This window comes from Halobacillus sp. ACCC02827, assembly GCF_030291935.1.
Lineage (GTDB): Bacteria > Bacillota > Bacilli > Bacillales > Halobacillaceae > Halobacillus.
This window is the reverse complement of the sequence record NZ_CP128168.1, coordinates 806,037-862,214: the sequence shown is the minus strand read 5'-3', so window position 1 is coordinate 862,214 and position 56,178 is coordinate 806,037. Positions and strand designations below refer to the sequence as shown.

The 56,178-nt window shown below is 45.3% G+C and carries 64 protein-coding genes (2 of these 64 running past the window's edge); 22 read left to right on the top strand and 42 right to left on the bottom strand.

All coding sequences use genetic code 11. The features are described 5' to 3' along the window. Positions 1 to 148 carry the 3' portion of a hypothetical protein gene (locus tag QRD89_RS04370; protein ID WP_161484930.1) on the top strand. 14 nt of this gene lie to the left of the window's left edge, so only the last 148 of its 162 coding nucleotides appear in the window; the start codon falls outside the window, past its left edge; the stop codon is at positions 146 to 148. Positions 149 to 185: 37 nt separating this feature from the next. Here QRD89_RS04370 and msrA read toward each other — a convergent pair whose 3' ends face one another. From msrA to nadE, 3 genes are all read right to left on the bottom strand, one after another. Next, positions 186 to 881 (bottom strand): peptide-methionine (S)-S-oxide reductase MsrA, encoded by a 696-nt coding sequence (msrA, locus tag QRD89_RS04365; protein ID WP_286096401.1) that lies wholly within the window; start codon positions 879 to 881, stop codon positions 186 to 188. Positions 882 to 944: 63 nt separating this feature from the next. Beyond that, complete coding sequence (locus QRD89_RS04360; RefSeq protein ID WP_008632707.1) at positions 945 to 1,508, bottom strand: cysteine hydrolase family protein; 564 nt, start codon at positions 1,506 to 1,508, stop codon at positions 945 to 947. Between the two features lie 12 nt (positions 1,509 to 1,520). Then, the gene (nadE, locus tag QRD89_RS04355) at positions 1,521 to 2,261 is read right to left on the bottom strand and encodes an NAD(+) synthase (protein WP_286096400.1); all 741 of its coding nucleotides are present in this window, start codon (positions 2,259 to 2,261) and stop codon (positions 1,521 to 1,523) included. Positions 2,262 to 2,414: 153 nt separating this feature from the next. Between nadE and bshB2 the strand changes: the two genes are divergently transcribed. Further along, complete coding sequence (gene bshB2, locus QRD89_RS04350; RefSeq protein WP_008632710.1) at positions 2,415 to 3,101, top strand: bacillithiol biosynthesis deacetylase BshB2; 687 nt, start codon at positions 2,415 to 2,417, stop codon at positions 3,099 to 3,101. A 137-nt stretch (positions 3,102 to 3,238) separates the two neighbouring features. Continuing rightward, positions 3,239 to 3,985 carry a FixH family protein gene (locus tag QRD89_RS04345; protein ID WP_286096399.1) on the top strand — a complete coding sequence of 249 codons (747 nt, stop codon included), beginning with the start codon at positions 3,239 to 3,241 and terminating at the stop codon, positions 3,983 to 3,985. Between the two features lie 40 nt (positions 3,986 to 4,025). On the opposite strand, the gene typA is transcribed toward QRD89_RS04345, so the two are convergent. Then, on the bottom strand, positions 4,026 to 5,867 hold the full coding sequence (typA, locus tag QRD89_RS04340; RefSeq protein ID WP_062515341.1) for a translational GTPase TypA: 1,842 nt from the start codon (positions 5,865 to 5,867) through the stop codon (positions 4,026 to 4,028). A 257-nt stretch (positions 5,868 to 6,124) separates the two neighbouring features. Between typA and QRD89_RS04335 the strand changes: the two genes are divergently transcribed. Then, positions 6,125 to 7,054, top strand: a complete 930-nt coding sequence (locus QRD89_RS04335; RefSeq protein WP_008632714.1) for an RluA family pseudouridine synthase — start codon at positions 6,125 to 6,127, stop codon at positions 7,052 to 7,054. A gap of 178 nt (positions 7,055 to 7,232) precedes the next feature. Here the strand turns inward: QRD89_RS04335 and QRD89_RS04330 are convergent, their stop codons facing one another. Both QRD89_RS04330 and QRD89_RS04325 read right to left on the bottom strand, forming a co-directional pair. Then, on the bottom strand, positions 7,233 to 7,538 hold the full coding sequence (locus QRD89_RS04330; RefSeq protein WP_008632716.1) for a 4a-hydroxytetrahydrobiopterin dehydratase: 306 nt from the start codon (positions 7,536 to 7,538) through the stop codon (positions 7,233 to 7,235). Positions 7,539 to 7,614: 76 nt separating this feature from the next. Beyond that, complete coding sequence (locus QRD89_RS04325) at positions 7,615 to 9,390, bottom strand: M3 family oligoendopeptidase (RefSeq protein WP_286096398.1); 1,776 nt, start codon at positions 9,388 to 9,390, stop codon at positions 7,615 to 7,617. Positions 9,391 to 9,539: 149 nt separating this feature from the next. Between QRD89_RS04325 and QRD89_RS04320 the strand changes: the two genes are divergently transcribed. From QRD89_RS04320 to QRD89_RS04305, 4 genes are all read left to right on the top strand, one after another. Beyond that, positions 9,540 to 9,899, top strand: a complete 360-nt coding sequence (locus QRD89_RS04320; RefSeq protein WP_008632718.1) for a PilZ domain-containing protein — start codon at positions 9,540 to 9,542, stop codon at positions 9,897 to 9,899. Positions 9,900 to 10,245: 346 nt separating this feature from the next. Then, on the top strand, positions 10,246 to 11,187 hold the full coding sequence (locus QRD89_RS04315; RefSeq protein WP_286096397.1) for a TIGR03571 family LLM class oxidoreductase: 942 nt from the start codon (positions 10,246 to 10,248) through the stop codon (positions 11,185 to 11,187). A 25-nt stretch (positions 11,188 to 11,212) separates the two neighbouring features. After that, positions 11,213 to 11,932, top strand: coding sequence for a DUF5694 domain-containing protein (locus QRD89_RS04310; RefSeq protein ID WP_286096396.1), 720 nt, complete (start codon positions 11,213 to 11,215; stop codon positions 11,930 to 11,932). Positions 11,933 to 11,972: 40 nt separating this feature from the next. Then, positions 11,973 to 12,239, top strand: coding sequence for a hypothetical protein (locus QRD89_RS04305; RefSeq protein ID WP_286096395.1), 267 nt, complete (start codon positions 11,973 to 11,975; stop codon positions 12,237 to 12,239). Between the two features lie 2 nt (positions 12,240 to 12,241). Here the strand turns inward: QRD89_RS04305 and QRD89_RS04300 are convergent, their stop codons facing one another. The 3 genes from QRD89_RS04300 to QRD89_RS04290 all read right to left on the bottom strand — a co-directional run bounded on the left by QRD89_RS04300 (position 12,242) and on the right by QRD89_RS04290 (position 14,681). Then, positions 12,242 to 12,496 (bottom strand): hypothetical protein, encoded by a 255-nt coding sequence (locus QRD89_RS04300; protein WP_008632728.1) that lies wholly within the window; start codon positions 12,494 to 12,496, stop codon positions 12,242 to 12,244. Positions 12,497 to 12,656: 160 nt separating this feature from the next. Continuing rightward, complete coding sequence (locus tag QRD89_RS04295) at positions 12,657 to 13,082, bottom strand: hypothetical protein (protein ID WP_008632730.1); 426 nt, start codon at positions 13,080 to 13,082, stop codon at positions 12,657 to 12,659. A gap of 168 nt (positions 13,083 to 13,250) precedes the next feature. After that, entirely contained in the window at positions 13,251 to 14,681 is a 1,431-nt protein-coding gene (locus QRD89_RS04290) for an aldehyde dehydrogenase family protein (RefSeq protein WP_286096394.1), read from the bottom strand. Positions 14,682 to 14,841: 160 nt separating this feature from the next. Here QRD89_RS04290 and purU point away from each other — a divergent pair, with 160 nt between their 5' ends. Together purU and QRD89_RS04280 are read left to right on the top strand one after the other, a co-directional pair. Next, the gene (gene purU / locus QRD89_RS04285) at positions 14,842 to 15,738 is read left to right on the top strand and encodes a formyltetrahydrofolate deformylase (protein ID WP_062515696.1); all 897 of its coding nucleotides are present in this window, start codon (positions 14,842 to 14,844) and stop codon (positions 15,736 to 15,738) included. 114 nt (positions 15,739 to 15,852) lie between these two features. Then, complete coding sequence (locus tag QRD89_RS04280) at positions 15,853 to 16,347, top strand: L,D-transpeptidase family protein (RefSeq protein WP_008632747.1); 495 nt, start codon at positions 15,853 to 15,855, stop codon at positions 16,345 to 16,347. Here QRD89_RS04280 and QRD89_RS04275 read toward each other — a convergent pair whose 3' ends face one another. The 11 genes from QRD89_RS04275 to QRD89_RS04225 form a co-directional block, all read right to left on the bottom strand. After that, positions 16,348 to 17,004 (bottom strand): reverse transcriptase-like protein, encoded by a 657-nt coding sequence (locus tag QRD89_RS04275; protein ID WP_008632749.1) that lies wholly within the window; start codon positions 17,002 to 17,004, stop codon positions 16,348 to 16,350. A gap of 45 nt (positions 17,005 to 17,049) precedes the next feature. Then, a complete protein-coding gene (locus QRD89_RS04270; RefSeq protein ID WP_039870383.1) occupies positions 17,050 to 17,475 on the bottom strand; it encodes a GNAT family N-acetyltransferase in 426 nt (141 codons plus the stop codon). 65 nt (positions 17,476 to 17,540) lie between these two features. Beyond that, the gene (mbcS, locus tag QRD89_RS04265) at positions 17,541 to 19,115 is read right to left on the bottom strand and encodes an acyl-CoA synthetase MbcS (protein WP_062515351.1); all 1,575 of its coding nucleotides are present in this window, start codon (positions 19,113 to 19,115) and stop codon (positions 17,541 to 17,543) included. A gap of 399 nt (positions 19,116 to 19,514) precedes the next feature. Beyond that, positions 19,515 to 20,138, bottom strand: a complete 624-nt coding sequence (locus QRD89_RS04260) for a GntR family transcriptional regulator (RefSeq protein ID WP_008632760.1) — start codon at positions 20,136 to 20,138, stop codon at positions 19,515 to 19,517. A gap of 66 nt (positions 20,139 to 20,204) precedes the next feature. After that, positions 20,205 to 21,053: a YitT family protein gene (locus tag QRD89_RS04255; protein WP_008632763.1), complete on the bottom strand. Its 849-nt coding sequence runs from the start codon at positions 21,051 to 21,053 to the stop codon at positions 20,205 to 20,207. 326 nt (positions 21,054 to 21,379) lie between these two features. Continuing rightward, a complete protein-coding gene (locus QRD89_RS04250; protein WP_286096393.1) occupies positions 21,380 to 23,176 on the bottom strand; it encodes a PAS domain-containing sensor histidine kinase in 1,797 nt (598 codons plus the stop codon). Positions 23,177 to 23,403: 227 nt separating this feature from the next. Then, positions 23,404 to 24,273 carry a DNA-3-methyladenine glycosylase family protein gene (locus QRD89_RS04245; protein ID WP_286096392.1) on the bottom strand — a complete coding sequence of 290 codons (870 nt, stop codon included), beginning with the start codon at positions 24,271 to 24,273 and terminating at the stop codon, positions 23,404 to 23,406. A 240-nt stretch (positions 24,274 to 24,513) separates the two neighbouring features. Continuing rightward, positions 24,514 to 25,293, bottom strand: coding sequence for a delta-lactam-biosynthetic de-N-acetylase (gene pdaA, locus QRD89_RS04240; RefSeq protein WP_008632779.1), 780 nt, complete (start codon positions 25,291 to 25,293; stop codon positions 24,514 to 24,516). Positions 25,294 to 25,378: 85 nt separating this feature from the next. After that, entirely contained in the window at positions 25,379 to 26,683 is a 1,305-nt protein-coding gene (locus QRD89_RS04235) for a Na+/H+ antiporter family protein (RefSeq protein WP_062515359.1), read from the bottom strand. Positions 26,684 to 26,774: 91 nt separating this feature from the next. Further along, a complete protein-coding gene (locus QRD89_RS04230; RefSeq protein ID WP_286096391.1) occupies positions 26,775 to 26,951 on the bottom strand; it encodes a hypothetical protein in 177 nt (58 codons plus the stop codon). A 20-nt stretch (positions 26,952 to 26,971) separates the two neighbouring features. Then, on the bottom strand, positions 26,972 to 27,121 hold the full coding sequence (locus QRD89_RS04225; RefSeq protein ID WP_008632783.1) for an SE1561 family protein: 150 nt from the start codon (positions 27,119 to 27,121) through the stop codon (positions 26,972 to 26,974). Between the two features lie 106 nt (positions 27,122 to 27,227). Here QRD89_RS04225 and QRD89_RS04220 point away from each other — a divergent pair, with 106 nt between their 5' ends. Further along, positions 27,228 to 28,106, top strand: a complete 879-nt coding sequence (locus QRD89_RS04220; RefSeq protein ID WP_286096390.1) for a mechanosensitive ion channel family protein — start codon at positions 27,228 to 27,230, stop codon at positions 28,104 to 28,106. Here the strand turns inward: QRD89_RS04220 and QRD89_RS04215 are convergent. The 3 genes from QRD89_RS04215 to QRD89_RS04205 all read right to left on the bottom strand — a co-directional run bounded on the left by QRD89_RS04215 (position 28,076) and on the right by QRD89_RS04205 (position 30,051). Continuing rightward, the gene (locus QRD89_RS04215) at positions 28,076 to 28,873 is read right to left on the bottom strand and encodes a YfkD famly protein (protein ID WP_026578625.1); all 798 of its coding nucleotides are present in this window, start codon (positions 28,871 to 28,873) and stop codon (positions 28,076 to 28,078) included. The genes QRD89_RS04220 and QRD89_RS04215 overlap by 31 nt on opposite strands. A 58-nt stretch (positions 28,874 to 28,931) precedes the next feature. Further along, positions 28,932 to 29,552, bottom strand: coding sequence for a YczE/YyaS/YitT family protein (locus QRD89_RS04210; protein WP_235601516.1), 621 nt, complete (start codon positions 29,550 to 29,552; stop codon positions 28,932 to 28,934). A 106-nt stretch (positions 29,553 to 29,658) separates the two neighbouring features. Next, positions 29,659 to 30,051, bottom strand: a complete 393-nt coding sequence (locus QRD89_RS04205; protein WP_008632790.1) for an OsmC family protein — start codon at positions 30,049 to 30,051, stop codon at positions 29,659 to 29,661. Positions 30,052 to 30,198: 147 nt separating this feature from the next. Between QRD89_RS04205 and QRD89_RS04200 the strand changes: the two genes are divergently transcribed. Beyond that, positions 30,199 to 31,371, top strand: coding sequence for an MFS transporter (locus QRD89_RS04200; RefSeq protein WP_286096389.1), 1,173 nt, complete (start codon positions 30,199 to 30,201; stop codon positions 31,369 to 31,371). A gap of 23 nt (positions 31,372 to 31,394) precedes the next feature. Here QRD89_RS04200 and QRD89_RS04195 read toward each other — a convergent pair whose 3' ends face one another. The 6 genes from QRD89_RS04195 to QRD89_RS04170 form a co-directional block, all read right to left on the bottom strand. Continuing rightward, positions 31,395 to 32,393 carry a metal ABC transporter solute-binding protein, Zn/Mn family gene (locus QRD89_RS04195; RefSeq protein WP_008632792.1) on the bottom strand — a complete coding sequence of 333 codons (999 nt, stop codon included), beginning with the start codon at positions 32,391 to 32,393 and terminating at the stop codon, positions 31,395 to 31,397. Positions 32,394 to 32,524: 131 nt separating this feature from the next. Then, entirely contained in the window at positions 32,525 to 32,935 is a 411-nt protein-coding gene (locus QRD89_RS04190) for a Fur family transcriptional regulator (protein WP_008632794.1), read from the bottom strand. Then, entirely contained in the window at positions 32,932 to 33,789 is an 858-nt protein-coding gene (locus tag QRD89_RS04185; protein WP_286096388.1) for a metal ABC transporter permease, read from the bottom strand. Before QRD89_RS04185 ends, QRD89_RS04190 begins: the two co-directional genes overlap by 4 nt. Continuing rightward, on the bottom strand, positions 33,782 to 34,564 hold the full coding sequence (locus tag QRD89_RS04180; RefSeq protein WP_008632798.1) for a metal ABC transporter ATP-binding protein: 783 nt from the start codon (positions 34,562 to 34,564) through the stop codon (positions 33,782 to 33,784). The genes QRD89_RS04185 and QRD89_RS04180 overlap by 8 nt, the downstream gene beginning before the upstream one ends. Positions 34,565 to 34,748: 184 nt before the next feature. Further along, positions 34,749 to 35,441, bottom strand: a complete 693-nt coding sequence (locus tag QRD89_RS04175) for an amino acid ABC transporter permease (protein WP_008632800.1) — start codon at positions 35,439 to 35,441, stop codon at positions 34,749 to 34,751. A 6-nt stretch (positions 35,442 to 35,447) separates the two neighbouring features. Next, positions 35,448 to 36,290, bottom strand: coding sequence for a transporter substrate-binding domain-containing protein (locus tag QRD89_RS04170; protein WP_008632801.1), 843 nt, complete (start codon positions 36,288 to 36,290; stop codon positions 35,448 to 35,450). 197 nt (positions 36,291 to 36,487) lie between these two features. On the opposite strand from QRD89_RS04170, the gene QRD89_RS04165 reads away from it, so the two are divergent. Further along, entirely contained in the window at positions 36,488 to 38,398 is a 1,911-nt protein-coding gene (locus QRD89_RS04165; protein ID WP_286096855.1) for a heavy metal translocating P-type ATPase, read from the top strand. 66 nt (positions 38,399 to 38,464) lie between these two features. Here QRD89_RS04165 and QRD89_RS04160 read toward each other — a convergent pair whose 3' ends face one another. Genes QRD89_RS04160 through QRD89_RS04150 form a run of 3 tightly spaced genes read right to left on the bottom strand, consistent with a single transcriptional unit; the run spans position 38,465 to position 40,124 of the window. After that, a complete protein-coding gene (locus tag QRD89_RS04160; protein WP_008632803.1) occupies positions 38,465 to 39,295 on the bottom strand; it encodes a YihY/virulence factor BrkB family protein in 831 nt (276 codons plus the stop codon). A 19-nt stretch (positions 39,296 to 39,314) separates the two neighbouring features. Beyond that, positions 39,315 to 39,644 (bottom strand): YtxH domain-containing protein, encoded by a 330-nt coding sequence (locus QRD89_RS04155; protein ID WP_008632804.1) that lies wholly within the window; start codon positions 39,642 to 39,644, stop codon positions 39,315 to 39,317. 12 nt (positions 39,645 to 39,656) lie between these two features. Further along, complete coding sequence (locus QRD89_RS04150; RefSeq protein ID WP_008632805.1) at positions 39,657 to 40,124, bottom strand: low molecular weight protein-tyrosine-phosphatase; 468 nt, start codon at positions 40,122 to 40,124, stop codon at positions 39,657 to 39,659. 214 nt (positions 40,125 to 40,338) lie between these two features. Here QRD89_RS04150 and QRD89_RS04145 point away from each other — a divergent pair, with 214 nt between their 5' ends. After that, a complete protein-coding gene (locus QRD89_RS04145) occupies positions 40,339 to 41,721 on the top strand; it encodes an alanine/glycine:cation symporter family protein (protein ID WP_035388653.1) in 1,383 nt (460 codons plus the stop codon). Positions 41,722 to 41,754: 33 nt separating this feature from the next. Here the strand turns inward: QRD89_RS04145 and QRD89_RS04140 are convergent, their stop codons facing one another. The 4 genes from QRD89_RS04140 to QRD89_RS04125 all read right to left on the bottom strand — a co-directional run bounded on the left by QRD89_RS04140 (position 41,755) and on the right by QRD89_RS04125 (position 44,288). Continuing rightward, complete coding sequence (locus QRD89_RS04140) at positions 41,755 to 42,420, bottom strand: SOS response-associated peptidase (RefSeq protein WP_008632807.1); 666 nt, start codon at positions 42,418 to 42,420, stop codon at positions 41,755 to 41,757. An 85-nt stretch (positions 42,421 to 42,505) separates the two neighbouring features. Continuing rightward, on the bottom strand, positions 42,506 to 42,877 hold the full coding sequence (locus tag QRD89_RS04135; protein ID WP_062515373.1) for a DnaJ family domain-containing protein: 372 nt from the start codon (positions 42,875 to 42,877) through the stop codon (positions 42,506 to 42,508). A gap of 39 nt (positions 42,878 to 42,916) precedes the next feature. Further along, positions 42,917 to 43,555, bottom strand: a complete 639-nt coding sequence (locus QRD89_RS04130; protein ID WP_008632809.1) for an MOSC domain-containing protein — start codon at positions 43,553 to 43,555, stop codon at positions 42,917 to 42,919. Further along, positions 43,545 to 44,288 (bottom strand): YkgJ family cysteine cluster protein, encoded by a 744-nt coding sequence (locus QRD89_RS04125; RefSeq protein ID WP_008632810.1) that lies wholly within the window; start codon positions 44,286 to 44,288, stop codon positions 43,545 to 43,547. The genes QRD89_RS04130 and QRD89_RS04125 overlap by 11 nt, the downstream gene beginning before the upstream one ends. 167 nt (positions 44,289 to 44,455) lie before the next feature. Here QRD89_RS04125 and mreBH point away from each other — a divergent pair, with 167 nt between their 5' ends. The 4 genes from mreBH (at position 44,456) to QRD89_RS04105 (ending at position 47,296) form a co-directional block, all read left to right on the top strand. Continuing rightward, the gene (gene mreBH / locus QRD89_RS04120) at positions 44,456 to 45,463 is read left to right on the top strand and encodes a rod-share determining protein MreBH (RefSeq protein WP_008632819.1); all 1,008 of its coding nucleotides are present in this window, start codon (positions 44,456 to 44,458) and stop codon (positions 45,461 to 45,463) included. A 177-nt stretch (positions 45,464 to 45,640) separates the two neighbouring features. Further along, positions 45,641 to 45,952 carry a hypothetical protein gene (locus tag QRD89_RS04115; RefSeq protein WP_008632820.1) on the top strand — a complete coding sequence of 104 codons (312 nt, stop codon included), beginning with the start codon at positions 45,641 to 45,643 and terminating at the stop codon, positions 45,950 to 45,952. A gap of 34 nt (positions 45,953 to 45,986) precedes the next feature. Beyond that, entirely contained in the window at positions 45,987 to 46,355 is a 369-nt protein-coding gene (locus tag QRD89_RS04110; RefSeq protein ID WP_008632822.1) for a DUF1428 family protein, read from the top strand. Positions 46,356 to 46,375: 20 nt separating this feature from the next. Next, positions 46,376 to 47,296, top strand: coding sequence for a ketopantoate reductase family protein (locus QRD89_RS04105; RefSeq protein ID WP_008632823.1), 921 nt, complete (start codon positions 46,376 to 46,378; stop codon positions 47,294 to 47,296). 98 nt (positions 47,297 to 47,394) lie between these two features. Here QRD89_RS04105 and QRD89_RS04100 read toward each other — a convergent pair whose 3' ends face one another. The 3 genes from QRD89_RS04100 to yfcC form a co-directional block, all read right to left on the bottom strand. After that, entirely contained in the window at positions 47,395 to 47,973 is a 579-nt protein-coding gene (locus QRD89_RS04100; RefSeq protein ID WP_286096387.1) for a M15 family metallopeptidase, read from the bottom strand. A 62-nt stretch (positions 47,974 to 48,035) separates the two neighbouring features. Then, positions 48,036 to 49,223, bottom strand: a complete 1,188-nt coding sequence (gene iadA / locus QRD89_RS04095) for a beta-aspartyl-peptidase (protein ID WP_286096386.1) — start codon at positions 49,221 to 49,223, stop codon at positions 48,036 to 48,038. 21 nt (positions 49,224 to 49,244) lie between these two features. Continuing rightward, positions 49,245 to 50,738 (bottom strand): putative basic amino acid antiporter YfcC, encoded by a 1,494-nt coding sequence (gene yfcC / locus QRD89_RS04090; RefSeq protein WP_082794495.1) that lies wholly within the window; start codon positions 50,736 to 50,738, stop codon positions 49,245 to 49,247. A gap of 150 nt (positions 50,739 to 50,888) precedes the next feature. Here yfcC and QRD89_RS04085 point away from each other — a divergent pair, with 150 nt between their 5' ends. From QRD89_RS04085 to QRD89_RS04070, 4 genes are all read left to right on the top strand, one after another. Beyond that, the gene (locus QRD89_RS04085; RefSeq protein ID WP_286096385.1) at positions 50,889 to 52,913 is read left to right on the top strand and encodes a sigma-54 interaction domain-containing protein; all 2,025 of its coding nucleotides are present in this window, start codon (positions 50,889 to 50,891) and stop codon (positions 52,911 to 52,913) included. Between the two features lie 38 nt (positions 52,914 to 52,951). Continuing rightward, positions 52,952 to 53,587, top strand: a complete 636-nt coding sequence (locus QRD89_RS04080) for a hypothetical protein (RefSeq protein WP_008632836.1) — start codon at positions 52,952 to 52,954, stop codon at positions 53,585 to 53,587. A 92-nt stretch (positions 53,588 to 53,679) separates the two neighbouring features. Further along, positions 53,680 to 53,871, top strand: coding sequence for a YczO family protein (locus QRD89_RS04075; protein WP_008632838.1), 192 nt, complete (start codon positions 53,680 to 53,682; stop codon positions 53,869 to 53,871). Between the two features lie 17 nt (positions 53,872 to 53,888). Then, on the top strand, positions 53,889 to 54,884 hold the full coding sequence (locus tag QRD89_RS04070) for an acrylyl-CoA reductase family protein (RefSeq protein WP_286096384.1): 996 nt from the start codon (positions 53,889 to 53,891) through the stop codon (positions 54,882 to 54,884). Positions 54,885 to 55,314: 430 nt separating this feature from the next. Here QRD89_RS04070 and QRD89_RS04065 read toward each other — a convergent pair whose 3' ends face one another. The 3 genes from QRD89_RS04065 to QRD89_RS04055 form a co-directional block, all read right to left on the bottom strand. Then, positions 55,315 to 55,512, bottom strand: a complete 198-nt coding sequence (locus tag QRD89_RS04065) for a YwbE family protein (RefSeq protein ID WP_008632847.1) — start codon at positions 55,510 to 55,512, stop codon at positions 55,315 to 55,317. Positions 55,513 to 55,615: 103 nt separating this feature from the next. Further along, positions 55,616 to 55,828 carry a DUF2188 domain-containing protein gene (locus QRD89_RS04060; protein ID WP_008632849.1) on the bottom strand — a complete coding sequence of 71 codons (213 nt, stop codon included), beginning with the start codon at positions 55,826 to 55,828 and terminating at the stop codon, positions 55,616 to 55,618. 68 nt (positions 55,829 to 55,896) lie between these two features. Next, positions 55,897 to 56,178, bottom strand: the 3' portion of a protein-coding gene (locus QRD89_RS04055) for a DUF2188 domain-containing protein (protein WP_286096383.1). Its footprint extends 183 nt past the window's final position; only the last 282 of its 465 coding nucleotides appear in the window; the start codon falls outside the window, past its right edge — the gene reads right to left on this strand; the stop codon is at positions 55,897 to 55,899.

The window sequence follows — 56,178 nt, the reverse complement described above, 5'->3', positions numbered from 1 at the left end:
TACAGCATCGATGGGGGAACGGAAATTGCGAAAAGTATTAGTCGGTATTCTCATGTTGATTGTCGTTGGTTTCAGCTATATAGGGTACACGAGTTTGGATCATCCTGATGCCAGACCTTCTGCACCTCAAGAAGTGAAAAACTATTAAAATGAAAGGAAAGCCGGGATTCCGGCTTTCCTTTTATTTATGGCTCTGCTTTATAGGGAAGGTCCACGTCCCGATCCTCTCCCCATGTTTTCTCAAGATAGTCATCCCGTCCGGAATTTCCGCGGTAATACTCGTAGCGGAGCTTGTTCTTTTTATAGTAATCCTGGTGATACTCTTCCGCACGGTAAAATGCCCCCGCTTCTTGAATCGGGGTCACGATCTCCTCGGTGAATCGACCGGAGTCCTGCTGAGAAGCAAGGAAAGCTTCTGCCTTCTTCCGTTGGTCTTCGCTCTTATAGAAAATCCCTGTTGTATAAGAAGAGCCTCGATCGACGAACTGACCTCCGGCATCAGTAGGATCTACTTGTCGTATGAATACTTCCAAAAGATCAGAATAAGAGAGGACATCCGGATCATAATAGACTTGCACAGCTTCGACGTGACCGGTATCCCCGGCAGATACCTCTTTGTAAGTAGGCGTTTCTGTATGCCCTCCTGTATAACCGGAGACTGCTTCCTTCACCCCTTTCAATTTCTCGAAAGGCGGCTCCATACACCAAAAGCAGCCGCCGGCGAAAACAGCCGTTTCGTATCCTTCAGGGATATCCTCTTCCGTTACAGCCTCACTTCCGCCGCTTCTCTGGGTCAAATAAGCATATCCTTCTGGAACCAGGAAGACAGCAAGCAAAAGAAGCACAATGACTGCAATCCAACGCTTCCTATATTTCCTCATTCGACCTCTCCTCTCCCTTACAATATAACATGGGAGAGAGAAATTGGGGGATAGACAGTGCGCTCAGGAATAAAAAGCATGATCCCAACCGGTTTCAGTCGTCTTCCCTGTGTTTGCCGACAGTGAACGTTCTATGATTCGGAACGCGTTCTCATTATCCTCGGCACATTCGGAAGCCACTCCATCTCTCGGCACCCACAAATCGTACCCTCTCATATAAGCATCGTTAGCTGTAAAAAGAACACAAATATTACCGGCGACCCCGGTCAATATTAATCTCTCCACCCCCAACTGTTGCAGCAGAATATGGAGTTGTGTACCGAAAAATCCGGAATGCTTCGGTTTAATAATGAAATAATCGTCCTCTTCCGGAAGCATCCGCTCAATGACCGGTCTCCCGATCCCCTGCTTACATTCTTCAATCAAATCGGGCACGTTGTCCTGCCACAGCCCGAAGTTGTCATTCACGTAGATGACCGGCACTCCTTTTGACCTTCCTTCTTCCTTTAAAGAAAGGATGGTATCCGTAATCGGAAGTGTCTGTTCCAACAAATCATTACCACCATCAAAATCCATTTTGTTGATCATGTCTATGATCAGTAAGGCCGTCTTCTTATCCTCTTTCATCATCTACCCTCCTTAAAATGGTTCCGGAGCGGCTGGAACTTCCCGCTTATGCTGCGTCTTTCGATGCCGCTCTTTCAACTGCTGTTCTGCCTCTTCCTCAATGTCTTGCCCTTTCAAGAATGAATCGATGGCATCGTAAGAGACTCCGAGTTCCTCTTCATCTGTTTGTCCTTCCCACAAATCCGCGCTCGGTTTTTTCTTCACAATGGATTCGGGGACTCCGAGTGCTACTGCCATTTCTCTCACTTCCTCTTTCCTTAAATGGAGCAGTGGATTCAAATCTACTCCGCCATCCCCGTATTTTGTGAAATAACCGGTATAGTCTTCTGCAGCATTGTCGGTTCCGACAACAAGATAATTGTAATTACCAGCCACTGCGTAGAGGGTGCTCATTCGAAGCCTTGCCTGTAGGTTGGCCCCGCGAAGCCGTTCGGTATCCCGGTTCCAATCCCCACGGGAATCCAGCTGCTGTTTGATCGTATCGTATGTAACCGAATACGGCTCCGTCAACTCGATCCCTATATAGTCGAGGTCAGCCGCTTCCACCACCTCTAAGGCTTCCTTCTGTTCTTCCATCTTCTTATGGATCGGCAGCAAAACGCCTAATGATTGTTCCGGAAAGGCTCTTTTAATTAGAAAAGCAACGACGGCGGAATCAATCCCTCCGCTTATCCCTACTAATACGCCCTCCATGGACGCTTCCTCTACTTTTCCCTGCAGCCATTCACATAAGTAATTAATTCGATCTTCCATAGACTCCACCACACCTTTCTATAATGAATGTTACTAAATGACTTTCCTTATTTTTCAAATAGATAAACATATAGAAGGGTAAACAAAAAACTTTTCATTTCTATGCATTTACGCAATAATGAGGGATAGCAATCCTTTCAAGGAGTGAAAAGTATGATAGAACAAGAACGCCATGTACTCGTTATTTTCCCACACCCTGATGATGAAGCATTCGGAGTATCCGGAACGATTACATCCTATATAAAACAAGGAACCCCTCTCACTTACGCCTGCCTGACGTTAGGTGAAATGGGAAGAAACCTTGGAAACCCTACATTCGCTACGAGAGAATCCCTTCCACAAATCCGGAAGCAGGAATTAATCAAAGCCGCAGAAGCCATGGGAATTGAAGACCTGCGCATGATGGGCCTTCGTGACAAGACCTTGGAATTCGAAGATGATGGAGAGATGAAGAATATGGTTCGTCAGCTGATTGACGAACTGGATCCATCTCTTATCATCACCTTCTATCCCGGGTTTGCCGTCCACCCCGATCATGAAGCAACAGCCCGTGCCGTCGTCCGTGCCGTCAGAGAGATCGATCCACAGGACAGGCCGAAGCTCCATACGGTCGCCTTTGCGAACGACACGGAAGAAAAATTGGGCAGACCGGATATCGTTCATAATATCGAATCCGTCCAAGAAGAGAAATTGAACGCCATGCGGGCACACATCTCTCAGACGTCCCGCACACTCCAGATGCTGGAAGAAGGCATCAAAGTAAACGATCCGGAAGCGATGAAATGGGTAAAAGATGAGCGCTTCTACACCTACAACTGGAACAATGATCAGGTCACCTAAAAGAAAGACTCTACGGAGTCTTTCTTTTTTACATCTCCATAAATCCTACTTGAACAGGCGACTAAAGAGGCCATGAAATGTCCATCCTGAAAATGATACCCTTATCATAGATCATAGAAAAGAAGGAGCTGGATTGGATGGAAAGACATCCGTGGTCGAGCGCTGTCATCATTTTCTTACTATTAATCGCTGTTACAGCCTGCTCCACAAATGAAGAACAGGAAGTCCCTCTCCGCCCCGAGGTGGTCATCCAAGTGGATCACGAGCCTCTCCCTGTCGGCGAACAAAGTGTCCTTCAAGCAGAAGTAACGAGAGAAGGACAGCCGGTAAAGAATGCCGCCTCCGTCAAATTTGAAGTCTGGTTTTCGGAAAAGGGACAGGACACATCTGAAATTTTGGAAGCAAAACATGTTGGTAATGGGAGATATGAAGCATCCTATACATTTAAAGAAAACGGAGCCTATGAAGTGATCGCCCATACACAAGTTGATGATATCCATACGATGCCGAAGCGGATCATCGCTGCAGGAGACGAACTTCCAAAAGACGCTCATGATTCCGATAGATCCGCACAAATGGCGGAGAGCATGTTCATGGTTCAACTGGTAACCGAAGAAGACGTAAAGCAAGGAGAGCCGTCTTTACTTACGGTTCATATCAACCATATGGAAGAGCCTTTTTCCGATGCTGAAGTGAGACTGGAAATTACTGCACCATTTATGAAAGAGCCTGCCTATGTGGATACAGATCCTGTAGAATCAGGCGAATACCGAGGTCAGTTTACGTTTCCCCAAACCGGTTCCTACAAGGTGAACGTTCACTTTGAGAAGATGGATGAAGACATACACGGACACAAAGAAGAAACATTGGATATCGAAGAATAAAGAAAAAAAGGTCGCCCCATAGAAAGGGCGGCCTTTGTCATTAAATTTCTGTATTTTGGAGCTTTTTCTTCTTCGCCATTTTTTCACGTTCGTTCTTGTTGAGATATTTCTTACGAAGACGCACACTCTCCGGTGTAACTTCGCAATACTCATCATCATCCAAGTACTCAATTGCCTGCTCCAGAGTCATCTGGCGTGTTTTCTTGATCGTAGAGGTTGAATCCTTGTTAGCAGAACGGATGTTGGTCAAGTGCTTCTCTTTCGTAATGTTAACGGTAAGATCGTTCTCACGGTTATGCTCACCGACAATCATTCCTTCATAAACTTCTGTACCCGGTTCTACAAAGATCGTACCGCGGTCTTCCAAGTTCATGATTCCGTATGTGGAAGCTTTTCCTTTATCAAGAGATACAAGGACACCTTCCCGACGGCCGCCGACCTGACCTTTGGCCATAGGTGCGTATCCGTCGAACGTATGGTTTAGAATACCGTAGCCACGTGTCTGGGTCATGAATTCTGTGGAATATCCGATCAAACCACGGGAAGGTACAAGGAATTCAAGACGGACTTGGCCGTTTCCATCGTTGACCATATCCTGCATTTCACCTTTACGGTAACCAATGGACTCCATTACAGCACCCTGGTACTCTTCCGGTGTATCGATTTGCACACGTTCCACAGGCTCACATAGAACGCCGTCGATCTCTTTCAAGATTACTTTCGGCTTGGAAAGCTGCAGCTCATAGCCTTCCCGTCTCATATTCTCAACGAGAATAGACAAGTGCAGTTCTCCACGTCCGGAAACTGTGAAAGCATCAGGAGATTCCGTAGGATCAACACGAAGACTTACGTCAGTCTCGAGCTGTGTCATCAGACGCTCTTCAATTTGACGGGACGTTACGAACTTACCTTCGCGTCCGGCGAAAGGACTGTTGTTGACAAGGAATGTCATTTGAAGAGTTGGTTCATCAATACGTGGGATTTCCATTGCTTCCTGATGTTCAGGGCTGCAAACCGTTTCTCCGACGTTGATATCTTCCATACCCGCAAGAGCGATGATGTCTCCAGCTTTCGCTTCTTCGATTTCGACACGTTTCAGACCGATGAATCCGAACAGCTTGGAAACGCGGAAGTTTTTAACGGAACCGTCTTTCTTCATTAGAGATACCTGCTGTCCAACTTTGATCGTACCGTTGAATACACGGCCGATACCGATACGTCCAAGATAATCATTGTAATCAAGCAATGTTACCTGGTACTGAAGCGGCTCCTCCTTCGTATCCACTGGTGCAGGGATGTTGTTCATGATCAGTTTAAAGATCGGGTCCATCGTCTCCTGCTGATCCTCAGGCTCATCACCGGAAGTACCGTTCAATGCAGAAGCATAGACAACAGGGAATTCCAGCTGTTCGTCATCTGCACCCAGTTCTATGAACAAGTCCAGAACTTCATCAACAACTTCATCAGGGCGGGCGTTCGGACGGTCAATCTTGTTCAAGACGACAACAGGAGTCAATTTCTGCTCCAGTGCTTTCTTCAGAACGAACCGTGTTTGTGGCATACAGCCTTCATATGCATCTACGACAAGCAGTACGCCGTCTACCATTTTAAGAATACGCTCAACTTCCCCACCAAAGTCTGCGTGACCAGGTGTATCAAGGATGTTGATGCGTGCATCGTTATAATTGATCGCGGTATTTTTCGCTAGAATTGTAATTCCGCGTTCTTTTTCCAAATCATTAGAGTCCATGGCGCGCTCATCGACGTGCTCGTTATCACGGAAGGTTCCGGAGTAGTGAAGCATTTGGTCAACCAACGTCGTTTTTCCGTGGTCAACGTGTGCGATGATCGCGATATTACGTATATCATCTCTGTGTTGCATGAAGCACACACCTCTTTCGTATCATTATTCAACCGTTCTATTATAACACAGTTTCAAGGGCGCAGATACAAGTTTACATGCCTGATAATAATGGAAGCGTTTCATTGACTCACAAGTGTTTCGGAAGTCCGAATCTTTCCTTTCCATTGCAGAGCCACCACCATAACGCGTACAATATACAACAGCCCTTATCTGCTAACAATATGGCCTTTGTTGGTTGTCTATATACAGAAAACACTCGGAAATTAGGTGAAGCAATGAACACGAGACGTATCGGAGAATGGCTTGAAGTAGAAGTGCCGGAAGAATGGAACGGCTATACGATTGAACGGATCATGAAAAAAAAGTGGCATGTCCCACGAAAATTAATCCACAGCTTCCGGTCAAAGAAGGAAGTTACTCTGAATCAGGAAATCCCCCACTGGAAAACCGCTAAAGCGGAGGCCGGGGATATATTACGCATCCGCTTGTTCCGCCCGCGGCCCCTAGAGGTCGTCCCGACACCTATGCACGTGGATGTGATCTATGAGGATGATCACCTTCTTGTCGTGAATAAACCTGCCGGTGTGTTCACCCATCCAAATAGACCGGATGAGCATGATACCTTAGTGAACGGCGTAGCCGCTTATTTCAAGCAGAAAGGCATTTTTTCCACTCCAAAGTATGTACATCGACTCGATCGGGATACATCAGGAGCCATTCTGTTTGCGAAACATGAACTAGCCATCGCCATGCTCGGAAAAGAGTTACAGGAGCGAAGAATTAAACGAACTTATTTGGCATGGGCCCACGGAAATCTCTCTCCAGCGAAAGGCCGGATAGAAGCACCGATTGGGAAAGATGACAGCCATCCGGTCCGCAGATGTGTAGCGGAAGACGGCCAGCGCGCACTGACCCATTATGAAGTTGTCGAATATGACAGGAAGCAAGACGCTTCCTTAGTCAAATTGCGTTTACAAACGGGGAGAACCCATCAAATCAGGGTACACCTCAGCCATGCCGGCCATCCGCTTCTTGGAGATGAATTGTACGGCGGTGCCGGGAGTCTTAATTATAAACAAGCCCTGCATGCGGCCAAGTTGACACTCTATCATCCCTTTACACAACAAGAAGTTCATTGCCTTGCCATGCCGATGAAAGCTTCCCCATTGTTTACAGAAGCGCAGGTCCTTAAGCTCTCTGATTGAGCACTTATTCTTATGAAAGTGGTCTTATCAAAGGGCGGAGGAATAGGGGGCAGCTCTCTGATTGCTTTTCCCTTTAACTATTGCCTCTTTGGCAGACTGAAAAAAGATCCGCCCACAAAGGCGGATCTTTTAATGCACTTGTGAAGCTTCAATATAATTTAGCCATCATAAAAGACATTTACTTCCCTGTGATAGACGCATACAAATCATCATACTTCTCTGCGCACTTCAGATCGAGTTCAGTAAGACCCTTGGCATTCCATGATGTAAGCTTCATAGTCACCATCTTATAATCAATGCTGATGAAAGGATGATGTTGAATGTCCTCCGAATATTCCGCGACATGATTGACGAACTGAACCCCTGTAAGAAATTCAGAGAACCGATAGCGTTTGACGATGAATTTGTCCTCACTGAGCTTCCAGCCGTCTAATTCTTCCATTCTCGCCTGCTTCTCTTCATCTGGAATCCTTTGCTCCTCCATCTCTTTCACGACTCCTTTTTGTATAGCTGCTTCTACTTATAAATACCCTTTTCCCGAAAATGGAAACACTGTCGGATCAGTTGTCCATAGACATGAACGTCCGGAGATCATGAAGGCATAAATCAAGCGCGTGTTCCCAAAAGTCTGCTTCCTCCAGGTTTACACCTAAGTGTTTAATGGCAAGATCTTCCACAGACATCCTACCTGTATCTTGCAGCAGGGCCACATACTTATCCTCAAAGCCCTGCCCCTCCTCGAGAGCTTTCGCATAAATTCCCATGCTGAACAAATAGCCGAACGTATAAGGGAAGTTATAGAAAGGAACATCGGTAATATGGAAGTGGAGTTTGGACGCCCAGAACGTAGGATCGTATTCCTTCAATGTACCGACATATGCTTCCCTTTGTGCCTCCTCCATTAAATCGTTCAAGCGCTGTTTTGAAACAGCTCCGTGCTGTCTTTCTTCATAGAAACGGGTTTCAAACAAGAAGCGGGCGTGGATGTTCATGAAGAATGCGATACTGCGCTGAACTTTATCCTCCAAGAGTACTCGTTTCTCTTCTTGTCCTTCCGCCTGTTTGACCGCAGCATCTGCTACAATCATCTCCGCAAACGTGGACGCCGTTTCCGCTACATTCATCGCATAGCCCTGATTCAATATCGGAAGCTCATTCATAACATGCTGATGATACGCGTGCCCAAGCTCATGCGCCAGTGTCGCTACACTCGACGGTGTCCCTGAATACGTCATAAATATCCGGGTTTCTTCACTGTCAGGAAAGCTCGTGCAAAATCCCCCTGGCTGTTTACCGGGACGGTCTTCTGCTTCGATCCACCCTTTCTCAAATGCCATCTCAGCGAAATCAGCCATTTTCGGACTGAACTGCCGGAAATGCTTTAGAATGAAGTCTGCTCCTTCCTGGAAGCTCCAGCCTGTTCCTGAATGACCGATTGGTGCTTCTACATCATAGAAGCTTAGTTGATCGATTCCCAAGAGTTCGGCTTTCTTTTTCATATAAGGTATGTACTGGTCCTTATATTTTGTAATGGCATTCCACATCGCATCCAGCGTTTTTCTGCTCATCCTGTTATATTCGAGCGGCTCCTTCAACACGTTCGTCCAGCCTCTGTGTTTATACACCTGCAGGCGGAAGCCTGAAAGGTGGTTTAACGTGCTGCTGAAAAGATCCGATTGCTTTCCCCATACCTGCTGAAGTTTATCAAAGGCTTCCTTCCGTACAGCGCGGTCGGAGGAATCGAGCTTATTCGCCGCCTGCCCGATGGAAAGCGTTTCTCCATCCAATTCGATTTTCAGTTTACCTACAAGCTGATCATACATTTGTTCCCAGGCATCGTACCCGTCAACGCTGAGATCATTAATCAATGCCTCTGAATTTACCTCAAGCTTATCTTTCGCATGTTCTCTTCGCTCATTAAGAACGAAAGCCACATCACGGAAAGATGGCTGATTCAACAAAGACTTCCATACGTCATCATCCGTCTGAACAAGCTTCTGATCGAAGACGGTTAAGCTGTTATCCACTTTGGCCCCAAGATCACCACGCTTTGATAGCCAGGCGGAGACTCCCTCGTCCTCCACGTTTTGAGCATTCAAGCAACCGACGAAAGCTCCGAATTCAGCCAGTTCCTTTAAAACCAACTGCAGCTGTTCCAGTACGGCATCTAAGTCTTCCATTTGATCCGTATTCTTTGGAGCATGGAAATCCTGCACCAGCTGCTCCAACGTATCGGCATGTTGTTCGATGCCTTGGACATACGACTTCAATTCTGATGAGCTGCTTCCACCAGCAAATATACTATTTAAATTCCAAGTAACCGGATAAGTGGACATGGATACTCCCCTTCCTTAATATGTACCATCATTTTTCATTTGAACGCTTACATTATATCAAAAATTTCCTTTCTCCCCTATTTCTATATAGTCAAAGCCTCCGTTTGTCTATATAATGAAAAAAAAGAGTTTGGAAAGGATGAAGACTTGTGAGATACCGACGACAAGACCCCCTTCGTTATATATTTCCAAATCCTATAGGAGCCCGTTTTAAAATCATCCAGGTCGGCGACCGTCCGGTGGATTCATCGTTCGGCAAGGCGGTCATTCATGACTTGAGTACCGGAGGATTGAAAATGGCAACAGACATCAAGATTCCCCTCCACAAAGAGATTGACGTCTTCCTTCAACTGGAATTTGAAGGAACCTCTCTTTCCTTTACTGCCGATGTCGTTTGGATGAAGCCATATATGAAGGAATACCTTTATGGTTTGGATTTCAAAGGAGACCAGAAATCCGAAATTGTCCAGGCTTTAAAGAAATGGAAAGCGATTCCTGCCAACGGCTGATTTTCATTTTCTGTAACATAAAAGAAATATTTATGTAATAAAATTGAAACCTTTCCACTTTCTGATTCGTCTATATAGTAGTACGAAAACAAACATGTCGGAAAGGGGCGTTCATTATGAAGAAACGTATAGAATATGATTTTGCAGAAATCGCTAGTGTTGCAGGAGGGGCCGCCTTCCTGACCCTGTTCTTATACTTCATCATTTACGTCCAGTAAATAATATTTCAAGCCTCTCCTTGGAAGGAGAGGCTTTTTCGTATGCAGGCGGCAGTCTTTTTGATTAGAATAGGAGGAATCCTCTCTTTATAATAGAAGTAATCCCATTACAAACAGGAGGGAATTTTTTGGATCATTACCTGGAATACCCTGACATATTAAAGGAAGATCGAATTACGTTCGGTCTGACGCTCCCAATAGATAACTATCACGGTCGGAAGCCTGACATGACAAAGCAGTTGGAGCGGGCTCGCCTCGCAGAGAAACTTGGTTTCCACAGTTTATGGCTCCAGGATGTCCTGTTGGAGGATCCAACTTTTGAAGACCCCGCAACAGGACAAATATACGATAGCTTAATCTATCTTACTTACCTGGCCAGCCAAACGAAGACGATTCATTTAGGGACAGCCGCCCTTGTACTGCCATTAAGGCACCCGTTACGGACGGCGAAGGAGATTGCAAGCATCAGCAACCTTTTTCCCGGACGATTGCTTCTCGGCGTTTCCTCCGGAGATCGAAGGAAAGATTTCGAAGGATTGAATGTTCCCATTATGGAGCGCGGAGAGTGGTTTCGCGATGCCCATCAGGTTATACAGGAGGCACTGGATAAGGAATTTCCCGATTCCAAGTCCCGATTCGGTCGAATGGACAAGTCGAACCTTGTTCCCAAACCAAAGGAGAACATCCCTTTTTATATGACGGGATACTGCCAGCAGTCACTGGATTGGATTGCCGAACACAGCGATGGTTGGATGTTCTATCCTCAACGCCCGGATAAACAGAGGGAAACGATCCATCAGTATCGGGAAAAAGTGAGGCTCTATCACGGCGACGTCTTCCGTCCATTCTTCATGCCGCTTCCACTCATACTCGAGGAGGATCCGGATCACCCTGTCGAAAAGATCCCTGCCGGATATAGAACGGGCCGAAAAGGGTTGGTTGGTTTAATCGAAGAGTACCGATCGATCGGAGTCAATCACTTGATGTTCAATTTGGCGAGAAGCGAACGTTCTGTCGAAGCAGTCCTTGCAGAGCTGGGCAGTGAAGTACTACCCCTTTTCCGCCTATAAATGAAATAATGGAAAGGAGCACGGTATGGAAGATGCACAAATTCTCGTAATGGGCAGCGTACACTTTTCCGTTGAACCCGATACGGTCAATAACCAGCAGAAGAAGATATTAGAAGTGGTTGATTGTTTGAAGGAGTATGAGCCGACGAAGATTGCAGTAGAGAAATCTTTTCTTCTTGAAGAAGAGATTAACAAGCGTTACGAACTGTTTCAAGCCGGAGCCTTTCAACCGGCATATGATGAGGTAGAGCAATTCGCCTTCCGGATTGGCAAGGCCTTGAGTCTCCCTCGTCTCCACGCTGTCGACGCACAAGTTGATATGGACCGTCCACCCCTGAGTCAGGTGTTTGCCTGGGCGAAGGAGTACCAGCCTGATTTATTGAAAGAAATCGTAGAGATGCAGCACGAGTTGAATCAAAGCCGGCAGAAAACAGATATAATGGAGAAGTTAAAAGAGGTAAACAGATTGGAATATGGAAGACGATTACAAAGGTTGTACTGGAAGCTGTCCCAAATCGGCGATCGCTCCCATCCTTTGGGAGTGGAATGGCTCAACCAATGGTATCATCGGGATTTAACCATTACAGCCAACCTACTGAAACTGACGGAACCGGGGGACAGGGTACTCCTATGGATCGGAGCGGATCATCTGCACCTTATCAGACAAATGCTGGAAGACAGTAACCAAGTAAAAATCATTCATCCCTCCTTATTCCTTGATGGTTCCAACAAGCTTGCTGAGTAACCGGTTCCTATTGTCTATTAAAATAAGGAGGACTGATCCTATGGCAGAGAAATCGTGGACGGACCGCTTCGATCCTCTTTATTTCCCACTATTCACGGCCATTCCTGTCGGGGTATGGCTGACAGGAAAAGATGGCCCCTTTCAAGGGGTTGAAATCAGTTTATATATCATGACGACATTATTTTTATTCTTCTCCGGCAGCGTAGAAACCAGCAGCGACGAACGGAAGCACCGAAATCTTGGCTATTTGTATATGGTATCCGGACTATTCTTGGCCGGTGCCGGTCTGTACCGCTGGCTGAGTTAGAATCAAATGAAAAAGAGCCAAGGCAGAATCATCGGGATCATAATGATCATGGTAAAGATCAACCAGGAGCTTGGATCTTCTTTTTTTGTCTGATTCCTGTAAGACACGCCCCAGGCGGCGAGTAATATCAGAGTCACGATGATGCTCCGCACATGAATATCTCCGTCTTTATTATTCATAAATATATAGACCGATCCTTCTGTCAGGAGCAGAAGACCGACAATAATATTGAACAGATGCGTAAACCGCTTACTCACAAAGCATCCTCCTAAATAAAATTAGCTTTTACACTCTCCAAGTATAGTACATCCTCTTTTGATTAGGAAGAACCGAGGATCGAAGCATAACGTGTAAGAAGACAAGGGGGCAGCAGTTACCAAAAAAAGCACCCATATCCGGGTGCTTTTTTTTGTGCAATTATAAATTATCAAGTAGGTTTCGAAGTGGTCCTGTAACTTCGAAGAACGAGTAATCTTTATTGAGAACGCGCCAGGAGTCCTTGTACAAGTAAACCTCCAACAAGGTCCCTTGTTTTCCGGACAGCTTCAAGGCGCCACTGACATTGGTATCTGCCTCGATCGACTCTTCAACTGGAGGGGATGCTTTCATCGCTTCGAGCAATTGCCGGATTTCATCTTCCTGATCGATAATCCGCGATGTTCTTTCTCCTTTGAGATTATAATAGGTCAGCGTTAATGGACGCTTATAATCCTGCCATTCGTGCGGAGTGATATCATCCTTACTGAATGCAACAGGATTGAAGAAGTACCTGTGGTTTATGTAGCTGACAATGGTTGCCAGGATCATCACCGTCGCTATTGCTATCCATATTTTCTTCCACATCTTCGTCCCTTCCCGCCTCCTCTTTTACATCGATAAAATGAATGGCATATATTCTATACAAAGTAAGTTCTCTATTAAGTAATACGAAAAAAAGACTGCAATAGTTTCAAAATGGCTAAAGAAATTCCATTTATATAGAAAGAGCAGGAGTATGACTCCTGCTCTCTTTTAATCTTCTGAAGGGAAACCCAGTAGTGTTTTCACTTCCAGATATTCCTCTATACCATAATCTCCCCATTCGCGACCGATACCGGACTGCTTATAGCCTCCGAACGGGCCGGCGAAATCCGCTTCGGCATCGTTGACCTTCACTCTACCTGCACGGATGCTTCCAGCGACCTTCCTCAAGTTCTTCGGATCTTTCCCGAATACATAGCCGGCGAGCCCATAAACGGTATCATTAGCGATTTCAATAGCTTCATCAATAGAGTCATACGTAATGATTGTCGTTACGGGACCAAAAATCTCTTCCTGAGCAATGACCATAGAATTATCTACGTCTGTAAACACCGTAGGCTTCGCATAGTAGCCGGTTTCCAGACCTTCCGGCTTACCAGTACCACCTACAAGTAAACGTGCACCTTCTTCCTGTCCTTTCTCAATGTAGGATTGAACCGTATCCCATTGTTTTTTAGACACGAGGGGCCCTATGCGATTATCTCCTCTTGGGTCACCAACAGGATATTCAGGAAGAACCTTCTTCACCGCATCCTCGAATGCCTCTTTCATGGAGGACGGCACAAGTACTCTTGTAGCAGCAGAACATACTTGACCGCTGTTATTTGCAATATGATTCACGGCGGACCTCGCTGCATCTTCGACATCTGCATCATCAAGAATGACAAGTGGTGATTTACCACCCAGTTCCAGAGCGACCTTCTTAATGGTATGAGAGGCATTTTCCATGATCTTCTGTCCGACAGCGCCGGAACCGGTGAAGGATACGAAGTCGATGTCCGGATGAGAGCTGATGCCGTCTCCTATGACCGAACCGGAACCATTTACCAGGTTGAAGACCCCTTTAGGCACTCCTACTTTGTCAAAGATTTCTGTAAGGATAATCGCAGCAAACGGCGTCAGCTCTGCCGGTTTCAAGATGACAGGACTTCCTGCTGCAAACGCGCTGGCAATCTTTGTAGATGTCTGATTTGTAGGGAAGTTCCAGGGGGTGATCAATCCACTTACCCCGACCGAATCTTTCTGGACGAAATGACCGCCTCGGTCCTCGAAGAAAGAGAAGTTCTTTAGAGATTCAGCTGCCTGGGAGAAGTGGTTATATCCCATGCTGTAGTGCACGTTCTCCGAAATGGAAACCGGTGAACCAAGTTCATCCGTGATCGTATCAATGATCTCCTGCTTGCGATTCTCGTATTCGGCAGCGATCTTCTCCAGCATCTCTACACGCTCTTCTTTGGACGTCTGGGAGAAGGAAGGGAAAGCCTCCCTTGCGGCCTGAACCGCTTTATCAAGATCTTCTTTCGTTCCCAGACTTATTTTCCCTATGACTTCTTCTGTAGCAGGATTAATTACCTCTTCTGTTTCATTTCCTGTAGAATCGATCCATTCTCCATTTATATAGTGTTGAAGATAGTTACGCATAAATAGATACACTCCTCTGATGTAATAAATTTACAATATCAATATATATGAGACTATAACCGTAAAAACAGCAGATGAAACATACAAATGGCCGCCCCCTTCTCAAACTATCGGGATTCCTCTATAATTGGAGCAATAGGCAGAAGGGATGATCATTGGTATGACTTCAACACATCAGCACATACAAAAATACTTGAATGATAATGAAGATAAAGGGAGACTGCTCGTCAGCTGCCCGGATAAACCGGGTATCGTCGCGACCATCTCGAATTTCCTTTATGAAAATGGAGCAAACATTGTAGAGTCGAGCCAATATACGACGGATCACGTAGACGGCACATTTTTCCTGAGGATTGTTTTCGAGACAGAAGGACTGAAAGAAAAAGCAGCCGATTTAAAAAAACATTTCCATGCGATCGCAGAACAATTCCGCTTGGAGTGGAAAATGACATTTCTCCATGAACTGAAAAAGACAGCTGTTTTCGCATCCAAAGAACTGCATTGTCTGCGGGAACTATTATATGAATGGGAAAGCGGGGATTTGCTGACGGATATCGCCCTCGTCATCAGCAATCACGAAACAGGAAGAGAGTTGGTCGAGTCCTTCGGCATACCGTTCCACTACATTCCTGCCAACAAGCATATTCGGAAAGAAGTAGAGGCAGAACAGCTGGAGCTTCTTGAGAAATACGATATTGATTTGATCGTACTGGCAAGGTACATGCAAATACTGACTCCTGAATTTGTAGCCCAACACCCTTCCAGCATCATCAACATCCATCATTCGTTCTTACCAGCTTTCATAGGTGCCAACCCGCACAAACGTGCTTATGATCGGGGCGTGAAATTAATCGGCGCCACTTCTCATTACGTGACAGACGACCTGGATGAAGGTCCGATTATCGAGCAGGATGTTATCCGGGTCGATCACCAGAATGATATCGATGACTTGAAGAAAAAAGGACGTCTCATCGAACGAAGCGTGCTGGCCAGAGGAGTCAAATGGCATCTGGAAGACCGAGTCATCGTGAACGGCAATAAAACCATCGTCTTTTAATCCTTCCAACACTATTAAAAGTCACGAAAAAGCACCCGACTATTCGTCGAGTGCTTTTTCCATGTTTCACTTCATAGGATAGGTAATAACATCCTCCAAAAAGGAGTCGATCGTATGATCCACAGCGTAAGACCAGGTGAAACACTCACACAAATATCCAGGGATTACCGGGTTCCCCTCACAGATATCCTGCGGGCAAACAATCTATCAAACCCTGACATAATCTATCCCGGCCAACAGCTTCAAATACCAGGAATACCTGATCCTTCCACCATTCCTTATCGAATTGATGTCTCAGTAAACAATCGAAAGTTGAGACTTTACAATCGTAATAAACTTGTCAAAGAATATCCGATTGCTGTTGGAAAAATGCTGACTACGACGCCGATCGGTACTTTCATCATTATTAACAAAGCACCTGATCCGGGAGGTCCGTTCGGCACCATGTGGATGAGTTTATCTAAAGAACATTACGGCATCCATGGAACAAACAATCCCTCCTCCATCGGTAAAGCCGTTTCCAAGGGGTGTATCCGGATGCACAATGAAGATGTCGAGGAATTAGCTGACATTGTGCCCGTCGGTACTCGTGTAGATATCCATTTGTAGTTAACGGATTTCTGAAGTACTGGAAATCTCTTTTCCAGAAAGTGCTTCAGAAGCAAGACGATCCGCCTCTTTGTTGTCTTTCCGGGAGAGCAGTTGATAACTTGGTGTAATACCCGCGGTTTCAAGATCAGCATCGATCCGGTCCGCCCAACGATTCAGTTCTTCTTCCACACAAGCCCAATCGCCTTCCATCTGATGAATGACGACACGGGAATCACCGTAAAACGTGACTGGTAGATGTTGAGCACCGAGATTCGCCAGTTCTTGGACCGCCAAGTGAAGAGCAGCGTATTCCGCTTCATTATTTGAACCGAGCTGCTCTATCCTCGCACTTCTCCTTCTCCGCATCGCTTTTCCGTTCTGTTTGTAATAAATAACACACCCAAGCCCCGAGAGTCGATCATTTAAGTCAAAACCTCCGTCGAAATAAACAGAAACATCATGGGGCTCTGTTTCGAGCTGCTTCCTATACTTCTCCAAGTCCTTCCGTTTCCACATAGAATCATGTTGGTCCAGAAACTCGATCTTTTTCGCCCTTTTCGTCTTCTCTAAATCATCCGCAATAAGCAGTACTTCTCCGATGCTTTTTTCTTCAGAACGGAAGTGGATCTCCGCTTTTCCAGGTGTCTGATATGTACATTCCAACCTTATTTTCAATGGACAACCCTCCTTATTCTTCTATCTTACCCGAAGTCAGCTTTTTTAGAGCTTTTTATAAAAACCGGTCGCCGTTCCTTGGAATCCGTAATATCTGTATATTTCATGAGCGCGCTTCCTTTCCTCGCGGTTCCCGCTGTTTAACTGGATCGTTCCTGCCCCCTGCTCAGCTCCCCAATTCTCTGCTGTTTGCATAAGCTGTTTCCCGATACCTCTTCCCCGCTCTCCTGCTCTCACGATGAACGCAATGACTCGGATATGGGAGCGGTCATCATGATAAGCAAGCGAATGCGTCATACCTATCATCCCATGAATCCGGTCATCTTCTTCCCAAACAAACGTTTTGTATTCTTCCCTTAATTGAATCTTCTTCATACGGTCTGTCATTTGATCAACGTTGGTCGCATACCCCAGTTCCCCCATCAATCCAGTCAATTCAGCCGCATCTCCCTGCTGCATATCTCTAATCATACAATTCTCCCCTTCCAATCCATAGAAAAAAAGCCCCTGATCCATAACACAAGGGCTTATCTCTTTTAATTGTTCGTCTGCTCCAACTGCCTCAGCTCTACCCGTCTGATTTTCCCTGAGGTAGTCTTCGGCAGTTCTTTAATATATTTAATCCGACGCGGATACTTATAAGGGGCGGTTAGCTCTTTTACATGCTGCTGAAGTTCAACAGTAAGAGAATCCGTCGCTTCGTACCCTTGCTTTAAAACGATATAAGCCTTGACAACACTCCCTCGAACATCATCGGGGCTCGCAATAACGGCACACTCCTGCACGGATGGATGCTTAATAAGGGCGTCCTCTACTTCAAACGGACCGATTGTGTAGCCTGAGCTGATAATAATATCATCGCTACGCCCTTCGAACCAGAAATATCCATCTTCATCTTTCCTTGCCTGATCCCCTGTTACATAATAGTCACCTCTTCTTGTCATTTTCGTCCGTTCTGGATCTTTGTAATACTCCCGAAAAAGTGCCGGCGTATCCAAGTGCACGGCGATATCACCGACTTTCCCTGAATCCAAAGGCATTCCTTCCTCATCTATAATTTCTACATGGTTACCCGGGGTGGGACGGCCCATGGAACCCGGTTTCACTTCCATGTCTTTCATAATACCGACGAGCAGCGTGTTTTCCGTCTGCCCGTAGCCATCCCGCACAGTTACATGGAAATGACGGCGGAATGTATCAATCACTTCTCTATTTAACGGTTCTCCCGCTGAAACAGCACTGTGAAGAGCCGAAAGAGTATAATCAGCAAGGTTGTCGGCTTTCGCCATCAGACGGTACTCTGTCGGTGTACAGCAGAGTACGTTTACCTTCTCCTCATCCATCAGACTCAAATATTTGTTCGGTTCGAATCTGCCATGATAAACGAGGCCCTTCGCCCCCTTGCCGAGCACGGATAAGAATGGACTCCAAATCCACTTCTGCCATCCCGGACCCGCAGTAGCCCAGACCGTATCGCCCTCTTCAATGGCAAGCCAATTGTCAGCTGCCGTCTTCAGGTGCGCATACCCCCATCCATGCGTATGAACAACCCCTTTCGGATTTCCTGTCGTACCGGATGTATAAGATAAAAACGCCATATCGTCTCTGTCTGTATCAGCAGTTTCCATTGTCGAGGGATAATCCTCCATCAGCGCATCCAGATCGAACCATCCTTCTTCCGGTCCGCCTACACGGAACTTCAACAGACGGTCGAACTCTTTGACTCCTTGGAACTGTTCCGTGTATGGATGATAGCTTATCACCCCGCGGACTTCCCCGTGGGATATCCTGTACTGTAAATCTTTCGTCCTCAGCATTTCCGAACTTGGAATGACCACAAGTCCCGCTTTCAAAGCTGCAACATATACATGATACGCCTCCAGAAGACGCGGAATCATGACAAGCACCTTATCCCCGGCTTTTAAGCCTGCACTTAAGAAAGCGTTTCCAATTTTGTTTGCATTTTCAATCAGCTGATCATATGTAACTCCTCTTCGCTCCCCTGCTTCATTGATCCACTGCAACGCTTCGCGCCCTGTACCGTCTGCATATTTCTCCATCTCGGATACGATGTTATATCGATCTGGTGCTATCAAACTTTCTCTCTTCACAGAAACCCTCCTTTATGATCAATCGCGTCTTTAATCGCATTCATTATATCAAGTTTTTGGAATATTTCCAATAATGTTATTTGCGCAAAGGAAACATTATTGCTCCCGATAAATTGACAGATAATTATTTCGTATCTTATAATAAGTGACAAAGTATGGATAAGGAGTGTCGTTTAGTGAACGTTCAGGCAAGCAGAATCGTACCGGACAGCAAAACCTGTCTCTTGATTTCTATCGTGGTGTTGTCTGTATTTGTCTTATTTTCCGTCCTAACAAAAAACGCCAACTATGCTTACGCTTCCGTCCTGACTGTATTGCTGATTAACGGGTCCTTATTATTTCAGACAATGAAAAGAAAAAAAAGGGCGTGAAATCACGAGTGATTTCACGCCCTTTTTCTTACTGCCGGCTTCTTTCCCAGGACCAGGCGGTTGCATGGTACCTTGTGTGTTCATCTAAAGTTGTTTGCAACAGGGAAAGGTCTTGTTCTTCCAGTGCATCAACCACGCTGTAATGATCTTTTACCCTGCCTATAACAGGAATCGTTTTTGAATGACGTTCCAACATCCGTACATACACATGGACTTGATTAATGATCCGTTCCAGAAACTCATGGAGAAGCTCATTGCCGGTTTTCCAGGCAAGTAACAAGTGAAACTCTTTATCAGCTTCCAAATACCTCTCCACATCTCCAGCTTCCCACGCCTGCTCACCTTCCGAAATCCATTTGTTTAATTGTTGTAAATCGCTGTATGTCACTTGATTATAAACAAGTTCAGCCACTTTTATTTCCAAGTACTTCCACATCTCAAACGCCTGCAGCACTTCTGTCTCGGAAGGATTCATGACAAAGGCTCCTCGATGGGCATACAGCTTCGCAAACCCCTCGTCACACAGACGCCGGATTGCCTGGCGGATCGGTGTACGGGATACAGATAATTCGGCTTCTATCGATTTCTCGACAAGCTGTGAACCAGGAGAGATCTCTTTGGTAACGATCTGCTCCCGTAAGTGCCGGTACACCTCCTCCGATCTGGAAGAACGTTCCTGCTTTGCTTTGGAATAGTCTTGAGAGATAGTATCCCGCCTTTAGGCCAGCCGCTTGAAATTCTGACCGAGAATTTCGTTCATAGAGTGGACAGTGATAAACGCCTGCTCATCGATATCGGTCATATATTTTTTTAATCGTGTATAATCTTTCCGGCTGAGGATGGTGGTTATTACTTCTTTATCTTCCTGCATGAACGCGCCTTTCGCTTGATGGATAGTCGCTCCCCGTCCAAGACGATCTACGATAAAATGACGGACGAGTTCGCTCTCACGGCTGATGATTACGATCTCTTTATTATCTTCAAACTGTTTGAGCATATAGTCAATGACAAGACCGTTTAAAATCACTCCGAAGAAAGCGTACATTCCCACGGTTGGTCCAAATAGGAAGATGGAAGATGTTGCAATGGCTATATCTGAAAACAACACGCCCTTCCCGACTTCAATCGAGAAGAATTTATTAAGAATCATGGCAAGAATGTCTGTACCGCCCGTTGAGGCTCCCTGATGGAAGACTAAGGCCATACCCGACGCAGCAATGATTTGACCAATAATAAGCTGAATTAATAAATCATCACTTAAAGCTTGCTGCATAGGAAAGAACGTTTCCAACCCCCAAACCATGACTGATAATGCCATACTTGCATAAATGGTTTTTAAACCGAATTGGAAACCTAAGAAGATGATTCCAACAATGAACAGCAGAATATTTAACACCAACATGATCAATCCGAGAGAAAGATCGGGAAATACTTTATTCATGACGATGGATAGACCACTTACTCCACCGGTAGCTAGATCGTTGGGAGACAGGAAGAAGTGCACGTTGACGGCAACTCCCAGCGCCCCCAGGTTCATCAGTAGAAAAGACCTTATCTTTTTAAGCATCAGAAAGCCTCCTTTATAAAAAATATAGAATAATGTCGAATTCAAATTGTAGTACAATCGGGATTATAGAGCCCATAACTGCGTTTGTAAACAGCTGTGCCTGTAAAAATATCAATTCTTTTATGTAAGCGATTGACGTTAAAAAATTCAATAATTAATAAAAACACGTTAACACTAATAAAAATGTGACGATACATATGATAAGTTGTAATATTTTGCAGATAAGGATATCGTTAGTTTCCTTTTCTTATACTGCACCGGTTTCCCGGCCTTTCTCCCCATAAAAAAACCACCACTACATAAGTAGTGGCGGTTTCATTCGTCTTTTATCTCGGTAATCGTACAGTTACTGCTGTCCCTACACCTTTTTCACTCTGGTAGGTGATGGTTCCATTTAGATCGGCGACGATTTTTTTTGTCACCATGACTCCGAGCCCCGTCCCTTTCTCTTTCGTAGTAAAGAACGGTTCTCCAATCTTAGCAAGCTCCCGGGATGTTAGACCCGGTCCATTATCTCTAACGGAAAGCGTTAGCTCTTCGCTCGTTACTTCAACTCCCACGCGAACTTCCCCACCATGATCCACAGCATCGATGGCATTCTTAACAAGATTAATCAATATTTGGTTCATCCGCTTCGGCTCTGTTCTGAACGCTTCTTGGTCTTTGGAACAAGCACAGTCGAATAAAAGCAGAATCTGTTTGTCATTAGCCTCCGGCTCTAAAAGGCGGAGAACATAGGACACAAGCTGTTCCGGATCGATCTCCTCCATCTGAATCGTCGATTTCGGCTTAGACAGCATCATGAAATCTTGGACAATCGCCTCTATCCTGTTTACTTCGTCCAGGATAATTTCCTGATAATTATCTCTCAGCTCGGGGTTTGCTGCGCCGATTTGCAGAAAACCTTTGATTGCGGTTAACGGGTTCTTAATCTCATGTGCGATTCCAGTAGACATCTGCGTAATCGTGGATAGCTGTTGTGTCTTTTCTTTAAACTCCAGCATTTCCTTATATTCCGTCACATCTTCGTGCAGTCCAAGCACATACGACTTACCATTGTAGTCCACAGGGAAACCTTTGGAGCGAATCCATTTGTATGCCCCCTCTTCCCCCTGGTTCAATCTGTATTCCACTTCATGCATCTGCTTCCTCATTACTTGAAACGCGTCCTGCACTTTCTTCTTATCCGCCCCATACACTTTCTCAAAAACAAGCCCCGGATTTAAAAATGCATCTCTTCGCGTTATCCCAAACAGGGACTGAAACGCAGGACTGATATAGTGGAGCTCTTCATAGTCCGGTTCGCTGATCCAAAAAACATCTTTAATGTTATTCGCCAGCAGAGCAAAACGCTCTTCTGATGCTTTCAAAGCCTGCAAATGCTTCTTATATTGCGTTATATCCTGTACAAACACTGTTATTCCAAGTTCTGTAGGGTGAACCGTGACCTGAACATCGACGCCCTGCTCAATCAAATAGCCCTCAAATTCGACCGTTTCCTGTGTCTCCATCGCCCTCAAATAGTGCTGGAAGAAATGATAATATTGATCAATCGGGAAGATGTTCCAAAGTTTTTTACAATAGTTACTGTAAAAAGGTACCGCTGTCATTTCTTCCATTTTAGGATTGGCATAGATCACTTCCCAATTAGGGTTAATGATTGCTAATCCATGCGGGAATTTGTCCACTAAGTGGGACATACGATGCTTCAATTGGGCTTCTTTTGGATCCGTAACGTGAACCATCTGTTGGCTGAGGCTGGAAGCCAAACTCACAGGTCCCTCTAATTTTTCAGAGCGCGGCTCCGCTTCAGGACGATTTGGTTTCATAGTAAGATCGTTTAAGGAAAAAGCAATTTGACCGTTAGTCAGATGAACCATTTTGCAGTGATACTTGCGAAGGTTATTCTTATCTGTCAAATGGACGGACATTTCCCTCAAGCCTTCTGTCAGCAGTTGATGAAGCACCTGCTGCAGGCGGTGTTGGGCCGTATGCCGAAAACTGCGGATCCATTGAGAGAATGACATATCTGTATCTTCTAAATGAAGAGTTCCTTGCATTTCCTGATTCAGCGTAACCGTTTGTAAACGCAGATCGAGTAGACATGCCGGTGTACCATTCAAACTTAGAACATCCAATATTTCGCCACTATGAACTTGGTCAGAATACCTCTCTCTTATCACCAATATTAAGACCTCTTTCCTTTTATCCGTTCCATATTTTCCAATATGTGTACTATTATAACGCAATCCAGAAAAATTTTGTATATATTCAAATAATTTATCACTTATTTTCTATTCTCTACACCATACGTGAAGATTACAGAAAGTATGACTTTATTCTTCTGTTTTCACCCTTCAATGCTGCGCCATAAAGTCAAAGAAGCATAGCTCCTGTATGGATGCCAGCCTGCACTGTGCGTTTCCATCTGTTCATAGGACGGTTTTTTGTCCATATCGAAATATACCTTCCACGCGTTCTGAATTCCAATGTCTGCCTTTGGGAACAGATCCTGTCTTCCTAATCCGAACAACAGCCAGTTCTCAGCAGTCCAGGGCCCGATGCCTCTTATTTTCACTAATTGTTTCTTGACTTCTTCGTCACTCTGTCCGGAGAGACCGGCCAAGTCCAACCTGCCCTCTGCGATCATTCTGGAAGTGTCTATGACGTATTCTGCTTTCCTTTGGCTGAATTGCAGTGCCCTGAGATCCTCATACTTCAGTGCGGCTGTCTCCTCTGGGTCGGGGTAAAACCATACCCCGTCTTTCGTTGATCCGAACGTATGGACAAATCTTGTACTTAGCGTGTAGGCAAATTTCATATTCAACTGCTGATGAATGATCACTTTCATTAAGCAGTCATACAAATGAAAATCTTTAACGATCGGTGTTCCGGGATGGTCCTGAAACAGCTGCTTTACATTCGTGTCCATGAAGTGCTGATGAATATTCTCTAAATTTACCCCCCACTGAAAAAGCTCTTGTACATGCGTGACTAAAGCATCTTTGTCTTTCACGCTCTCACCGGAAACTTCAAACGCCGGTTCAGCAGTCGTCCCGAGGCCTTGGACACGGACAATATGTCGTTCTTCCCCTAACTTCACCGGGACATCAACCCAGCGCTCAGCTCTGTCCAAACGCGTCAAAGGATCGAATTGCCATCGAAGTAACGTGTAATCAAAATCATAAAAACCAGTTGCTTTAAATCTTTCTTTCCACAATTCAAAAATCCTCCCCTCTTTTTATAAAAAATTCCATAATAGTTAAAATGTATTAGGTTTATCGGAAAATTATAAGCAAATATGTAATAACTTCCCCATTATTCGACACGAATCCTCTTATTTCCCTATGTACACTTCTTCCTTGCCTCTTCCTTTTCCTTCTTTCCTCGAACATTTCATGAATAAAATTAAAAAGCTGTACCGTAGCAGTACAGCTTTTTGGTTGGAATATCGCCGAAGTTATAACTGCCAGAGAGGAGCAGGCACTATCTGTTTGATCATCAAATCATTTAAATTCCCAAAACGATAGCCGCGTTTCCTGAGCTCATCAATTAATTGGGACAGCGCTTCTGCGTTATCCTGAGATACGGTATGCAGCAAAATGACCGCTCCGGGATGTATTTGATCAATGACGCTGTTGTAGGCATACTCCCATCCCTTTTGTTTGTCCGTTTCCCAATCTTTAAAGGCAATGGACCAGAATGCATGCGTATAACCAAGCTCCCGCGACCATTGCAGTGTTTGATCGTTAAACGTCCCTCTCGGGGGACGAACAAACGTCATGACGTCCTGGTCCGTCAATTTCCGGACCGCTTCATCCACTTTATCCAGTTCTTCTTTCATTGTCTCTTTTGATATCTTTGTGAAGTCCGGATGGCTCCAGGAATGGTTGCCGATCAAATGGCCTTCTGAAGCCATCCTCTTCAATAAATCAGGTGCACTTTCAATGTAATGACCCGTTACGAAAAATGCTGCCGGAACCTGCTTTTCTTTGAGGATGTCCAATACTTTACCTGTGTATCCTTGTTCATACCCATTATCGAAGGTCAGGTAAACAACGGGTTGTTCTGTCTCGTCATAATAAAAACCATCGTATTTATCTATCATCGGTTTATAACGACCGACTTCAGGGACATTTCCATCTTTGCTCTTACTGTATCCCCAGCCTTCTGCGAAAGCAGCGGTTGGATAAACCAGAACCGCACTTAAAAGTACCAGGAGAGAGATCACTTTCCACATACATATCACTCACTTTTTTCTTATTATGTGTGATGGATGGGAGAATATAAAAAAAGACATGTGGGAAAAATACCCACACGCCTTTTTACAAGAATAAGGAAGCCGCCCATCCGAAAATGAACAACGGAATGTTGTAGTGAAGAAATGTCGGCACACACGTATCCCAAATATGGTTGTGTCTGCCATCTGCGTTTAGTCCCGAGGTCGGTCCCAGGGTACTATCCGATGCAGGGGATCCAGCATCGCCGAGTGCTCCAGCTGTTCCGATCAATGCCGCCGTGGCCAATGGAGAAAATCCTGCAGCCACACAAATCGGTACAAACAAAGCAGCCAGGATAGGAATAGTCGCGAAGGATGATCCTATTCCCATTGTCACAACAAGACCTACAAGGAGCAGAATGAATGCTATGAAGGCTTGATTATTACCAAGGTAATCAGAGCTGACCTCCACAAGCGCAGATACCGATTCTGTCGTCGTCAGTACATTTGCATAGCCGGAGGCAACCAGCATAACAAAAGCAATGAACCCCATCATAGCGATTCCATCATTTATTACTTTATCCCCTTTAGAATAAGGTACGACGCGGAAAGCGAACATCAGTACAATTCCCGCAAGCGCAGCAAGGACGAGGTTAGCCCAGACAGCCTGGATAACTAATGTGACGATGATTGCTACGATAGTCAGAACGTGCTTTTTGTTGAATTTCTGATCTTGCGTCTGTACAAGTACATCTTCTTCGTTCGCCTGCTGTTCATTCACCACTCTCGGCTTTCTATAAGTGATGAGAACAGCAATCAGCAATCCGACAATCATACCGGAACCAGGGATAATCAAGGATTGTGCGATCGTTCCGATGCTCAATTCAATTCCATTCGATTCCATGGACTTTTGAATCGTTTGGTGGAATATATAACCGAAGCCGACAGGAATCATAACGTAAGGAGCCTTCAATCCGAACGTAAGCGCGGCTGCAACAGCACGACGATCCAATTTCATTTCATCAAACAGTTTCAGTAAAGGTGGTATCAATATAGGAATAAATGCAATGTGCACAGGTATGACATTCTGAGATAAACTTGCTACAAAGGCAATGACAAAAACGATCATCGTCCTTTTATTCTTCAACACGCGAAGCAGATAACTGACAAGGATGGTGGTGATACCCGAATAACTGATCGCAATCGCAAAAGCTCCTAATAATATATAACTTAAAGCTACACTTGCCTGTTCTCCCATGCCGTTAACAAGGATTTCCAGTGAGCTGGTTAACGTTTCACCGTTCATCAAGCCGGCAGTCAGGCCAGCAGCAAGGATAGCAACAATGACGTTCACGCGCAATAGACTGAGCACAGTCATTACGAGGACAGATACGACGACTGCCCAAGCCATAAGACATTCTCCTCTCAATAATTCAATGCATTAGCGATTTACTATGATAAAGCATTATTTTAAAAAAATCAACCCTGCGGATGAGGGTTTGTCACTTTCCCATGACGTATACGATCATCGCGAGCATCACGGTAGAGGAGGAAACCAGGATCATCGTTATTTTACGGTCGGATTTGCGTCCGGCGGCCAGACGGGTGAGAAACATAATCATGGTCAACATAAAAACAAATCCTGCAACCGGAGATAAATAAAAGATCAACGACTCCATGAACTTCCTCCTTTACAGCTTCAGTCCATCTGGCGCTCTAAATCTTCCAGCATGGAAATTAAGCGGTCAATATCTTCTACAGATGTCTCTTCAGGATCAAGCTGATCCAGGCGGCCCATGAAATCCGCAAGCTTTGCCTTCAGGTCCTGAATTCTCTTTTGCTGTGTCATGATCGTTACACCCCTTACGTTCTTTTTTGTCTGCATTTATCATAGTACAAGTATTCCGATGTGTCCATGGCTTAGGGTTAAACCATTACTTAAAGGAGATGGAAACATGACATTAAAAGAATTTATCACCTATTTAGATGAAAACACAGCAATAAAACTGCTGATTGTAGCTGTTATCATCTTTCTCTCTGCACTCGTGTTACGAAAAGTCATTCACTCCTTCTTCAAGAAGACAGATTTCATGGAAGAGCGTAAGGAGAAAACGCTGGAATCCATGATGAACTCCGTTATCAGTTATGCCTCCGTCATCGGATTTCTGCTTATAGTGCTTAATGAATTCACTTCCATAGGCAATCTCCTTGCAGGAGCTGGAGTGATCGGGATCATTGTCGGATTTGGTGCCCAAAACTTGATCAAGGATTTCTTTGCCGGACTTTTTCTCTTATACGAAAAACAGCTTCACAAGGGAGATTACGTCACCATAAATGATACCTTTCACGGTACTGTAGAAGACATCGGCCTGCGCTTCTTAAAGCTCCGCGAATGGTCTGGAAAGCTTCTTACAATCAGTAATGGACAAATTAACACCATAGAGAATTTTAATTTCGAATACATGCGTGTCATAGAGAAAGTAACCACTAATTTTCATGAAGACCCACGCAAAGTGATGCCCATTCTTGAGAAGGCATGTGAACGATTGAATGAAGAACTGCAGGAATACTTAAAGAAAGACCTGACAGGAAAGCCGTTGGAACCGTTCCAAGTGTATGGCATGACATCCCTCAACGATCAATACCGTGGGTATCAATACACCGTAACTGGTCTTGTCATCGATCTCGTTTACTGGACAGCTGCAAAAAAAACACGCTTCATTCTAGCCGAAACGTTGTATGATCATCAGATCCGTTTGGCAGAACAGCGTGTAGAAGTAAGGTCAACCGTTGATGACAGCGATTATTTCAACTCAAACGAAAAGCTGACATGATCCTGAATCGGGATCCAGGCACCGATGCCTTGACGAGTCACATTCTTAATGCTCAGCGTCTTCTTTGAACCCTTGAGTTGAATATAGACATCTCCAAAGGTCACATCACCTTTTTCGTTTACAGCAGGGGCATAGGCGTGTAGTATCCCGACTTTATTCGTGGGTACTGCATAACTGTTGTTCTGTTTTGTACCTTTTCCAATAACTGTGTTGAACGATAAAGGCAGTTTCGTATTGTTTTGAGCTTCCAGTAAAATCAATTTCATCATTTGATCACTCTGGCTGATTCGTGAAGTCAAGCCACCCTTCACCTGTTTTTCTTCTTGTTGAAGATAGCTTAGTTTCTCAACACTTTCGCCACCGTGATTGTTTTTCTCATTCTCATTAATTTTTTGGTATTCCCAGTTGATGTTCGTCTCTTTTGATTCATAAGCGAGCGGCCATCTTCCAAGGAAGATTTCTCCCCGGTAGCCGATTGCTAATGGGGACGGCTTCAATGATGTTTCATTGAGCATTTCGATCAGCTGTGGGTTTGTAATTCGGATGTTCGTGTCCTTCATCAATTGTTTGGTGATGTCCTCTGCTTCCAGCAGCTGCTGATCATCCGTTGAGTTCGGATACGTATTGTCCTTTGATATATTCAATACATGGCTCGGGATATCCCCTTTATCATCTTTGGACTGCTTCTTTTCCGCAGATATGGTCCCTGCAGCTGCAAGGGTAAAGAGGCCGATGAGTATTATCAGTACCAACCATCGTTTGTTCAAAATTCTGGCCACCTTTCTTTTTTTATATTTTGTGAAAGGTGGCCGAGACTATACATGATTACTCTGACAACAACTTGTTCATCAATTGGTTCGCCTTACCTTCGAAGAACTGGATCATCGGACCGATAAAGACGAGAATCAGTATGGTACCGATTCCAACCGGCCCACCGACCAGAAGTGCTACGACTAAGGCAAATCCTTCTGTCATGGTCTTTGATATGGTAATACTGAAACCAAAACGCTTTCTCAATGAAATCATCAAGTTGTCGATGGGATTTAATGAGAACTGCGGCTGCAGATAGAGGGAAACCCCTATACCTAAAATAACAATGCCGCCGAGAGACAATCCGATTCGGCTCCACAAAGTAGTCAAGTCTAAACCTTCAAAGGCATGGAGAAGCCAAAAATCAATAAACCTCCCCAATACAAGAATGGTTATAACCGCCAGGATATCGGGTTTTTCTTTAGCTATCAGCGCATTGACTACAATCAAAATCGCTCCTATGATAATGACCCATGTCCCGACAGTCAGTCCAATGATCTCAACAAGACCGACGTTAATAGCATCCCACGCGCCAGCCCCAAGATCCGCTTCAATCGTCATGGCTATCCCCAGTGACATGATAGTCAGACCAAGCAGATAAAAAAATGCTTTAATGACAAAGTTCCTCAATTCCAATCCCTCTTCTCCCTATGTTGTCTGCTCAAAGATGTCAGAAAACCTTCGAACAAAAAAAAGAGCAGTTATCCAAAAAACGATGTTTTTGGATAAAGCTCCCTTTATTCTACTTGCTTAACTGAATTGTCTCAAGAGATTCTTCTACTACAATACTGTCCTTGACCGATTGTACCATAGAACAATTCTTCTTAGAAACGTTCAAATTCTTCAGCAGCTTGTCCTGATTCAGGTGATACCCTTTGATCACAAAATGGAGATGCACCTTCTCTATCCGGTTGGCTTCATCCGGATTTCTCGTTACTTCTGCTGTAACTTTAATATCTTCATACTCCACACGCTGTTTATCAAGAATCTTCCTGAAAACACTCACACTGCACCCGGCTATGGAAGCAACCATCAACTGATAAGGGCGGAATCCGAATGCTTCATCTCCGGATATGTTCAGCTGTCCAAATTCCACGGAAGTACGCACTCCGTTCTCTTTCAAGTAAAAATCCATCACTGTCCCACTTCCTTTCTCTCAACTGATACTTAATTATATAATAACCGTTTTCCGAGTGAAAATAACCAGCTCAGATGAATAAAAGCTTGTTCCTGCACCTGCTTTTCTATACGATGGAACATGCAGAAAGAGGTGTCAGACGCTATGAATTATATGCGAAGACGATTTTGGACATTAATCAGCCTTGTAACGATTTCAGGATTTTCCCAAGGGATGTTACTGCCGCTCCTGGCTATCATTCTGGAACAAAACGGAATTTCCTCTTCCGTTAACGGGCTCCATGCCACCGGATTATACATAGGAATACTCCTCGCTTCGCCATTTATGGAAAAGCCGTTACGGAGGATCGGGTTCAAACCGATGATCATGATTGGAGGAGCACTCGTTGTGGTTTCGCTGGCTCTTTTCCCATTATGGCAGGCACTGTGGTTTTGGTTTATCCTGAGAGTCGCCATTGGGATCGGGGATCAAATCCTTCACTTCGGAACCCAAACTTGGATCACAGCGACCGCAGATAAAAAGTCATTGGGAAAAAGCATAGCTTACTATGGACTTTTCTTCAGTGCAGGATTCACGATAGGTCCACTGATGACAAACCTATTGACTTTCGGAACATACGCTCCATTCTTACTATCTTCTTTGCTGAGTCTTTCCGTCTGGTTACTTATGCTCCGGATCAGAAATGAAATGCCCGAAGCACACACGGCGACGGCAAGGGAAACCAGTTCGCTGCAGCGCTTCCGACGGGCACTGCAACTTGGGTGGGTGGCTTTTCTTCCCCCGCTTGCCTATGGATTCCTGGAAGGAACCCTGCACGGGATCTTCCCTATTTACGGACTGAGAATCGGCCACGATGTCCATATACTCTCGTTCATCATTCCAAGTTTCGCTGCAGCAAGCTTACTTTCACAGATTCCACTTGGTACGATGAGCGACAAGTACGGAAGAAGAAACGTCCTATTAACAGTTGTCACGTTAGGAATTTTTGCATTTCTTGGTGCCGCTGTCTGGGAAGAATCCGTCCTCGGCCTTTTTACTACTTTTGCTATGGCAGGACTATGTGTCGGTTCCCTCTTCTCACTGGGGATATCCTATATGACCGATTTGCTCCCTAGAGACCTGCTGCCTGCCGGTAACATATTATGCGGAATGGCTTTCAGTATAGGCAGCATTCTCGGCCCTTTCTTATCCGGGTCATTCCTCGACCTCTTGCCGGGTATGTCCTTCTTCTACGTTATCGTCGCCTTGTTGCTTATCGTCCTTGCAGCGACATTCATTAAAAAGAGTCCACAAACACAAGAAAGAGCCGCGGAATGATTCCGTCAGCTCTTTCTTTTCTTTCATTCGGTCAGTGCTTTCTCAAGCACATCTAGATTGCGGTTCATAAGAGAGAAGTAGTCTTCATCTTGTTCTATATCCTCTTCTGTCAGCACAGCAAGGTTATGGAATCGAAGCGTTTCAGCTCCGATTTCCTTTTGAATGATCTCTGAAACTTTCGGCGTAATGTTCTGTTCAAAAATTACGTAGCGCAAGTCATGATCTTTGGCTTCCTTTACGATTTTCTCCAAATCTTTCTGGGAGGGTTCATTGGTCGGGCTTAAACCGGAAACGGAAATCTGCCTGATGCCATATGCCTCTTCCCAATAACCGTAAGCGGCATGAGATACAATGATTTCTTTTTTGTCCTTACTGGAAATCGTATCATGGAAGGATTGATCAAGGTCTGTCAACTTCCCTTCCAGCTCTTTGAAGTTTTCCTCATACCGATCCTTCTCTTCCGGATTGAGATCTACCAGTTGGTCTTTAATATTCTCAGCCATCTCTATAGAGCGAACAGGGTCCAGCCAGACATGCGGGTCCTGTTCGCCGTGATTATGACCTTCATGGCCGGACTCCGCTTCATGTGCATGATCATCTGCTTCCTCAGATGCCCCATCGTGCGTGTCCCCTTCATGAGTATGGGCACTCTCCTCTAAGTCCATCCCATTCGCTGCGGCAAGAATGGATACTCCTTCCGGCTCAATCGCTTGGGATATTTTTTCTGCATATCCTTCAAGACCCGCACCATTGTAAATGAACAAATCAGATTCCGCCATTTCGACCATTTCCTTCGTTGTAGGCTCATACGTGTGCGCATCTGAACCAGGCGGGAGTATAGACGAGACATCTACTGTTTCTCCCCCGATCTGCTCAGCGAAGAACTGTAATGGATACACCGTCGTATAGACTTTTAATTTTCCTTCCTGTCCTTCTCCTTGACCGGATGTTTCCTTGTCTCCACAAGCTGTCAGTATAAAAACACTCAATAGAATGATTGCTGTTATCCATATTTTTCTCATCTCAGGCCTCCTTGCCGTCCTTATCCTTTTGGGATTATATCGTAACGATTACTTTTTGTAAATGGTAATCGTTACTTTTTGATTCAGAATAAAAACAACAGCCTGTACAGCGTGGTACAGACTGTCATCCCTTATTGGCACTGCGGACATTTTCCATAAATCTCAAATTTATGATTCTCTACGTCATACCCGCTTAGATTTTCATTAATACTTTCCATCGGACAGAATTCAATGGACTTCGTCTTACCGCAGAGGGTACATATGAAATGATGGTGATGCCCATGCGTGTCACATCCGAGGCGGAAGTGCTTCTCTCCGCCCAGCTCGGTCGCTTCCAGAATATCCACTTCCGTCAACATATACAGGTTCCGATAGATCGTATCATAGCTTACCCCAGGGAAATCTTCCTGGATTTCCTTCAAAATATCCTTAGCAGCGATGTATTGATCCTGATTGATGAAAATGTCGAGGATGCGTTCCCGCTGTTTCGTACGTTTATATCCTTTTTCCTTCAGTTTCTGCAGTGCTGTCTCGATATTCATCCGACTTCACCCTTTATCCATAATTGCGTCCTGACTTTCTTATACAAGATAGATAAAACTAGTATTAAAATAGCGATTACAACAATCGTCCCTCCTGGTGGAACGCTGAGATGATAGGAAGAGAACAGACCAAGCATAACAGAGATTTCCCCGAATGCAATGGACAACCCGATCGTCTGTTTAAAGCTTCTGGCTATCCGAAGCGCTGACGCTACCGGGAGCGTCATCAAGGCGGAAACAAGTAAAATTCCGACCACCTGCATGGAAGACGCAATGACGAGCGCGACCATGACGATAAATAATAAATGGATCCACCGTCCATTAACTCCTGAAACAGAAGCATGCTCTTCGTCGAAGGACAGGACGAACAGCTCTTTGTAGAAGAGAATGACGATCATGACGACGATCATCGTTATTACCAGTACGGTCCACATACTGTCTCTGCTTACCGCTGTCACGCTCCCGAACAAATAACTGAACAGATCCGTGTTAAAGCCGTCTGCGAGGGAAATGAGAATGACACCAAGACCGATTCCCCCGGACAGGATGATTGGTATAGCAAGCTCTTCATAGTGCTTATATACCTTGCGCAGCCGCTCAATCAGCACGGCCCCCCCAACGGAGAAGACCATCCCCATATAAATCGGATTCCAGTCGTTGATTCCTGTCACCTTTTTCTCCAGCAACAAGCTGGCGGCGATTCCCGTCAACGTAATGTGGGAGAGAGCGTCAGCAATCAGTGACAGTCTACGAACGACAATGAACACCCCGAGTAAAGGTGCGACGATTCCGATAAGCAGCCCTGTAATGGCTGCGTTCTGTAAAAATTCATACTGAAAAAAACTTTCAATCATGATGGTTCACCTCTGCGTGGTTATGGCTCAATTGTTGAACAGCATGGCCGTATAGTTGGTTGAGATCTTCTTCACTGAACTCTTTGTAATCTTTGGAAGCCCCGTGGAAGTGAACCGTCTTGTTCATGCAGATGACGTGTGTTGCATGGTCCGTAATGGTACCGATATCATGGGTAACCATCAACAAGGTAATCCCCTGCTCTTTATTCAAACGGCCAAGAAGGTTGTAAAACTCCGTTACATGCTTCGCATCCACACCGACGGTCGGCTCATCCAATATCAGCAGAGCAGGATCACTTACTAAAGCCCTCGCTATGAACACCCGCTGCTGCTGGCCTCCCGACAGCTCACCGATGTTATGGTCAGAAAATTCTTCCATCTCTACCGTTCGGAGAGCTTCCATGGCTTTATCTTTATGTTTTTTATTGAAGAACTTAAAGGCACCTATCCTGGAAACAAGCCCTGTCTTCACTACCTCCAATACTGTAGCTGGAAAGCCGGAATTAAAGCTGTTCGCTTTCTGGGAGACAAAACCAATTTCCTGCCAGTCTTTATAGTCCTTAATCGGCTGGCCGAACAAGTTAATTTTCCCACGATCCGGCCTGATGAGACCGAGCATAAGCTTAATTAGAGTCGACTTGCCTGAACCATTGGGACCTACAAGGCCCAAAAACTGTCCCTGCTCGATGGAAAGATCTACATCTTTCACAACCAATTCCCTTTCATATTTAAAAGAGACATTCTTCATTTCTAAAATGCTTTGTTTAGTTTCCATCCTTTTTCACTCTTTCAAAAGATTTATGTCAGGCGGGCGTATCCGCCAACAATTCATAATCATTACGATTTAAACCCAATACCTATCATAAAGGAGGATAGCTTATGAATCAAGCGGCTCACCTTACATTCTTCCTCTCGGACAAAAGAAAACCGGAGCAGCAGATCTGCTCCGGTTCCCATCATTATAAATATCGATTGTAACGTTTCTCTAAATAGTCCTGCAAAGCCGAAAACAACATCGTAAGCGGCCAGTAAATAAGGGCAGCAGTAATATACATCGTCATTGAGTCTACGGTACGGCCGGCAGCTATTTGAGCTTTGTTTAATATTTCCGGTACAGAAATCATGGCCGCAAGCGACGTTGCTTTCAACAAATCAAGAAACACATTACCAAGGGGCGGGATCGCAATCCTCGTTGCCTGCGGCGTAATGATCCTCCGTATGGTCTGCCAGTACGTAAAACCGAGGGCACGCGCCGACTCCCATTGCCCGGACGAGACACTATTCAAAGAAGCGCGGTTAATCTCGGCAATATATGCGGCGCTGTTGGTACCGAAACCAATAACGGCAGCAGCCGTTGCAGTAAGCTTGATTCCAGCAATAGGCAGACCGAAATAAAGCACGAACAAATAAACAAGAATCGGCGTCCCGCGCATAAACGAAATGTAGAACCGGGCCGGCCAGCGTAACCACCTGCGCTCTGATCCTCTCGCAAGAGCTAGAAAAAAGCCCAACACGAGTCCGATCAGCATACCAGCAACAGCAAGAAGAAGCGTATACGGCACACCTTCCAAAAGAAAAGGCAGGTTTTCCAGTGCACGATCGACATCGAACAACTTGTCTGTTTGGATGTTATTGATTTCTATTCCGAACATAAGAGCTTAAATATCCAATCCTTCGATTTCCTGAATATCTTCATCCGGTTTCTTGGAAGCATCCTGCCCGCCGAAGAATTCCTCTGAAATCTCCGTCAGAGTGCCGTCTTCCCGCATTTCCTGAAGAACCGCATCTACTTCTTCCTTCATATCTCCTGCATCTTTCGGAAGGACGATGGCAGAATTGGTGGGATAGAATTTCAAATCAGGATGCAGCTGGACTTTGATGTCCGGCAGCGCTTCAAGTGCAAGAGACTGCAGATAGTAGTCATTGATAATGAAGTCTGTGTTACCGTTCTCCACATCACGAAGATATACATCGTTTGCAACATTTCCATATGTCTTCGTTTCCGCGCCGAAGTGTTCTGCAATTTGAGCAAATACTGTCGTGGCTCCACCACCATGTACTTTTCCTTCCAGATCATCAAGCGTCTCAATGCCTGACATATCCGACTCACGGACAATCATAGTGGAATAAGAATATTTATACGGCTCACTGAAGTCAAATTTCTTCTGACGTTCCTTTGTCACTTCCATATCATTAATGACAGCATCTACACGACCGCTCTCAATGGCTGCCGTAAGCCCGTCTACTCCGAATTCCTCGAACTTCACTTCCAGACCGAGGCGGTCTGCTACTTCCTTCATTACCTCCACGTCATACCCTGTCAGCTCATCAGAACCTTCCGGATAATAAGAAGCAGGATAAAGCGTCCCTGATGTTCCTACAACAATTTCCCCTTTATCTGTGATTTCGCTCCATTTATCTGCGGATTCTTCCTCTGATCCACAAGCAGCAAGGAGGAATGACATGACAAGCATAAGTATAAATAAGACACGTTTACGCATGGACTGTGCCACCTTTCTGATTTTTTTCACACTTGTATAATATAGCAACTTGACACCTGTATTTTCAACTGACCAGGCGGAATTTTTTCTTTCCATGTTGGAATTGACTTTTTTGAGCACCATGCTATGATTATAACATATACTAAATTATAATAATTATAATCTAACAAACGATATAAGAAAGGTGTGTGAAAGCATTGAATCTATCCGGAACATTAAAGCATTCCCTGCTATCTTCTAACCGGGGGAAACATTGGAAAGACCATTCCGAACTGGCGGCAGCAATACTCAGCGGTCTGCTTGTTCTATTCGCCTGGTACGGGGAGTCGCACTGGGATCCTCCTATTTACATAGGAATCTATCTGGCGGCTTTTCTAATCGGAGGATACGCAAAAGCGAAAGAAGGAATAACAGAAACGCTGAAAGAACGTGAATTAAATGTCGAGCTCCTCATGATTCTGGCAGCCGTCGGCTCCGCGTCCATCGGTTATTGGATGGAAGGAGCCATATTGATCTTTATTTTCTCTTTAAGCGGGGCCCTGGAGACTTATACGATGAACAAAAGCCAGAAAGAGCTGTCTTCCTTGATGAGCCTCCAGCCCACACAGGCACTGCTGGTCACTAATACAGGCTATGAATGGACCGATGTATCCACACTGCACATCGGTGACCGTATTCTTGTAAAACCAGGAGAACGTGTTCCTGCTGATGGAGTCATTACCCGAGGAGCATCCTCGATTGACGAAAGTGCCATAACAGGAGAGGCCGCTCCCATTTATAAACAAACGGATGGAGAAGTATATGCAGGAACCATGAACATGGAGGCAAGCATCGTCGTCCATGTAACGAAAAAAGCGAACGATACTCTCTTTCAGAAGATCATTCATATGGTTCAGCATGCTCAGAGCGAAAGGCCACCATCCCAACTGTTTATCGAACGTTTCGAAAGCCTCTATGTCAAAGGCGTCCTGGCTGCTGTCAGCGTGATGCTCTTCCTCCCCCACTTTCTTTTTGGGTGGACCTGGATGGAGACAATCTACCGGGCGATGATTCTTCTTGTCGTTGCATCCCCTTGTGCTTTAGTGGCATCCATCATGCCCGCCACTCTATCCGCCATCACTCATGGTGCACGGAACGGCATCCTTTATAAAGGAGGTGTCCACCTTGAACACCTGGCACATATTCGGGCAGTAGCGTTCGACAAAACGGGGACACTGACAAAAGGAAAGCCATCCGTTACGGAATTCATTGTGGAAAATGAAAAGGATAAACAAACCTGCTTAGCTGTCGCTGCTTCTCTCGAGGAGCATTCCAATCATCCACTTGCCGAGTCAATCATGAATTATGCAGAACAGCACAAGGTGAACACTGTTCCCATTGAAAGCGTGCAGAATCACAGTGGATACGGACTTGAAGGTACGTATGATGGAGACACTTGGTTATTAGGAAAAGCGGAATTTGTAGGAAGAGAGGAAGCAGCAGCCTTCAAATCGCAACATGAAGTAGATTTCGAGTCCGACGGGAAGACCGTCATTTTCCTCAAAAAAAATCAGAAGATCGTCGCCCTTTTCGCCGCGAAGGATACGGTACGCGAAATATCCAAGAAAGCCGTACGAATGCTGAAAGATCAGGGCATATATACCCTGATGCTCACTGGGGACAATTCAAAAACAGCGAAAGCAATCGCAGAGGAAGCAGGAATAGATCAATACATTGCGGAGTGCCTGCCGGATCAGAAGCTCAAAGAAATCAATGAGCTCAAAAAACGTTTCCCGCATGTGGCCATGGTCGGTGATGGAATTAATGACGCTCCTGCTCTGGCGGCCGCTGATGTAGGTATCGCCATGGGAGAAGGAACGGATGTAGCATTGGAAACCTCAGACGTCGTCCTGATGAAAAATGACTTGAGAAAGATTACGCAATCCATCCATTTGTCTAAACGTATGAATCGGATCATCAAACAAAATGTCATCTTCTCCATTCTGGTCATCACACTGCTCATTATCAGCAATTTCCTGCAGTTTCTTGACCTTCCACTTGGAGTGATCGGTCACGAGGGAAGCACCATTCTCGTCATCTTGAACGGCCTCAGACTTTTAAGAAACTAATGATAAATGACCATAAGAAAACCGCTTTCATGAGGAAAGCGGTTTTCTTGCTCCTGACGTTCAAGCTTATTCAGCCGTGCGGCTGTGTCTCCGCTTGTGAGTCATCGCATTAATTTCTCCGCCGAGAATAATCACAAGACCGGATAAATAAAACCATATCATTAGTACGATGACCCCACCGAGACTTCCATATGTTGCCGAAAAATTACCTAAATTACTTACATAAAAGGAAAATAATAGCGATACAAGCTGCCATCCGAATGTAGCAAACAGCGTCCCACCGATTGTATCTTTATACTTCAACCGCTTACTGGGCGCTGTAAGATACAGGAAAGAAAGCACCAGGAAAAAAATGATGGAGGAAATCACCCATCGAAGACCATTCCAAACTGTCAGAAAACCTTCCGACAATCCAAAGAAAGAGAACAGCTGAGCTCCGATCATATGCCCAAGCACCGGAAGCAGGAACGCAATAGCTATGACGAATACCATAGCGATCGTCAATACAATAGCAAGGACCCTCGAAATGAAGAACGTCCTGTTCTCTTCGACCCCGTAAGCCCTGTTGAACGCTCTCATGATAGCATTCACACCGTTGGAAGCCGCCCACAGCGTACCGATCAAACCAATGGACAAAAGGCTTCCATTTTCGGTACGGAGCAAGGAGGAAACATTCTCGGTGATCATTTGAAAGGTGTCCGGAGGCGCATACGTGCTGACAAACGCAAGAACCCTCTCTTCATCAATATGAAGATACCCTAATAAAGTCACCAGGAAAATCATAAACGGAAACAAGGATAATAAAAAGAAATAGGCCAGCTGTGCCGACATCCCTCCTACATCATCCTCGCCGAAACGGACAAACAATTCTTTGATGAAACTCATGATGCTTTTCACAATCCCTCACCTCTTGAAGTTAAGAAGCCTCTTCCGGTTTATCGACAGCTTCCAGCTGTTCCTTCACTTCCCGGTTGAGTTCACCTACTTTATTAAGCATACTCTCCGCTTTCTGAATTAATTCAAGGAGATCTTCCACCCCTTTGTTCACTTGCGCAGAGAACCCCTCATAACACATACGTAGATTGTGGATGGCTTCCGACGGGTGCTTCACATAAGAACGACATTTCCTTCCGGCATCACGCGTCTGCTCCATCGTATAACTCCTCGTATCTTTATCCAGAAGAGCAATGACCCCTCCAGCCACAGCCCCGTACACCAGGCCTTTCCACAAATTACTTCGACTCATCCTATTTCCTCCTTACAGGTTATTTTTCTGCTTAATGTCTTGCAGGAGACGCAGGCACCCATCGTACACGAGTTCATAAACGTATTCAAAATTACCTGTGAAGTATGGATCCGGCACCTCTTCTTCCTTTGCATCCGGTACATAATCCATCAACTTCCTGATTGTCACGTCGTTTTTCACTCGAATCGCGTTTAAATCTTTCATATTCTTATCGTCCATTGCGATTATATAATCGAAATCGTCCCAGTCCGCTTCTTTCACTTGACGCGCCTGTATGCCGTCATAAGAAATATTTTTACTGCTCAAAATTTGTCTTGTTCCCTCATGAGGGGACGAGCCGACATGCCAATGACCAATTCCGGCAGAATCGACTGTGATCTTCCCCTCCAGTTTTTCTCTCTTGACCAAATCCCTGAAGACGGCTTCAGCCATCGGTGAACGACAGATGTTCCCTAAACAAACGAATAATACATGTATCATTTTCCGTTCCTCCGTATAGTAGTATTTCCCATTCTTTTCATTCTATGAAAGGTGACGGAAATCCTGCTAAACCATGGATTCCCCTCTCAATATCTTCCCATATCCTGTCGAAACGAACCACATTTTTGCAGGAACGCGCGGAATTGTCCTTGACATTCTGTTTAAATTTTCGGAATATTTTAATATGGTCCATTTAGACAAATATAAAAGGGGGATGACCATTTTGAACGATTTTCTGAGCAATATCAGCGGAGTCGTATGGGGACCTGTCCTGTTGATTCTGTTGGTAGGTACAGGCATTTATTTGACCCTGCGTCTCGGTTTCCTGCAATTTAAGTCCCTGCCTTATGCATTGAAGCTAGCCTTCAAACCGGGACAGAAGAAGAGGAAGAATGAGAAAGGGGACATTTCTCATTACCAGGCATTGACTACAGCTCTGGCTGCTACGATCGGAACAGGTAACATCGCAGGAGTGGCGACAGCTGTCGTACTCGGAGGACCCGGAGCCGTATTCTGGATGTGGATCACAGCCGTGTTCGGAATGGCTACGAAATACGCCGAAGCTGTCCTTGCCGTTAAGTACCGCGTTGAAGGAAAGAACGGAGAAATGTCAGGAGGACCGATGTATTATCTCTCCCGCGGTCTGAAAATGAAGTGGCTTGGACAACCACTGGGCATGCTCTTTGCTGTATTCGGTGCGATTGCAGCTTTCGGTATCGGAAACATGGTACAGTCCAACTCCGTATCAGACGTTATGCAGGGAACCTTTAATGTACCGACATGGGTAACGGGAATCATATTAACTCTTTTGGCAGGACTAGTGCTTCTAGGTGGAATTAAGAGCATCGGTAAGGTCACCGCATTTTTCGTTCCAGTAATGGCTTTGTTTTATGTTATTGGTGCATTGATCATACTCGTACTCAATTACAATTTGATCATCCCGGCTTTCGAAACGATCCTGACAGACGCTTTCACTGCCAGCGCCGTCGGCGGAGGAATTCTGGGAACCGTCATCCGCTATGGTGTAGCGCGTGGTGTGTTCTCGAACGAAGCAGGACTTGGATCTGCACCAATCGCTGCCGCTGCAGCCAGAACCGATTATGCCGGACGGCAGGCATTGGTCTCTATGACTCAAGTTTTCATCGATACCATCATTGTATGTACCATGACGGGTTTGACGATCGTCATGGCTGATCAGTACACAGGAGGATTAGATGGAGCAGACCTGACCTCTGCATCCTTCGCTATCTTCCTTGGTGATGTCGGCTCCTACATTGTCGCTATCGGCCTTGTATTCTTCGCTTTCTCCACCATCGTCGGTTGGTCCTACTACGGGGAGAAGTGCTTCGGCTACATTACAGGGCAGCGGGGAATAGGTATCTATAAATCCGTCTTCGTCCTGTTTGTTTTAGTCGGTGCAGTCTCCCAGCTCGACACGGTGTGGATTTTTGCAGATATTATGAACGGTCTGATGGCTTTCCCTAACTTAATCGGCCTTCTCCTTCTTTCCGGGGTCGTCGTCTCAGAAACGAACAAATTCCTGAAAGTTGCTAAGAAAGAACGACAGCAGGAAAAAGAAGCGAAACAGGCAGGATAATTAGAACCCTCCCGCAAATGCGGGAGGGTTTGCTTATGCCAGCGGCTGTATGCATGCTTCTCCTTCATTCCCTGCCTTATTCACATAATCACTGACGGGGTAGGCTTCCATATCTGCACTTTCCACCTTTTGTATAAATGCCTGAGCCTGTTCCTTCGTCCAGCGATGAGGGTCTAACCAGTTCTGGCTGGTCTCTCTGGAAAGAATGACAGGCATACGATGATGAATTGGATTCATGAAAGCGTCCGCTTCTTTAGTCAGAATGGAACAGGTGAAAAGATCGCCATCCCCTTTTCCCCATTTATCCCAAAGACCGGCAAAAGCAAACACGCGTCCATCTTTCCTCGAAATGCGCATAGGCTGCTTACCATCTTCCGTCTGTTTCCACTCATAGAAGCTGTCTGCAAGGAGGAGACACCTCCGCTCTTGGATCAGCTTCTGGAAACTCGGTTTCTCATGAGCTGTTTCGCTCCTTGCATTGATCATCTTGTAGCCGATTCTCTCATCCTTCGCCCAAGAAGGCACGAGCCCCCATTTCATATATCCGGCCCGCTTTTCAGAACCGTCATGAATAACCGCAAGCACCTTCTGGCCGGGTGCTATATTATACCTTATCTGATAGTCGGGAATCGGACGAGTAATTCCGAATTCTTTCCGGATCTCCGACTCGTCAGCCAGCAGTGTGTATCTTCCACACATAGGAAAAGCCCCCTTTTTCTTCTATTATATATGTAGCACCCTTCCCTTTATACAAAGAGGAGACACAGATACCTGCGTCTCCTTGCTAAAAACCGAACTTGCGGTGTATTTTGTTTTGATACCTTCGGAAAACTCCGGTATTCCCGGTGTCTCTCTTCTCCATCATCATATCGAAGCGCAGCTTCTTCTCTTTCCATTCCTTTGTGTAGTGGGAAATAAGGGATGGATCGGTGATTGCCGACAGTAATTCCTCAAGGTCGACCATCTCTTTTTTCAGCATCATTTCTTCAGGAAGCATATGGGCATTCTTTAAAATACGATACCCGTTACGCAATTCTTCCGGAAGGTGGGCAAACTCGTCTTTCGGGAGAGGTTTACCTTTTCCGGGCAAATCGTCGAACTCCCCGTTTTTTAAAGCCTGCTTAATCTTCTCTTCGACGATGTGATAATAATCCATCTTTCACCACCCTCTCAGCGGAATACGGACAGCAGTTCCCTATAAAAGCTTCTTCCGGAGGTTTTGTTTTAATCCTTCCGCTAACGGTTCTAAACGAATTATACGTTCAAGCAAGGCAGGGCTTTCGTTATGCCCGTACCTGACGTCATTAACGTCTGAAACCGTTACACCTTCCGGATGAGCTTCGATCAATGCCAACATATCCCCCGCAGCAATCTCCCCCTCTTTCAGGACACGAAGATAGAATCCGGTAAACCCGCTGTCGATGACGCGGGCAGGAAAATCATCGATACCATGGGTACGTGCGATGATATAGCAGGGTTTTCTTGGTTCAGACACTTGAACCACCGCACTACCCAATTGGTATATATCGCCGATTCGAGCCTCGGCTTCCTGAATTCCCTCCACGGTCAGGTTTTCTCCGAAAGAAGGAAAGGAAAACGTATGCCCGTAGTGACTTTCCCAATGCCTGTAGTGCTGGGCAGGGTATAAGCAGAGCGCCTTATCACGGCCGCCGTGGTTCTTTTTATCCGCCTGTTCGTCTCCTGCCAGGTTGGTGAAGGACAAAGGAACCCGGTCACTCACAGGTTTCTTCCGATAGGCACTCTCAAGGTCGCCCTTATCTGTGGCATATACTTCCGGACGGCCGACATTCAAGGATAACAGTTTATAATTCACTCCATGTCCCCTCTCTGTATTGTTGGACCCAGGCAGGGAGATAATCGTACTGCCAGGCATCCATCGGATAATCTACGAAGACATCCTCCCCGTTCTCATACAACGCCTGAATCAATTCATTCACTGCCCCGAAGTAATACGTGTAAAGAAACTCATAGCTGAAAGGTTCCTTCGGCATATCGTTCTTCGCACAGACTTGCGGATCACTGTAGTTTAAGTAGGTACGGCAGGGAATCGGTCGGACTTCGTATGCCATACATAACTTCGTTTCCGGATCCAGCATGGGACAAGGAAGATCCAGTTGTTTGTAGGCTAACTTCGTTTCCGGCGCTTCATGATCCATCTTCATAGCTTTGTTCAACTTCTCTTCCTGCCGGACATAGTACCGATCCCAATGTTGGAAGATAGCCTGCTTCCTGTCCTCAGAGAATTGCTCAATAGAACGGAACATCATCCTCGCTTCCATCTTCGAAACGACTATTGGAAAATAACAGCAGAATGCACATCCCATGAAACAATTCGGCTTCATACCTGCGAATTCCTCCATACGTTCTATTTCTGCATCCACTTCTTTCAATAAACGCTGGAAACCGTCCAATATGACTGTTTCCGTATCCTGCTCACTATCCAGCAGATGATCTATAATGTCATCGAAAAATGCCGGGTCCACTTCATAGGACTGGTTGATCTTCTCACATTTTTTGATAATTTCTTCATGTTTTAGAAAACTCATAAGGAAAAACTCCTCCATCTATCGTTGTCTCTATTATACATCTCTTGCAAGCATCGCTACCACCATAGACCTAACCACGAATTTCCTCTTGTTCCACCCCCATAAAAAAACTATGATGAAAGAAAGTATATAATTAAGAAATATGTCATCTTTGGAGGTACGCCTAAATGTTATCAAATGCTGAAATCGGTATCGACCTCGGTACTGCGAATATACTGATCTACTCTAAGTCAAAAGGAATCCTGCTGAATGAACCTTCCGTCGTAGCTTACAATACAGAAACAAAGAATGTGGTAGCTGTGGGGAAAGAAGCCAAAGAAATGGTAGGAAAGACCCCAAGAAATATCATCCCTGTCCGTCCATTACGCGACGGAGTGATCGCCGACTACGATATGACAGCCCAAATGTTGAAAGAACTATTGAAAAAAGTTTCCAAGAAATCCGGTATTTCCATGAGAAAACCAACGGTCGTGATTTGTACACCTTCCGGCTCTACATCTGTAGAAAGACGTGCTATACATAACGCAGTAAAAAGTTATGGAGCTAAACACGTCCATTTAATCGAAGAACCGATTGCTGCTGCAATCGGAGCCGACCTTCCTGTAGATGAACCGATCGCCAACGTTGTCGTCGATGTCGGGGGTGGAACCAGTGAAGTAGCCATCATATCATTCGGTGGTGTCGTTTCCTGCAAGTCCATCCGTACCGGTGGAGACGTAATGGATGAGGAGATCATCCAGTATGTACGCAAAGCTTATAACGTCTTAATCGGTGAACGCACAGCTGAACAGGTGAAGATGGAGATCGGCTATGCACTGATTGATCATGAAGAAGAAGTGATGGAAGTGCGCGGCCGAGATATGGTCACAGGCCTCCCTAAAACAATCGAACTTAAATCCACGGAAATTCAAGGAGCATTGAAAGAGTCCCTGGAACAGCTGCTTGAAACCATTCGGGCGACGCTTGAAGAATGCCCGCCTGAATTGAGTGGGGATATCGTCGACCATGGCGTAATTCTTACCGGCGGCGGCTCTTTGCTTAACGGCATGCAGGAATGGCTTTCCAATGAAATTTCTGTTCCTGTGCATATGGCACCAAGTCCGCTGGAATCCGTTGCGATTGGTACCGGACGATCTATCAAAATGATACAAAAACTGCAAAAAGCATCTAAATAAAACAATGAATACCCCGCCCTTATAAGGCGGGGTTTGTTCTTTACCGAAGAAAGGATTTCGTCCATCTATGTCGAATAGGATAAGAATAGGGTCGATTCTCCAACACTTAAGATGTTTAAAACTCCGTTATCGGGTGAAAACTCGCCATGTACACTACCTAAACAAGGAGACTCGGAAATGAAACTATCCACTATATTGAAATGGGTGACCGGAGTATGTGAAGCACTTTTAGCTATTCCCATCGCCGGTGGTCTATTCATTGTCAGCAGCGGCTGGGCTCCGCTTATGACCATGTTTATTCTGCATTTAATCACACTAGTAATTGCCGTTAAAGATAACCGTGCTTATGTAGGAAGCGTATTTGGTCTCGTAACGAACGTACTTGGATGGATTCCGGTAATTGGATGGATCCTGCACACTATCACTGCTGTCATCCTTCTCATTGACGCAGGCCGATCTACAGCATTGGATAAAAAAGCAGCAGAATAAAAAGCCCATTCCTATTTTCAAGGGGGACGTTTTTATGTACACGGTGTTATGCATTTTCCGTGTGAAGAAAGAGAAACTGGATGATTTCCTGAAGACGGCCAAGAAATCCGGAGAAATGCTGCAATCCCACGGTTCGCTTGAGCATACAATCTATTTCTCAAAAGAACTGACAGGGCGGCAGGGTTCCATGGGCATCCTCAATTTGATTGAACTGGAAGAGGATGAAGAGCTTCTCCTCGGCCAGAGCATATTTGAGAGTGAAGAAAGCTACCATGAAGTCATGAAGTCTATCGGTTTTAATGACATCATTCATTACTTGAACGGTCACATTAAAGACATTGTTGAAATGAACAGGGTCGTCACTTCCAGCTTCACCACAGAACCGACAACACAGATGAAATAAATTCGATCGGAGGAAGAAACATGAAAATCGTTGTACTTGGAGCAGGAGCGCTTGGCGCTTACTTCGGAGCAAGGTGGGAAGAGGCCGGCCACGAAGTCGTAAATTTAGTCAGAGATGGACGCGCGGATCAAATAGAGAAGAACGGCTTGAAGCTGCACAGCACGATGGGAGATTACGAGGTAACGAACCCACAAATCGCGCGTCACCCTGAAGAAATCGAACACCCTGATGTCGTTTTTCTAGCCGTGAAAGGATACCATTTAAGCGGCACACTGGAATGGCTGAAACTGCTGGTAGAAAAAGGAGCGAAAGTTTACCCGGTCCTGAACGGCATGGAGCACATTCACATTCTGCAAAAAGAGCTCGGAGAAGAGGCCGTCATCGGCGGTCACGCCTACATTATTGCAACATTGGATGAAATGGGTCATGTTGTACATACCAGTAAATTCCACGACCTTTATTTCGGTCCTCTCCATCCTTCTCAACAAAGTATATGCGAAGAGCTTGCTATCGCCTGCAATCAGGCCAACCTGAACGGCACATTGAGTCCGCACATTCTTAAAGATATGTGGAAGAAATATATGTTCATCACAGCCTTCTCCGGTATTACGACGGCAGTCAATCAGCCGATCGGGGTAGTGAGAAGCTTTCCACAAACGCTCCAGACAGCGAAGCATATGCTTGAGGAGATGAAGGAACTAGCTAACGCACATCACGCTGATTTGACAGATGATCAAGTGGAAGACGCCTTTCAACGCCTTCGTAAGCTGGATGGTGAGATGACCTCTTCCATGCACCAGGATCGTCGTAAAGGACTCCCTCTGGAAGTCGAGCACCTCCACGGCGGAGCCTTGAGGCTCGGGAAAGAAGCCGGCCTTTCCATGCCGTATATCGAGACAATCCGTGCTGTCATTAAGCCGTATGAAGCTTATCAAGCATAGATCATACAAAAGAAATCCGAACGCTCCCCTGTTAACAAATATGCAGGGACGTTCGGATTTTCTTTTGTATGAGGCGGAGGAAGCCTCCTTATTCCCAGTTAATCATCCGCAAAATCATCGACGACCGGGCGCTTGCCGTTCTTCAAATCCCGTATCGTTAATCCGAAATCCATCTGCAGATGAGGGTAATCTTTAAAGTTTGACCAATCCCCTCCCCATTCAAAACCGAGGGACTTCGCTTCTTCGACCACTTCCATCCAGTCAGGTTCACCGTTCCCGTTATCGTCTCTGACCCTGTCCCACACGACGTCCCCTTCCGCTGTTCGAAGGGCGAAATCAATGGCAAGGCCATAATTATGATAAGACTCCCCACCTTTGGCGGATGTGACGATGCTCCCACCTTCGGAACGCCCCTGGGCATAGAGCGCGTCTTGTCGTTCCATGGTACGATGACCTTCCGTAATGACGACATCAATACCCTTGGCATGAACGGCGTCCATCAATTCTTCTTTCTTCTGCTCCACTACAGGATGAAGATCCGTCGGTACAGTATCTTCTTCTTTATAAAAAACTCCCGGCGGCATATCCCTCTGGACCTGCGGTACTAAGTAGAACAATAATGCAGCCAGGATTCCTATCCAAAACAGGTAGCCGATTAATCTTGACAGGATCCTCACAAAGACAACCCTTTCTCCTAGTAATTACTATGAGAATACCACAGACAGCCTGATAGAGACACTTAAAACCCTCGCAGGAAATCATACTCAAACGTTCCTTTTACCAACGCATTGCCTTCGTGCACCATTTCCCTGCCAAGAGCGATGACCCGGGAGATGTTCAGTGTCTCCTTTTCCATAAGTATAAGGTCTGCATCTTTACCGGGAACCAACCTTCCCTTATTCGATAATCCCAGAATGTCACTTGGGTTCGACGTCACCACTTTAAGTCCATCTTCCATAGAAACACCGTGTACAAAGACTGCCTCACGGAAGGCTTCTAGTAAAGAACGAATTTCGCCTACTTTTAATCCGGTCAGATTTCCCTGCTTATCAAAATCCGGAAGACTCCCCTGCGCATCGGAAGTAAATGTTATCTGCTCCACTGGAACACCACAATCCAACATTCTGGCCAGCGCTTCGCTGCTTTTCACCTCACCTTCTTCAAGAAATTCAGGGATTGTACTGGTAGTGAAGTCAACATATCCCCCCTTCTTCGCATAGAGAATCCCCGCCTCGAACAAGGCCCGATTTCTGTTTATATGCGTTGGATAAAATTGAGTGATCGGGATATCCGACGTTTCAACGACTTGTTCAATTAAAGATAATCCTCTTACCCCATCACCCACATGAATATTGACCACGCCTTTTTTACCCGAAAGCATGCCGCCGATCCTGGCCTGCGAGGCAATTCTTGTCAATTCCTTTACCGTGGGTTGGGAAGATCTATGATCGGATATTGCAATTTCACCTGCTCCGATAATTAAGTCTATCAGCATGATATCGTCTTCCATTTTTCCAGTAAGCGTTCTTACTGGAACCTGATAAGAACCTGTATGACAATAGCAAGTCAGCCCTTCCTCACGAAGCGACATCGCTTTAGCCAGCAAATTTGTCATCGTTCTCGTCGTACCATCCGTCCCAATCACACCGACAACAGTAGTGACGCCGCTCATTGTCGCCTGAGTCAATGTCAGCTCCGGCGTCCGCGATCGGAAGCTTCCTTCTCCTCCACCACCTGTTATATGGACATGCCCATCTACAAATCCCGGTGTCATAACCATTCCTTCCGCGTTTATCACCTGGACATCTTGTCCGCTTATCATAATCTCATCCCGAATATCCGCTATTTTACTTCCTGCAATCAGCACGTCCTTCTTCCCTGCATAATCAGGCGTATAAATCTCCGCGTTCTTAATAAGTGTAATCATATACGTTCCTCCCCGGCGCTTTTAGTTGAAATTGATCAATACTGCGATAACCACAAAGGCAGATGCCAGCCCAAACAAAACCAGCTGGAATTTAATGATAAATCGAAACCACTTGGCCCAATCGAGACGCGCTGCTCCAAGGGTACCCATCAACGCAGCAGACGTCGGGACAATGATGTTTGTCAAACCATCCCCTAATTGAAACGCCAGTACAGCTACTTGTCGGGTCACACCGGCAACATCCGCCAAAGGCGCCATCAACGGCATCGTCAAAGCGGCCTGCCCTGAACCTGAAACGACAAAGAAGTTAAAAACAGACTGAAAAAGGAACATGAGCCAGGCGGACAATGCTTCCGGCGTTCCCTCGAAAAGCTGTCCTGTTTGATGTAATATGGTATTCAACACAGATGGACTACTCGGATCATCTCCCCCGAGTATAATGATAATTCCCTTCGCCATTCCCACTACCAGAGCTGCAGGCAGCAGGTCTTTCGCCCCTTGGGCAAATCCTTCCGCAATATCGTTAACCCGCATATCATTTAATCGAAAAAGCACTCCGATGATTCCGGCAATCAGTCCGATTGTGAAAAATTGGCTTGCGATTTCAGGAATATAGTACGCATGTTCAATAACTCCCCAGACAATCCATACAACTCCGAGGATGACTGTCCCAATAACCAACAGGTGTCCTAACTGAAAGCGCGCCTTCCAATCTTCCGGATTAAAATCATCACGGAAATATTGATCCGATTGGTAAGAAAAAGATAAACGCGGGTTCTTTTTAATTCGGCTGGCGTATTTCCAAGTATAATAAGTCCCGACAGACGTAAACACAAACCACATGACAAACCGGAAAGGTGTGCCGGAAAGAACCGGGACATCCGAAACCCCTTGCGCGATCGCTACCCCGAATGGATTCATCCAGGATGTTCCGAAGCCGATTTGAGTAGCGACATAAGTAATCATGATCCCTGTTATCGCATCATACCCAAGCGCAATGACAAGCGGTACAAGAATCATTGCGAATGCTATGGCTTCTTCTCCCATCCCAAATACCGCTCCCCCTAAAGAAAATAGAAAGAACATGACCGGGATGATCAAAACTTCCCTGCCTTTTGTCTTATCAATGACAGAAAGAATACCCTCCTCAACAGCACGGGTTTTCAGAATGATTCCAAAAGCCCCACCAATGATTAAAATAAAAGCTACAACCCCGACGGCCGATCCCCATTTATCCCCGGACGTCAGCCCCTCGAACATATAATTGAGAAAACCAGCTCCACCACCTGCTTCAAACAGTCCCGTGCCTCCCCCGTCACCCTCGGAAACAGAAAAACTCTCCGGTACAAGGACCGTCCTTGTTTCCTCTGTTCCCGAGTTATTATAGGATACCTCTTTGGTATCAAATACTCCTGACGGAATAAGATGGGTCAGAATTGCTGCAACCAGTACGACGAAGAAGATAATGACATAAGTATGCGGCATTTCCAACTTTCTTTTTCTTTTCAAACCCATATAAAACTCCTCCTTTTCTACTTACTTTCCATCATGCAAGAAATGTGCCATTATTTTTTCGGAATATTCACTGTTTTTATACCGTTAACAGACTTTATAGGGTCTAATTGGGTGATATAATTAAAACTAAAAAGACATAAGGAGCTGCCAATGATCAATCGATTAACCCTTATTACCGGAACGATACAAACTCGCGAGGCACTTCAAACTCAACTACAAGACCTTATTGGCAAATATATTGATATTACCTGCTTCGCCATTGATGACTATGTTCCCGCCTCCACTACGGACCCTTTAATCATCTTTTCATCCCGTCTTGTCGAGCAGGAAGCTACTATTCATACCTTTGATGACTGCAAAACCATGACAGCTTTAAGAACCATTAACTATCAATATATTGAGAAACTGTTGGACCTTGAGGCAGGTACAAAGGTACTTTGTATTAATGACACAGAAGAAATGGCTCAGGAAACGATTGATACACTCATGGAATCAGGGATCAACCATCTCCATTACACGCCTCACACGACAGGGAATAACGCTCCCGAAGACATCCGGATCGGAATTACGCCGGGAGAGAGAGCCTTTGCTCCTGCCAGCCTGGAGCAGGTGATTGACATAGGTGTAAGACTTATTGATATTACCACTCTCATCGATATCCTTGATCACTTCCACCTGAAACAACCACTCGGCGGGACCATATCCAAACGGTACACAGGAAAGATTATTGACCTCAGCAGGAAGTTGACGAGTATCAACAAACAAGCTGCCCGCTTAAACCAACACCTCCAACAAGTGGTGGATGGTGTAAATGACGGGGTCATGGCCGTGGATGCACAGAACATAATTACTATTTTCAATCCTCTGATGGAAAAATACAGCGGAATTTCCTCCACTTTCGCGAAAGGAAAACATATCAACAAAATATGGAAGAACTCGTCTATCATTCCATTTATGACCGCATCGAAAGAAGAGAGTGTTTACCTTACATGGAAAGGCTTTAATTTAATGGTCTATCGAATAGAATGGGATCAGCACGATAACACACTCTTCATCTTCAAGAATGCGGATGAAACGATATTGATGGAAAAGGCCGCAAGAAAAGAGTTATTAAAGACAGGGTATATTGCCAAATACAGTTTTGACGATATCCTGGGTACGAGCGAAGCAATTCGGGAAGTAAAACATATAGCCAGGAAGCTGGCCAAGGCATCCTTCCCTGTACTTATACAAGGGGAAAGCGGAACAGGGAAGGAATTGTTCGCCCATGCGATTCACCAAGAATCCGACCGCGCGTCGTCCCCATTCCTCGCTGTCAACTTCAGTGCCCTCTCTGAAGATTTATTGGAAAGTGAATTATTCGGCTATGAAGACGGTGCTTTTACCGGGGCAAAAAAAGGAGGAAAGAAAGGGCTGTTCGAACAAGCGGATGGAGGAACCTTATTCCTTGATGAAGTCGGGGATATCAGTCCGAAGCTGCAAGCCCGCTTACTCCGGGTCATCCAGGAAAAAGAAATCAGGAAGATCGGCGGGACCAAGAACATTCCTGTCGATGTACGCATCATAGCGGCAACAAATAAAAATCTATCGCTATTAATGGAAAAGGGAGAATTTAGAGAAGACCTGTATCACAGATTAAAAGTCTTATTTCTGCCTATTCCTCCCTTAAGGGAAAGAAAAGCAGATATTCCAATACTAGCAGACCGATTCCTTACCGAAAGCAGCAATAAGAGCATGACATTAAGCAAGGAAACCTCAGAAGAACTCGCAAGGCACCAATGGTTCGGGAATGTGCGTGAATTAAAAAACACAATCGATTACCTCACTACTGTGTCAGACGGAGAAATGATTACAAGGAAAGACTTACCGGCTTCGGACTTTTTTCAGAAACCTGCTCAGAACGGAAAGACTGAGCAAAGCCTTGCAGACAAAGAAGTTACGAAGGAAATACTCACGTACCTTTTCCTTTGCAAAGAAAACTATGAGCGTGCGAGCAGAAAAAAGGTCCGAGAACATATGGACAAACGGGGCGTCCCTTTATCAGACCAGCAGATCCGTCGTTTTTTGGAACACATGAAAGCAGAAGGATGGATTGTTTCCAAACAAGGACGGGGAGGCACACAAATCACTCCTTCAGGGGCTGATTACCTACAACATATAGGACAAATGTTATAATTAAGAAAACCGGGATAAGGAGGTGCGGAGGAGCAGACATGCGCTTAAAACGAAAACCAGGAAAAACATTCTATGAACTTATTATGATTGCTCTCGCCGCCTTATCTGTTTCGACCATTTGGCAGAAAACCGGATATAACAGCATCATTATCTGGACGACTTGGACAATCTTCTTTGTCGATTTCTTATACCGTCTGCACCGGAGCGATAGCAAGTGGGAATTCATTAAAAAGAATCCCTTCATCGTTATCGCCGCCATTCCGCTGGATGCGATCTTTCAATTTGCCCGGTTCGCCCGCATCCTCCACCTGCTGCGTTTGAAATCAATCACCAAATACTACACGATGCCTTTCATCCGCTTTTTAAAAAGACAGCACCTGTGGACGGTCACCAGTATTACGTTTCTCTTAATCTTCCTTCTGATCATCCCTCTGACGCTGATTGAAAATGAGTTGGATTCCTACTCCGATGCCTGGGTAAGTGCCATTCTGTCCCTTACATTCTTCGGACGATCAGGATTTGAACCGGAGACGGCAGCCGGTCAAGTCATCATCGTGACCCTGACCATATTCGGCGTCATCCTGCACGGGCTTATCATCAGCACGTTGGCGGACTATATTATTCACTCCCCCATTGTCCAATTGCTGAAGTCTAAGTTCTCCAGCAATAAATAAGGGACCCTTATTACTTTTTCTTCCAATAATTACGTTTTATTTAACCACAAAAAAGGAATGAGAGAAGAGAATCCACCATCGGAGGTGAGGGGATGTCCAAAAAAAACAGCCATAAGCTGAGTGAAGAAGATCAAAGTTTCGAAGAGAAGAAACGAAAAGAAGAGCTGATGGATGAAATTCCCGTCGATGATCTGAAGAAGGAACAGCTAGAAGAACAAAAGGGAAAAACATCCAAAAATGACTCTTCCACAGAAGAAAGACATAACGAAGACTTAAGACCATGATTTATGAGGTGAAAGACATGAAAGAATTTCAGGCCTATCAGTTATCTCAAGATGATGAAGGCATAACCGGAGCTATAAAAACACTTCAGATGAGCGATCTTCCTTCCAGTGACGTAACCGTTAAAGTTCATTATTCAAGCGTCAACTACAAGGACGGAATGGTTACACAGGAGGACAATGCTCTTGTAAAAGCATACCCGATTATCCCTGGTATAGACCTGGCGGGAGAAGTCGTCCACTCTGATGACACTCGCTTCCACCAAGGGGATAAGGTTATTGCCACCAGCTATGAGATCGGCGTTAATCATCCCGGCGGCTACAGCGAATATGCAAGTATACCCGCCGACTGGATTGTCCCTCTTCCCGATGGGATGACGATGGAAGAGGCAATGATTTATGGAACCGCCGGTTTTACGGCTGCGTTGTCCATTCACAGGTTGGAGCACAACGGCCTGACCCGGGAAGCCGGGCCCGTACTCGTCACCGGAGCCTCGGGAGGCGTCGGTAGTATGGCGGTCGCTATGCTGGCTAAGCGAGGATATGAAGTGCACGCAAGTACCGGGAGTAAGGAAAATGCAGATTTCTTAAAGAATTTAGGCGCAGAAACCATCCTTTCCAGAGAAGATGTCTATGACGGCAAACAGAAAGCACTCGCCAGCGGACGCTGGGCTGCTGCCGTTGATCCGGTCGGCGGTGAACAGCTCGCTTCTGTACTAAGCAAATTGAAATACAGTGGCGCAGCAGCTGTTAGTGGTCTCACCGGAGGGACGAAAATACCTACGCAAGTTTATCCCTTCATTCTAAGGGGTATCAGCCTTCTAGGTATTGATTCTGTAAATTGCCCGATGGAAATGAGAGAAAAAGTGTGGCACCGGTTAGCGAACGACATGAAAGTCAAAGAAGCGTTTGATGCTATCAAGACGGTGCAGCCGTTACAAAAGGTCCCCGAAACGCTGGACCAAATTCTTAAAGGGCAAATACAAGGTCGTACCGTCATTAAAATCAATGATTGATGGTAGTTCCTATTCAAAACGCAGGGTGTTGACAAAAGACTTAACATCCCATATAATTTGAAGATGGTGCCTTCATAAGAAAGGCAACTCGGAAAAGAAAAGAGTGATTTGTATGAGACTGGCATTCTGCTACGTTTTGATACAACTTAATCACACTGGATCAGCTTCGGAGCTGTAAGGATGCAATAGAGGTAGGGATTGCGTCGTTTAAGTTGAAACAAACTACCATGTAGAATTTTGAACCGCGGCAACAACATGGATGTAACTTCCACAAATATGTGTAACTTGATATTTTCCGAAACAAACTTAAGTAGTCCTCCATCTATGCAGAGGACTCTATAATAAAGCGGGTTGGACGATTGTCTGATTCGCTTTTCCTATATTAGAAAAGAAACAGCCCGAAATCATTCCAGTGATTTCGGGCTGTTTTTCATTCGCTGTGGACCTTCTTCACACGGCCTACCTGTCCATCCTCCAACCGCACCTTAATACCGTGAGGGTGATTGGGAGACTTGGTCAGAATGTCTTTTACTTTGCCGGAGGTTAATGCTCCCGTTCGTTGATCTTTCTTCAGAACAATTTCTACATCTGCACCGATCTTAATATCGCTTCGTTTTTGTCCATTCATGTAAAGTACCTCCATCGTCATCATCTGCCCTTCTCATCATACAGGAAGGGTTCTTCCCCTGCAAAAAAAGAAAAACACTCGCATGAGTGTTTTTCTGGAATTCTTATGAGGAGTAGTCGTGCTGGGTCTGGATTGTACCGTCCTTCATATGGATGACTGCTCTGGTGCCTTTGTTTTGAGCAATTTCCTTCGCCCTTTGAATCGCTTCTTCTTTCGTGTCAAATACCTGCGTTGGCTGCTCAGCACCTTCTGCTTTAACGGCCCAGCCATCTTCATGTGTAAGGACATGTTCCGCTTGGTTTCTAGTATCCGCCATTCCGAACCCTCCTTCGCTTCGTCTTATATATGGTTTATTACCACTCCAGCATCCCTGTAAACCCCTTTTTATCCATTAAATTCCTTTCGATCCTGAATACTTCCGTCCTTCTTATGAATAATCACACTGGTCTGTTTATTCTCAGCGATTTCTTCCGCTCTTTTAATCGCTTTTTCCTTCGTATCAAACACATTAGATACCTGCTTCGCGCCTTCCGCTTTTACAGCCCAGCCGTCTTCATGCACCATGACATGCTCTCCCTTATGGAGAAGCTCCGGGCGGCTCTTCGTACTATTCTTCACATCATCGTCTCTGTTTTTCAAATTTTCGTCACTCATTTGTGTGACACG

What these genes read in the sequence shown, in the direction of transcription:
- msrA (WP_286096401.1), bottom strand. Translation starts at nt 881, where the DNA reads ATGAGGAAATATAGGAAGCGTTGGATTGCAGTCATTGTGCTTCTTTTG.
- QRD89_RS04360 (WP_008632707.1), bottom strand. Translation starts at nt 1,508, where the DNA reads ATGAAAGAGGATAAGAAGACGGCCTTACTGATCATAGACATGATCAAC.
- nadE (WP_286096400.1), bottom strand. Translation starts at nt 2,261, where the DNA reads ATGGAAGATCGAATTAATTACTTATGTGAATGGCTGCAGGGAAAAGTA.
- bshB2 (WP_008632710.1), top strand. Translation starts at nt 2,415, where the DNA reads ATGATAGAACAAGAACGCCATGTACTCGTTATTTTCCCACACCCTGAT.
- QRD89_RS04345 (WP_286096399.1), top strand. Translation starts at nt 3,239, where the DNA reads ATGGAAAGACATCCGTGGTCGAGCGCTGTCATCATTTTCTTACTATTA.
- typA (WP_062515341.1), bottom strand. Translation starts at nt 5,867, where the DNA reads ATGCAACACAGAGATGATATACGTAATATCGCGATCATCGCACACGTT.
- QRD89_RS04335 (WP_008632714.1), top strand. Translation starts at nt 6,125, where the DNA reads ATGAACACGAGACGTATCGGAGAATGGCTTGAAGTAGAAGTGCCGGAA.
- QRD89_RS04330 (WP_008632716.1), bottom strand. Translation starts at nt 7,538, where the DNA reads ATGGAGGAGCAAAGGATTCCAGATGAAGAGAAGCAGGCGAGAATGGAA.
- QRD89_RS04325 (WP_286096398.1), bottom strand. Translation starts at nt 9,390, where the DNA reads ATGTCCACTTATCCGGTTACTTGGAATTTAAATAGTATATTTGCTGGT.
- QRD89_RS04310 (WP_286096396.1), top strand. Translation starts at nt 11,213, where the DNA reads ATGGAAGATGCACAAATTCTCGTAATGGGCAGCGTACACTTTTCCGTT.
- QRD89_RS04305 (WP_286096395.1), top strand. Translation starts at nt 11,973, where the DNA reads ATGGCAGAGAAATCGTGGACGGACCGCTTCGATCCTCTTTATTTCCCA.
- QRD89_RS04295 (WP_008632730.1), bottom strand. Translation starts at nt 13,082, where the DNA reads ATGTGGAAGAAAATATGGATAGCAATAGCGACGGTGATGATCCTGGCA.
- QRD89_RS04290 (WP_286096394.1), bottom strand. Translation starts at nt 14,681, where the DNA reads ATGCGTAACTATCTTCAACACTATATAAATGGAGAATGGATCGATTCT.
- purU (WP_062515696.1), top strand. Translation starts at nt 14,842, where the DNA reads ATGACTTCAACACATCAGCACATACAAAAATACTTGAATGATAATGAA.
- QRD89_RS04280 (WP_008632747.1), top strand. Translation starts at nt 15,853, where the DNA reads ATGATCCACAGCGTAAGACCAGGTGAAACACTCACACAAATATCCAGG.
- QRD89_RS04270 (WP_039870383.1), bottom strand. Translation starts at nt 17,475, where the DNA reads ATGATTAGAGATATGCAGCAGGGAGATGCGGCTGAATTGACTGGATTG.
- QRD89_RS04255 (WP_008632763.1), bottom strand. Translation starts at nt 21,053, where the DNA reads ATGCTTAAAAAGATAAGGTCTTTTCTACTGATGAACCTGGGGGCGCTG.
- pdaA (WP_008632779.1), bottom strand. Translation starts at nt 25,293, where the DNA reads ATGTGGAAAGTGATCTCTCTCCTGGTACTTTTAAGTGCGGTTCTGGTT.
- QRD89_RS04235 (WP_062515359.1), bottom strand. Translation starts at nt 26,683, where the DNA reads ATGGCTTGGGCAGTCGTCGTATCTGTCCTCGTAATGACTGTGCTCAGT.
- QRD89_RS04230 (WP_286096391.1), bottom strand. Translation starts at nt 26,951, where the DNA reads ATGGAGTCGTTGATCTTTTATTTATCTCCGGTTGCAGGATTTGTTTTT.
- QRD89_RS04225 (WP_008632783.1), bottom strand. Translation starts at nt 27,121, where the DNA reads ATGACACAGCAAAAGAGAATTCAGGACCTGAAGGCAAAGCTTGCGGAT.
- QRD89_RS04220 (WP_286096390.1), top strand. Translation starts at nt 27,228, where the DNA reads ATGACATTAAAAGAATTTATCACCTATTTAGATGAAAACACAGCAATA.
- QRD89_RS04205 (WP_008632790.1), bottom strand. Translation starts at nt 30,051, where the DNA reads ATGGATTTTTACTTGAAAGAGAACGGAGTGCGTACTTCCGTGGAATTT.
- QRD89_RS04200 (WP_286096389.1), top strand. Translation starts at nt 30,199, where the DNA reads ATGAATTATATGCGAAGACGATTTTGGACATTAATCAGCCTTGTAACG.
- QRD89_RS04195 (WP_008632792.1), bottom strand. Translation starts at nt 32,393, where the DNA reads ATGAGAAAAATATGGATAACAGCAATCATTCTATTGAGTGTTTTTATA.
- QRD89_RS04190 (WP_008632794.1), bottom strand. Translation starts at nt 32,935, where the DNA reads ATGAATATCGAGACAGCACTGCAGAAACTGAAGGAAAAAGGATATAAA.
- QRD89_RS04185 (WP_286096388.1), bottom strand. Translation starts at nt 33,789, where the DNA reads ATGATTGAAAGTTTTTTTCAGTATGAATTTTTACAGAACGCAGCCATT.
- QRD89_RS04180 (WP_008632798.1), bottom strand. Translation starts at nt 34,564, where the DNA reads ATGGAAACTAAACAAAGCATTTTAGAAATGAAGAATGTCTCTTTTAAA.
- QRD89_RS04175 (WP_008632800.1), bottom strand. Translation starts at nt 35,441, where the DNA reads ATGTTCGGAATAGAAATCAATAACATCCAAACAGACAAGTTGTTCGAT.
- QRD89_RS04170 (WP_008632801.1), bottom strand. Translation starts at nt 36,290, where the DNA reads ATGCGTAAACGTGTCTTATTTATACTTATGCTTGTCATGTCATTCCTC.
- QRD89_RS04155 (WP_008632804.1), bottom strand. Translation starts at nt 39,644, where the DNA reads ATGAGTCGAAGTAATTTGTGGAAAGGCCTGGTGTACGGGGCTGTGGCT.
- QRD89_RS04150 (WP_008632805.1), bottom strand. Translation starts at nt 40,124, where the DNA reads ATGATACATGTATTATTCGTTTGTTTAGGGAACATCTGTCGTTCACCG.
- QRD89_RS04145 (WP_035388653.1), top strand. Translation starts at nt 40,339, where the DNA reads ATGACCATTTTGAACGATTTTCTGAGCAATATCAGCGGAGTCGTATGG.
- QRD89_RS04140 (WP_008632807.1), bottom strand. Translation starts at nt 42,420, where the DNA reads ATGTGTGGAAGATACACACTGCTGGCTGACGAGTCGGAGATCCGGAAA.
- QRD89_RS04135 (WP_062515373.1), bottom strand. Translation starts at nt 42,877, where the DNA reads ATGGATTATTATCACATCGTCGAAGAGAAGATTAAGCAGGCTTTAAAA.
- QRD89_RS04125 (WP_008632810.1), bottom strand. Translation starts at nt 44,288, where the DNA reads ATGAGTTTTCTAAAACATGAAGAAATTATCAAAAAATGTGAGAAGATC.
- mreBH (WP_008632819.1), top strand. Translation starts at nt 44,456, where the DNA reads ATGTTATCAAATGCTGAAATCGGTATCGACCTCGGTACTGCGAATATA.
- QRD89_RS04115 (WP_008632820.1), top strand. Translation starts at nt 45,641, where the DNA reads ATGAAACTATCCACTATATTGAAATGGGTGACCGGAGTATGTGAAGCA.
- QRD89_RS04110 (WP_008632822.1), top strand. Translation starts at nt 45,987, where the DNA reads ATGTACACGGTGTTATGCATTTTCCGTGTGAAGAAAGAGAAACTGGAT.
- QRD89_RS04105 (WP_008632823.1), top strand. Translation starts at nt 46,376, where the DNA reads ATGAAAATCGTTGTACTTGGAGCAGGAGCGCTTGGCGCTTACTTCGGA.
- iadA (WP_286096386.1), bottom strand. Translation starts at nt 49,223, where the DNA reads ATGATTACACTTATTAAGAACGCGGAGATTTATACGCCTGATTATGCA.
- yfcC (WP_082794495.1), bottom strand. Translation starts at nt 50,738, where the DNA reads ATGGGTTTGAAAAGAAAAAGAAAGTTGGAAATGCCGCATACTTATGTC.
- QRD89_RS04085 (WP_286096385.1), top strand. Translation starts at nt 50,889, where the DNA reads ATGATCAATCGATTAACCCTTATTACCGGAACGATACAAACTCGCGAG.
- QRD89_RS04080 (WP_008632836.1), top strand. Translation starts at nt 52,952, where the DNA reads ATGCGCTTAAAACGAAAACCAGGAAAAACATTCTATGAACTTATTATG.
- QRD89_RS04075 (WP_008632838.1), top strand. Translation starts at nt 53,680, where the DNA reads ATGTCCAAAAAAAACAGCCATAAGCTGAGTGAAGAAGATCAAAGTTTC.
- QRD89_RS04070 (WP_286096384.1), top strand. Translation starts at nt 53,889, where the DNA reads ATGAAAGAATTTCAGGCCTATCAGTTATCTCAAGATGATGAAGGCATA.
- QRD89_RS04065 (WP_008632847.1), bottom strand. Translation starts at nt 55,512, where the DNA reads ATGAATGGACAAAAACGAAGCGATATTAAGATCGGTGCAGATGTAGAA.
- QRD89_RS04060 (WP_008632849.1), bottom strand. Translation starts at nt 55,828, where the DNA reads ATGGCGGATACTAGAAACCAAGCGGAACATGTCCTTACACATGAAGAT.